57 protein-coding genes (2 of these 57 cut by a window edge) are annotated in these 57,671 nt (G+C 31.9%); 34 read left to right on the forward strand and 23 right to left on the reverse strand.

Translation table 11 applies throughout. The annotated features are described in order from the left end of the window. A protein-coding gene (locus tag ACFWU4_RS08750) for a tetratricopeptide repeat protein (RefSeq protein WP_411126880.1) crosses the window boundary here: on the reverse strand, positions 1-1,851 show its 5' portion. The gene continues 351 nt to the left of window position 1, outside the view; 1,851 of the gene's 2,202 nt are visible here — the first part of the coding sequence; the start codon lies at positions 1,849-1,851; the stop codon falls past the left edge of the window. Between the two features lie 125 nt (positions 1,852-1,976). Between ACFWU4_RS08750 and ACFWU4_RS08755 the strand changes: the two genes are divergently transcribed. From ACFWU4_RS08755 to ACFWU4_RS08790, 8 genes are all read left to right on the forward strand, one after another. Then, positions 1,977-3,080: a DUF2891 domain-containing protein gene (locus ACFWU4_RS08755; RefSeq protein ID WP_411126882.1), complete on the forward strand. Its 1,104-nt coding sequence runs from the start codon at positions 1,977-1,979 to the stop codon at positions 3,078-3,080. A gap of 2 nt (positions 3,081-3,082) precedes the next feature. Further along, positions 3,083-4,306: an Nramp family divalent metal transporter gene (locus ACFWU4_RS08760; RefSeq protein ID WP_411126884.1), complete on the forward strand. Its 1,224-nt coding sequence runs from the start codon at positions 3,083-3,085 to the stop codon at positions 4,304-4,306. Next, positions 4,307-5,047, forward strand: a complete 741-nt coding sequence (gene pxpA / locus ACFWU4_RS08765) for a 5-oxoprolinase subunit PxpA (protein WP_411126886.1) — start codon at positions 4,307-4,309, stop codon at positions 5,045-5,047. Between the two features lie 6 nt (positions 5,048-5,053). After that, positions 5,054-5,785: a 5-oxoprolinase subunit PxpB gene (pxpB, locus tag ACFWU4_RS08770; protein ID WP_411126888.1), complete on the forward strand. Its 732-nt coding sequence runs from the start codon at positions 5,054-5,056 to the stop codon at positions 5,783-5,785. After that, on the forward strand, positions 5,778-6,626 hold the full coding sequence (locus ACFWU4_RS08775) for a biotin-dependent carboxyltransferase family protein (RefSeq protein WP_411126890.1): 849 nt from the start codon (positions 5,778-5,780) through the stop codon (positions 6,624-6,626). The genes pxpB and ACFWU4_RS08775 overlap by 8 nt, the downstream gene beginning before the upstream one ends. A 130-nt stretch (positions 6,627-6,756) precedes the next feature. Next, on the forward strand, positions 6,757-7,152 hold the full coding sequence (locus ACFWU4_RS08780; protein WP_411126892.1) for a hypothetical protein: 396 nt from the start codon (positions 6,757-6,759) through the stop codon (positions 7,150-7,152). A 76-nt stretch (positions 7,153-7,228) separates the two neighbouring features. Continuing rightward, the gene (locus ACFWU4_RS08785) at positions 7,229-7,744 is read left to right on the forward strand and encodes a hypothetical protein (protein ID WP_411126894.1); all 516 of its coding nucleotides are present in this window, start codon (positions 7,229-7,231) and stop codon (positions 7,742-7,744) included. A gap of 653 nt (positions 7,745-8,397) precedes the next feature. Continuing rightward, positions 8,398-9,222 carry a sensor histidine kinase gene (locus tag ACFWU4_RS08790; RefSeq protein ID WP_411126896.1) on the forward strand — a complete coding sequence of 275 codons (825 nt, stop codon included), beginning with the start codon at positions 8,398-8,400 and terminating at the stop codon, positions 9,220-9,222. Here ACFWU4_RS08790 and ACFWU4_RS08795 read toward each other — a convergent pair. From ACFWU4_RS08795 to panB, 3 genes are read right to left on the reverse strand one after another with little or no spacing between them, the layout of a single operon-like run. Further along, the gene (locus ACFWU4_RS08795) at positions 9,219-9,917 is read right to left on the reverse strand and encodes an RluA family pseudouridine synthase (RefSeq protein WP_411126898.1); all 699 of its coding nucleotides are present in this window, start codon (positions 9,915-9,917) and stop codon (positions 9,219-9,221) included. The genes ACFWU4_RS08790 and ACFWU4_RS08795 overlap by 4 nt on opposite strands. Then, the gene (locus tag ACFWU4_RS08800; protein ID WP_411126900.1) at positions 9,917-10,189 is read right to left on the reverse strand and encodes a hypothetical protein; all 273 of its coding nucleotides are present in this window, start codon (positions 10,187-10,189) and stop codon (positions 9,917-9,919) included. The genes ACFWU4_RS08795 and ACFWU4_RS08800 overlap by 1 nt, the downstream gene beginning before the upstream one ends. A gap of 9 nt (positions 10,190-10,198) precedes the next feature. Further along, a complete protein-coding gene (panB, locus tag ACFWU4_RS08805) occupies positions 10,199-11,017 on the reverse strand; it encodes a 3-methyl-2-oxobutanoate hydroxymethyltransferase (protein ID WP_411126901.1) in 819 nt (272 codons plus the stop codon). A gap of 106 nt (positions 11,018-11,123) precedes the next feature. Between panB and ACFWU4_RS08810 the strand changes: the two genes are divergently transcribed. Next, positions 11,124-11,582, forward strand: a complete 459-nt coding sequence (locus ACFWU4_RS08810; RefSeq protein ID WP_411126903.1) for a nuclear transport factor 2 family protein — start codon at positions 11,124-11,126, stop codon at positions 11,580-11,582. Here ACFWU4_RS08810 and ACFWU4_RS08815 read toward each other — a convergent pair. Together ACFWU4_RS08815 and ACFWU4_RS08820 are read right to left on the reverse strand one after the other, a co-directional pair. Further along, positions 11,579-13,003: an L-serine ammonia-lyase gene (locus tag ACFWU4_RS08815; RefSeq protein WP_411126905.1), complete on the reverse strand. Its 1,425-nt coding sequence runs from the start codon at positions 13,001-13,003 to the stop codon at positions 11,579-11,581. The genes ACFWU4_RS08810 and ACFWU4_RS08815 overlap by 4 nt on opposite strands. Before the next feature lie 112 nt (positions 13,004-13,115). After that, positions 13,116-13,619 (reverse strand): hypothetical protein, encoded by a 504-nt coding sequence (locus ACFWU4_RS08820; protein WP_411126907.1) that lies wholly within the window; start codon positions 13,617-13,619, stop codon positions 13,116-13,118. Between the two features lie 210 nt (positions 13,620-13,829). On the opposite strand from ACFWU4_RS08820, the gene dnaK reads away from it, so the two are divergent. Continuing rightward, complete coding sequence (gene dnaK, locus ACFWU4_RS08825) at positions 13,830-15,731, forward strand: molecular chaperone DnaK (RefSeq protein ID WP_411126909.1); 1,902 nt, start codon at positions 13,830-13,832, stop codon at positions 15,729-15,731. Between the two features lie 45 nt (positions 15,732-15,776). Here the strand turns inward: dnaK and ACFWU4_RS08830 are convergent, their stop codons facing one another. Further along, positions 15,777-16,676, reverse strand: a complete 900-nt coding sequence (locus tag ACFWU4_RS08830) for a Brp/Blh family beta-carotene 15,15'-dioxygenase (RefSeq protein WP_411126910.1) — start codon at positions 16,674-16,676, stop codon at positions 15,777-15,779. Positions 16,677-16,790: 114 nt separating this feature from the next. Here ACFWU4_RS08830 and ACFWU4_RS08835 point away from each other — a divergent pair, with 114 nt between their 5' ends. The 5 genes from ACFWU4_RS08835 (at position 16,791) to ACFWU4_RS08855 (ending at position 21,955) form a co-directional block, all read left to right on the forward strand. Further along, complete coding sequence (locus ACFWU4_RS08835; protein ID WP_411126912.1) at positions 16,791-17,522, forward strand: bacteriorhodopsin-like; 732 nt, start codon at positions 16,791-16,793, stop codon at positions 17,520-17,522. A 262-nt stretch (positions 17,523-17,784) separates the two neighbouring features. Then, on the forward strand, positions 17,785-19,161 hold the full coding sequence (locus ACFWU4_RS08840) for a hypothetical protein (protein ID WP_411126914.1): 1,377 nt from the start codon (positions 17,785-17,787) through the stop codon (positions 19,159-19,161). Between the two features lie 176 nt (positions 19,162-19,337). Continuing rightward, on the forward strand, positions 19,338-20,204 hold the full coding sequence (locus ACFWU4_RS08845) for a 3-keto-5-aminohexanoate cleavage protein (RefSeq protein WP_411126916.1): 867 nt from the start codon (positions 19,338-19,340) through the stop codon (positions 20,202-20,204). Between the two features lie 12 nt (positions 20,205-20,216). After that, positions 20,217-20,858 (forward strand): GNAT family N-acetyltransferase, encoded by a 642-nt coding sequence (locus tag ACFWU4_RS08850; protein WP_411126917.1) that lies wholly within the window; start codon positions 20,217-20,219, stop codon positions 20,856-20,858. Continuing rightward, complete coding sequence (locus tag ACFWU4_RS08855; RefSeq protein ID WP_411126919.1) at positions 20,858-21,955, forward strand: sugar-transfer associated ATP-grasp domain-containing protein; 1,098 nt, start codon at positions 20,858-20,860, stop codon at positions 21,953-21,955. The genes ACFWU4_RS08850 and ACFWU4_RS08855 overlap by 1 nt, the downstream gene beginning before the upstream one ends. Before the next feature lie 116 nt (positions 21,956-22,071). Here the strand turns inward: ACFWU4_RS08855 and ACFWU4_RS08860 are convergent, their stop codons facing one another. Together ACFWU4_RS08860 and ACFWU4_RS08865 are read right to left on the reverse strand one after the other, a co-directional pair. Next, positions 22,072-23,385, reverse strand: coding sequence for a CoF synthetase (locus ACFWU4_RS08860; RefSeq protein ID WP_411126921.1), 1,314 nt, complete (start codon positions 23,383-23,385; stop codon positions 22,072-22,074). 10 nt (positions 23,386-23,395) lie between these two features. Beyond that, the gene (locus ACFWU4_RS08865; protein ID WP_411126923.1) at positions 23,396-24,061 is read right to left on the reverse strand and encodes an acetyltransferase; all 666 of its coding nucleotides are present in this window, start codon (positions 24,059-24,061) and stop codon (positions 23,396-23,398) included. Positions 24,062-24,278: 217 nt separating this feature from the next. On the opposite strand from ACFWU4_RS08865, the gene ACFWU4_RS08870 reads away from it, so the two are divergent. After that, entirely contained in the window at positions 24,279-25,505 is a 1,227-nt protein-coding gene (locus ACFWU4_RS08870) for a class I SAM-dependent rRNA methyltransferase (RefSeq protein WP_411126925.1), read from the forward strand. Positions 25,506-25,559: 54 nt separating this feature from the next. Further along, entirely contained in the window at positions 25,560-26,507 is a 948-nt protein-coding gene (locus ACFWU4_RS08875; protein ID WP_411126927.1) for an NAD(P)H-dependent flavin oxidoreductase, read from the forward strand. On the opposite strand, the gene ACFWU4_RS08880 is transcribed toward ACFWU4_RS08875, so the two are convergent. Then, positions 26,497-26,916, reverse strand: a complete 420-nt coding sequence (locus tag ACFWU4_RS08880) for a hypothetical protein (protein ID WP_411126929.1) — start codon at positions 26,914-26,916, stop codon at positions 26,497-26,499. The genes ACFWU4_RS08875 and ACFWU4_RS08880 overlap by 11 nt on opposite strands. Before the next feature lie 291 nt (positions 26,917-27,207). Here ACFWU4_RS08880 and ACFWU4_RS08885 point away from each other — a divergent pair, with 291 nt between their 5' ends. Continuing rightward, positions 27,208-27,531: a YtxH domain-containing protein gene (locus ACFWU4_RS08885; RefSeq protein WP_411126931.1), complete on the forward strand. Its 324-nt coding sequence runs from the start codon at positions 27,208-27,210 to the stop codon at positions 27,529-27,531. Here the strand turns inward: ACFWU4_RS08885 and ACFWU4_RS08890 are convergent. Both ACFWU4_RS08890 and ACFWU4_RS08895 read right to left on the reverse strand, forming a co-directional pair. Beyond that, positions 27,528-28,100: a GNAT family N-acetyltransferase gene (locus ACFWU4_RS08890; RefSeq protein ID WP_411126933.1), complete on the reverse strand. Its 573-nt coding sequence runs from the start codon at positions 28,098-28,100 to the stop codon at positions 27,528-27,530. The two genes, ACFWU4_RS08885 and ACFWU4_RS08890, sit on opposite strands and share 4 nt — an antisense overlap. Then, positions 28,097-28,735: an alpha/beta hydrolase gene (locus tag ACFWU4_RS08895; RefSeq protein WP_411126935.1), complete on the reverse strand. Its 639-nt coding sequence runs from the start codon at positions 28,733-28,735 to the stop codon at positions 28,097-28,099. The genes ACFWU4_RS08890 and ACFWU4_RS08895 overlap by 4 nt, the downstream gene beginning before the upstream one ends. A 45-nt stretch (positions 28,736-28,780) precedes the next feature. On the opposite strand from ACFWU4_RS08895, the gene ACFWU4_RS08900 reads away from it, so the two are divergent. The 5 genes from ACFWU4_RS08900 to ACFWU4_RS08920 all read left to right on the forward strand — a co-directional run bounded on the left by ACFWU4_RS08900 (position 28,781) and on the right by ACFWU4_RS08920 (position 33,506). Beyond that, on the forward strand, positions 28,781-29,206 hold the full coding sequence (locus tag ACFWU4_RS08900) for a PaaI family thioesterase (protein ID WP_411126937.1): 426 nt from the start codon (positions 28,781-28,783) through the stop codon (positions 29,204-29,206). Between the two features lie 2 nt (positions 29,207-29,208). Beyond that, positions 29,209-30,324 carry a chorismate-binding protein gene (locus ACFWU4_RS08905; RefSeq protein ID WP_411126939.1) on the forward strand — a complete coding sequence of 372 codons (1,116 nt, stop codon included), beginning with the start codon at positions 29,209-29,211 and terminating at the stop codon, positions 30,322-30,324. Positions 30,325-30,355: 31 nt separating this feature from the next. Then, positions 30,356-32,116, forward strand: a complete 1,761-nt coding sequence (gene menD, locus ACFWU4_RS08910) for a 2-succinyl-5-enolpyruvyl-6-hydroxy-3-cyclohexene-1-carboxylic-acid synthase (protein ID WP_411126941.1) — start codon at positions 30,356-30,358, stop codon at positions 32,114-32,116. Positions 32,117-32,209: 93 nt separating this feature from the next. Continuing rightward, positions 32,210-32,548, forward strand: a complete 339-nt coding sequence (locus ACFWU4_RS08915) for a DUF2853 family protein (protein ID WP_411126943.1) — start codon at positions 32,210-32,212, stop codon at positions 32,546-32,548. A 127-nt stretch (positions 32,549-32,675) separates the two neighbouring features. Next, positions 32,676-33,506: a S1 RNA-binding domain-containing protein gene (locus tag ACFWU4_RS08920; protein ID WP_411126945.1), complete on the forward strand. Its 831-nt coding sequence runs from the start codon at positions 32,676-32,678 to the stop codon at positions 33,504-33,506. Here the strand turns inward: ACFWU4_RS08920 and ACFWU4_RS08925 are convergent. Beyond that, on the reverse strand, positions 33,498-33,926 hold the full coding sequence (locus ACFWU4_RS08925) for a hypothetical protein (protein ID WP_411126947.1): 429 nt from the start codon (positions 33,924-33,926) through the stop codon (positions 33,498-33,500). The two genes, ACFWU4_RS08920 and ACFWU4_RS08925, sit on opposite strands and share 9 nt — an antisense overlap. Positions 33,927-34,141: 215 nt before the next feature. Here ACFWU4_RS08925 and ACFWU4_RS08930 point away from each other — a divergent pair, with 215 nt between their 5' ends. From ACFWU4_RS08930 to ACFWU4_RS08940, 3 genes are read left to right on the forward strand one after another with little or no spacing between them, the layout of a single operon-like run. Beyond that, the gene (locus ACFWU4_RS08930) at positions 34,142-34,981 is read left to right on the forward strand and encodes a 1,4-dihydroxy-2-naphthoyl-CoA synthase (protein ID WP_411126949.1); all 840 of its coding nucleotides are present in this window, start codon (positions 34,142-34,144) and stop codon (positions 34,979-34,981) included. 15 nt (positions 34,982-34,996) lie between these two features. Continuing rightward, entirely contained in the window at positions 34,997-35,902 is a 906-nt protein-coding gene (gene menA / locus ACFWU4_RS08935) for a 1,4-dihydroxy-2-naphthoate octaprenyltransferase (RefSeq protein WP_411126951.1), read from the forward strand. Positions 35,903-35,947: 45 nt separating this feature from the next. Next, complete coding sequence (locus ACFWU4_RS08940) at positions 35,948-37,432, forward strand: hypothetical protein (protein ID WP_411126953.1); 1,485 nt, start codon at positions 35,948-35,950, stop codon at positions 37,430-37,432. A gap of 106 nt (positions 37,433-37,538) precedes the next feature. On the opposite strand, the gene ACFWU4_RS08945 is transcribed toward ACFWU4_RS08940, so the two are convergent. Beyond that, positions 37,539-38,327: an SDR family oxidoreductase gene (locus ACFWU4_RS08945; RefSeq protein WP_411126955.1), complete on the reverse strand. Its 789-nt coding sequence runs from the start codon at positions 38,325-38,327 to the stop codon at positions 37,539-37,541. A 6-nt stretch (positions 38,328-38,333) separates the two neighbouring features. After that, a complete protein-coding gene (locus tag ACFWU4_RS08950) occupies positions 38,334-39,224 on the reverse strand; it encodes a sterol desaturase family protein (protein ID WP_411126957.1) in 891 nt (296 codons plus the stop codon). Positions 39,225-39,319: 95 nt separating this feature from the next. Between ACFWU4_RS08950 and ACFWU4_RS08955 the strand changes: the two genes are divergently transcribed. From ACFWU4_RS08955 to ACFWU4_RS08980, 6 genes are all read left to right on the forward strand, one after another. After that, on the forward strand, positions 39,320-40,009 hold the full coding sequence (locus ACFWU4_RS08955; protein WP_411126959.1) for a DUF2490 domain-containing protein: 690 nt from the start codon (positions 39,320-39,322) through the stop codon (positions 40,007-40,009). Between the two features lie 4 nt (positions 40,010-40,013). Continuing rightward, positions 40,014-41,048: an o-succinylbenzoate synthase gene (locus ACFWU4_RS08960; protein WP_411127247.1), complete on the forward strand. Its 1,035-nt coding sequence runs from the start codon at positions 40,014-40,016 to the stop codon at positions 41,046-41,048. A gap of 2 nt (positions 41,049-41,050) precedes the next feature. Next, positions 41,051-42,013 carry a CPBP family intramembrane glutamic endopeptidase gene (locus ACFWU4_RS08965; protein WP_411126961.1) on the forward strand — a complete coding sequence of 321 codons (963 nt, stop codon included), beginning with the start codon at positions 41,051-41,053 and terminating at the stop codon, positions 42,011-42,013. Next, a complete protein-coding gene (locus ACFWU4_RS08970; protein WP_411126963.1) occupies positions 42,014-43,096 on the forward strand; it encodes an AMP-binding protein in 1,083 nt (360 codons plus the stop codon). 89 nt (positions 43,097-43,185) lie between these two features. Beyond that, positions 43,186-43,788 carry a hypothetical protein gene (locus tag ACFWU4_RS08975; RefSeq protein ID WP_411126965.1) on the forward strand — a complete coding sequence of 201 codons (603 nt, stop codon included), beginning with the start codon at positions 43,186-43,188 and terminating at the stop codon, positions 43,786-43,788. Positions 43,789-43,809: 21 nt separating this feature from the next. Next, the gene (locus tag ACFWU4_RS08980; protein ID WP_411126967.1) at positions 43,810-47,283 is read left to right on the forward strand and encodes a VIT domain-containing protein; all 3,474 of its coding nucleotides are present in this window, start codon (positions 43,810-43,812) and stop codon (positions 47,281-47,283) included. Positions 47,284-47,340: 57 nt separating this feature from the next. Here ACFWU4_RS08980 and ACFWU4_RS08985 read toward each other — a convergent pair whose 3' ends face one another. From ACFWU4_RS08985 to ACFWU4_RS08995, 3 genes are all read right to left on the reverse strand, one after another. Beyond that, on the reverse strand, positions 47,341-48,195 hold the full coding sequence (locus ACFWU4_RS08985; RefSeq protein WP_411126969.1) for a flagellar motor protein MotB: 855 nt from the start codon (positions 48,193-48,195) through the stop codon (positions 47,341-47,343). Between the two features lie 107 nt (positions 48,196-48,302). Further along, the gene (locus ACFWU4_RS08990) at positions 48,303-49,295 is read right to left on the reverse strand and encodes a glycosyltransferase family 2 protein (protein WP_411126971.1); all 993 of its coding nucleotides are present in this window, start codon (positions 49,293-49,295) and stop codon (positions 48,303-48,305) included. Beyond that, on the reverse strand, positions 49,296-49,745 hold the full coding sequence (locus ACFWU4_RS08995) for a type I restriction enzyme HsdR N-terminal domain-containing protein (protein WP_411126973.1): 450 nt from the start codon (positions 49,743-49,745) through the stop codon (positions 49,296-49,298). 48 nt (positions 49,746-49,793) lie between these two features. Between ACFWU4_RS08995 and holA the strand changes: the two genes are divergently transcribed. Then, complete coding sequence (gene holA, locus ACFWU4_RS09000; RefSeq protein WP_411126975.1) at positions 49,794-50,801, forward strand: DNA polymerase III subunit delta; 1,008 nt, start codon at positions 49,794-49,796, stop codon at positions 50,799-50,801. Positions 50,802-50,803: 2 nt separating this feature from the next. On the opposite strand, the gene ACFWU4_RS09005 is transcribed toward holA, so the two are convergent. The 5 genes from ACFWU4_RS09005 to thrA all read right to left on the reverse strand — a co-directional run bounded on the left by ACFWU4_RS09005 (position 50,804) and on the right by thrA (position 57,134). Then, entirely contained in the window at positions 50,804-51,139 is a 336-nt protein-coding gene (locus tag ACFWU4_RS09005) for a n-acetylglutamate synthase (protein ID WP_411126977.1), read from the reverse strand. A gap of 1 nt (position 51,140) precedes the next feature. Continuing rightward, positions 51,141-52,229, reverse strand: a complete 1,089-nt coding sequence (locus tag ACFWU4_RS09010) for a T9SS type A sorting domain-containing protein (protein ID WP_411126979.1) — start codon at positions 52,227-52,229, stop codon at positions 51,141-51,143. Positions 52,230-52,446: 217 nt separating this feature from the next. After that, positions 52,447-53,736: a threonine synthase gene (gene thrC / locus ACFWU4_RS09015; protein WP_411126981.1), complete on the reverse strand. Its 1,290-nt coding sequence runs from the start codon at positions 53,734-53,736 to the stop codon at positions 52,447-52,449. Continuing rightward, positions 53,736-54,659 (reverse strand): homoserine kinase, encoded by a 924-nt coding sequence (locus tag ACFWU4_RS09020; RefSeq protein WP_411126983.1) that lies wholly within the window; start codon positions 54,657-54,659, stop codon positions 53,736-53,738. Before ACFWU4_RS09020 ends, thrC begins: the two co-directional genes overlap by 1 nt. 3 nt (positions 54,660-54,662) lie before the next feature. After that, complete coding sequence (thrA, locus tag ACFWU4_RS09025; protein WP_411126985.1) at positions 54,663-57,134, reverse strand: bifunctional aspartate kinase/homoserine dehydrogenase I; 2,472 nt, start codon at positions 57,132-57,134, stop codon at positions 54,663-54,665. 388 nt (positions 57,135-57,522) lie between these two features. On the opposite strand from thrA, the gene ACFWU4_RS09030 reads away from it, so the two are divergent. Continuing rightward, positions 57,523-57,671: the start of an NAD(P)H-hydrate dehydratase gene (locus ACFWU4_RS09030; RefSeq protein ID WP_411126987.1), read on the forward strand. 1,411 nt of this gene lie beyond the right edge of the window; only the first 149 of its 1,560 coding nucleotides appear in the window; its start codon is at positions 57,523-57,525; the stop codon falls past the right edge of the window.

A 57,671-nucleotide genomic window follows, 5' to 3' on the forward strand; every position in this document is an offset into this window, starting at 1 on the left:
ATTAGAAAGATAGCTGTGATTTGGATTATTTTTAAACGCAATCTTATACAATGAGTCAGCAACTTTTAGATCCTCTTTTTGATAAGCTTCATCTGCTGCTAATATTGAGGCGTCTAATTTCCAATAAAACCTTACGCCAGTATTGTTCCAGTTAAACTGATGATTTCTAAAGCCAACAGTTTTACCCATTTTGTCTTTTATAAGTTTGTTGTAGAACGTCTGACTTTGAATAAAACCACCACCAATAGCATCTTTACCTGCTGGAAGAAAAGTACGCATACTTTGGTTTTTAACATATTGAATGAGTCTACCATTGTAAATCCACATTTCTAAGGTTTGTTCGTTATTTTCAGAACGATAGAATCCAGAAAATTGTTTTAAATCTTCAGAGTTATAAGGATTACTTTCTAAATGAGAAAATATCGAGTCATAGGGTTTAATACGATTGGTGTTTTTTGTGTTCCCGAGTTTATATTCTTTAAATATAGCTTTGGCTTTATCTATTTCACCTTTAAAAATTAGAGGTTCTAATTTCAAAACTTTTATCTCAGGATTAATAATTTCATAGGCTTTTAGAGCATCAATAATTCTGTCATCATTACCATTGAGCATGGCAGCCTCAGAGAGATTGAGACCATTTTCGCCATTAGGATTTTTGTTAAATAAATCTTCAGCAGCAGTCATGTAACCTTTTGTGTTTTTAGTCTCACCATAAATTGAGAATAAAATCATATTGTAAAACGAGTTTGTAGGATCTACTTCTAATTGTAGTTTTACTTGTTTCTCTGCTTCTTCGTAATTGTCGTAAGCTAAATTTCTCTGTATATAAACTTCGAGTTGTTTTTGCAGAGGAAGATTATTTTTAAGAGCGACAGCCTTATCAATAATATCTTGTGTTTCCAGTTTTCCTCTATTGTATAAGGTATTACGTTTAGCTTCTTGTAAATACGCTAAAGCAAACCCTTTATCTATATCGTAAGCTTTTCTGTAATCCATATTAGCATAAGCTTCTAAAGCTGGTAAAGAATTGCTTATAAATTCATTTATGGGTAAATCTAAATAGGTTAGGGAGTTGCCTTCTACAAAGCCCGAGTTTGAAGTGATAAACACACTAATATCGTCTAATAACGTCAGAATATTTGAACCAGTTAGTGTTTGTTCTTTTAAGATTTTACCATTAGAAGCTTTTCTGATGTATGTGGTAATCGTATATTCTGATCCTACTTTATCATAAGTGCCATCTACGTAAAAGGTGTTAAATAGAGAGGCCTCTCTGATTTTTGTCGTTGTATTAGTTAAAAAGTCGAAGTTTGGAGTAATATTTTTATTCTGAAGTAAATCTTCTTCCAAGAGTCTACCAATTCCATAGCGCAACCAAGAGGTTGTACTATCTTCTTTTACCTGCTTAAAGCCATAAATAGGAACGCCAACCCTGAACTCTTCTTTTGTAATGGTTTTGGTTTCTAATTGACCTTGTTCATTTTCGAAAGCAATATTTTTTGTTGTAGCTCCAAGATCGCTATTTCCAAAACCAAAATAAAGTGCAATAAATAGAATTATAACATTTAATGGAATAAAAATTTTCTCACGGAGCTTCACAATTCGTTTGCTTAAACGCTCTTGATTATAAATAAATATGATTAAAGATGGGCTTATACCAATAAAAAACCAAAGTAAAATATCTACCCAATGCGGTGAAATATTATAGCGATTTAAAACCCAATCAACAAATTGCAAAAAAGTCCATGCAGCTACAAGATAGGCTGCAAAAAACTTTAAAGTATTAATCCACTTTTTCTTTCGATTTTTTTGTTCCTCCATGTGCACAATAGTGATAGATTGATGAGTCATCTTAACTTAAGATTTGTAAGATAAATAATATTGGTGAAACTCAATAGCTTCGAATTTGAATTTTTTAATTCAAATATCTCAATTGTAAATATTGTATTTTTGAGAAGCATGAAAACATTCACCTAATGAAAAACTATTGCCTATTATTTTTTGGTCTTTTAATTTTGAGTTGTAATGAGTTAAAAGACAAATCAGACGCGCTAAATCCACAAGTTGAAACTGTTGAGATTCCTGTGTTAAATTTATTACAAGCAAATAGACTAGCGCAATTGCCTTTAAGTTGCATGAATACAGAGTATCCTAATAAGTTGAATCAAACGATTGGTGGTGCTGAAGATTTAAAATCACCAAAAGAATTACATCCTGCATTTTATGGTTGTTTTGATTGGCATTCTGCGGTTCATGGGCATTGGAGTTTGGTGAGTTTATTAAAGAATTTTCCAGATTTAGATAACAGGGCTGAGATTGAAAAAAAATTACTTCAAAATATATCAAAAGAAAATATAGAGAAAGAACTCTTGTATTTTGAAGGCAAGCATAACAAGTCTTTTGAAAGAACCTATGGTTGGGCTTGGTTACTAAAGCTAGCAGAAGAATTGCATACTTGGGAAAGTGAAACTGCGAGAACTTTAGAAACAAATCTGCAACCCATGACGAATTTGATAATTGATAAATACTTAGAGTTTTTACCAAAACTCAATTACCCAATCAGAGTAGGAGAACATCCAAACACAGCATTTGGATTAAGTTTTGCTTATGATTATGCTGTTGCTGTGGATCATTTAGAATTAAAAACCTTAATTGAAACTAGAGCAAAAGACTTTTACAGCAATGATAAAGGTTGTCCATTAAATTGGGAGCCAAGCGGTTTCGATTTCTTATCACCATGTTTAGAAGAAGCAGCTTTGATGAAACGTGTGTTGTCAATAGCGGAATTTGGAATTTGGATAAATGATTTTTTGCCTCAACTCAAGAATAAAAATTTTAATATAGAAACAGGAAAAGTTTCTGACAGAACTGATGGTAAATTAGTGCACTTGGATGGTGTTAATTTCTCTAGAGCTTGGAGTTTAAATTATATTGCTAAAGAATTACCTGATTATAAACATCTTCAAAATATTGCGAATCAACACATTAATTACTCATTGCCAAGTATTGTTGGTGACAGTTATGAAGGAGGTCATTGGTTAGGTAGTTTTGCGATCTATGCTTTAAATTCAATAGAGTAAGAATGAAAAAATTCTTAAAAAATATTGGTCCAGGACCTCTTGTAGCAGCTGCATTTATTGGTCCTGGTACGGTAACGGTTTGTACGTTAGCAGGAGTCAACTTCGGTTATACTTTGCTTTGGGCAATGGTTTTATCAGTAGTAGCTACAATTGTTTTGCAAGAAATGACAGCAAGACTGGGAGTTGTGTCCCAAAAAGGCTTGTCTCAAATTATAAGAGAGGAAATAAATAACCCAGTTTTAAAGGGACTTGCTGTTTTTTTAATCATTAGTGCAATTGTAATTGGTAATGCAGCTTATGAGGCTGGCAATATTAGTGGTGGCGCTTTAGGTATGGAGACACTTTTTGGAGTTTCAGTGCTAGAAATAGGTAGTTTAAAGCTCAATATCATGGCTCTCATTATTGGTTTAGTAGCTTTTGTGTTTCTGTATATTGGTAATTACAAAGTGTTAGAACGTTTGTTGGTCTTTCTCGTTATTTTAATGAGTATAGCTTTTTTAATTACTGCGGTAATAACTAAGCCAGACCTATCAGAAATTATTAAAGGTATTTTTGTGCCTAAATTTCCAGATAAAAGTATTTTAACCATTATTGGGCTTATAGGTACTACAGTAGTGCCATATAACCTCTTTTTGCATGCCTCTTTAGCTAAAACAAAATGGAAGAATAAAGACGATTTAAGTTTTGCAAGAAAAGATACGATCATTGCTGTAATCTTAGGAGGTATTGTATCCATGTGTATTATTATTTCGGCATCAGCTATTCCGGCTCAAAACATTTCTAACGTTTCTGATTTAGCAAAAGGTCTAGAGCCTTTATTTGGTGTTTATGCCAAATATTTTTTAGCAATTGGTCTATTTTCTGCAGGTATTACTAGCGCAATTACAGCACCTTTAGCAGCAGCTTTCGTGACGAGTGGATGCCTCGGATGGGATTCTAATCTAAAGTCTAAAAAGTTCAGAGCCGTTTGGATATGTATTCTTGGATTGGGAGTGGTTTTCTCAACAATAGGCTTTAAGTCAATTGAAATTATAAAATTCGCCCAAGTTGCCAATGGTTTGTTATTACCAATTATAGCTTGCTTTTTACTTTGGGTAATGAATAAGTCATCAGTTTTAGGGAAATATATAAATTCAAAAGCTCAAAATATTTTAGGTGTCATTATTGTTTTAATTGCCATATTTCTAGGTTTTAAAGGAATTCTAAGTGTTTTTAACTTCATATAAATGAGTAATTATCTCATAGATATTAATGCCGATGTTGGTGAAGGTTTAAATAACGAATCTGAGCTAGTGCCGTATATTTCATCATGTAATATTGCCTGTGGTGGACATGCAGGTGATATGGACACTATGAAAAGTGTTGCTAGATTGGCTAAAAAACACCAAGTGAAGATTGGAGCGCATCCTTCTTTTCCTGATAAGAATAACTTCGGAAGGCTTAACATGAAAATTTCTGATGTAGATTTATGCGAAAGTTTAAAACAGCAAATAGAGACTTTACAAGATGTGTTATACTCAGAAGGCCTAAAACTTCATCATATAAAACCTCATGGTGCATTATACAATTTAGCAGCAAAAAACGAAAATACAGCTGAAGTTATTATTAAAGTCATAAAGCGTTTGGAGATGCCATTAAAATTATATGCACCTCATAATTCGGTAATTGAAAGATTAGCAAAAAAAGAAAATATTAAAGTTGTTTTTGAAGCTTTTGCAGACAGAAACTATAATGAAGATTTATCACTTGTTTCGAGGCAAAATAATAATGCAATTTTGAATAATAAAGTGATAATTTTAAATCATGTTTTGAAGATGATTCATGAACAAAAAATTAAAACTATTAATGGGGTAGAGGTGCCTATGTTAGCATCTACTTTTTGTGTTCACGGAGATACCGAAAATGCAATAGAAATTTTAAAATTTTTAACTTCCGAATTGCCAAAAAAAGGAATCATTATAAAGTAGGAAATTATGAGTTACGAGCTTCGATATTCTCAGTATAATGAATATTCTATTTTAATAGAATGGCCACCTATTATAGATGAATTGATACTTAAAAGTATATTGAATTTTAAAAATTCAATTCAAAAAAAATATATTAAACAAAATATTGAGGTAATTAATACATATAATTCATTATTAGTTATTTACGATTTAACTATAGGGAATATCAATGATGAAATTATAGTTTTAAAATCACTTTTTATCGAAGGGTATATCTTACCTCAGAGAAAATTTACTGTTTGGGAAATCCCTGTTTGTTATGATGAAGTATTTGGAGTAGATATGGAAGACTTTTCCAAAGAGAAAGGACTAAATAAATCAAAGATTATTGAGCTTCATTCTACGCCAATTTACACAGTTTATTTTATAGGATTTTTACCTGGTTTTTTATATTTAGGCGGACTAAATTCTAAGTTGTTTTTAGATAGAAAAAGTACACCTAGTCTTAACGTAAAAAAGGGAGCTGTGGCCATAGGCGGTGAGCAAACAGGAGTCTATCCACAGGACAGTCCTGGTGGTTGGCATATTATTGGAAATTCGCCAATAGATTTATTTGATCCTAATCAAATACTACCATGTAAAATTGAGACTGGTGATATGATTAAATTTGTAGCAATTAGTAAGCAAGAGCATTCCCATATTTGTTGTTTAAAGGAAAACTCGTTATTTGAATTAAAATCAAAAACTCTACATGCTTAAGGTTATCGATTCTGGATTTTATTCAACATTGCAAGATGCTGGTCGTACTGGCTTTAGAGATCACGGAGTTCCTATTTCTGGCGCTATGGACATGTACTCATGTCAATTTGCAAATACATTATTGAGTAATAGTATTGACGCAGCTGTTATTGAAATGACAATGGTTGGTGGAATTTTTCAGTTTACGAAACCAACTTATATCGCTATTTCTGGTGCAGCAATGCCATTGAAAATTAATGATATATCTGTAAAATTAAATGTAGTAATTACAGTTAACCAAGGAGATATTATAACCTTTGGAAGAGCGGCAGAAGGGTTTAGGACTTATCTTGCTGTAAAAGGTGGTTTTGAGACGTCAGTTATTTTAGGGAGTCGAAGCCAATATAGTTCTGTAACACCAGCTAATTCATTGAAAAATGGAGATAGTCTTAGGTATAACCCATACACAAAGACATTATTAAAGCAAAATTCTATAGTTAAGTATAGATCTTCAATACTCACAAGTACAATATTAGAAACCTATAAAGGGCCAGAATTTGATTTATTAACTGAAACTCAAAAAGTACTATTATTAAATACTGAGTTTTCAGTCTCCAAAAATAATAATAGAATGGCTTATCAATTGCAACCATTTTTAAAGAATGAATTACAATCAATTCTTACTTCGCCTGTTTTACCTGGTACAATACAATTAGCACCATCTGGTCAGTTAATTGTGCTAATGAGGGACTGTCAAACTACAGGAGGATATCCTAGAATACTTCAACTCAAAGAAAATGCCGTAAATATCTTAAGCCAAAAAACAACAGGTAACTTGCTTAAAATCAGTATAGAGCACTGATTACCTGAGAAAATTAATTTTAAACTTCTCGGAATTATTTAAAAATAGTTAATTTTATTATATCCCTTAATTCCTAAATACCCTTAATTAATAACTTTCAATAAATTATTAATCTTAAAATTAGCTAAAAATGAGTAAACCAAAAGGTTTAATTTCGGCGGCCGAAGCCAAAACACTAAACGATGCGTACACAAAACGTTGTACACTAATTAGTAATAACATTACCAAAAGACCAGACAATAGGTCTTCATGGTATTCTTTAGAGGATATCAAAAGCTTTATACAGCATGCCGAGAAACAAGCGAAGGAATTGAAGTATGACTTAAATGGTTTTAGAGTATATTGTGGTGCTTATCCAGATAAAGAAGGTGTAGAAGGTTATTCCACATCATTTATAGTACCAACAACGAGTGGTAAAACGGGAGAAGCGGCAGATGGAAATGGTGATGGCCATGACCTACCTGGTGCAGATGGATTAAATAAAGGTCATAGTGGTGTACCACCAAATGCCAACTATCCACAATAATTTAAAATTATTTCTAAATTAGGCTACAATGCCTAATAACATTGTGGCCTTTTTATACTAACTAATAAAATTAATTATGAAAAATTTTGTTTCTCTAATCATAGGTATTGCAATAGGTGCAATAGCTATGTATTTATATTGTACTGATGATGCTGAAGCTGCAAATGCCTTAGGATTTACTGCACCAAATGGTATTATTAAAGCAAAAGGGGCTAGAACCTTAGATAAGGCTTATAATTTGAAACATAGTATCATTAATGATTCTTTATTCAAAAAATCGACGAATGGTGGAGATAATAGATCGTCTTGGTGGTCTGTAAAAGATATACAGAATTATATAAATTATGCAGAAAACCAAGCAGGTGAACTCGGTTATACTATGGACGGTCTTAGAGTTTATTTAGGATCTTATCCAGATACTAAAGGTCAAACAGGATTAACAACTATGTTTTTTATACCTACTGGTAATAAAATTACTTCAGAAGGAAGCATATTGCCTACCTTTCAAGGAGGCGGAACAGATATTCCTGGAGCTGATGGTCTAAATAGGGGTGGTCATGGCCAACCACCTGGAGCTAATTATCCACAATAACAATCCATCATGTCATTTGAAATTTCCATAATTCATGTTTTTGAATTACTAGCCGCATTAGCTGGTTCATATTTTTGGTTAAAAACTAAAAACCAAGACATAAAACCTTTTATATGGTACCTATGGTTTGTGGTTGTGATAGAAACGATTGGGATGTATCCTCATTTATACGGAAAGGTTGATAATGTCTTAATAAATTGGTTAGAGCATTCCTTCATGAGACGCAACTCTTGGTTGTATAATATTTACGAAGTTGTAACACTATTACTTTTTTGGAAGTTTATAAAAGGTCAGTTGAAATTTGTTTTTTCTCACAAGGTAATTAACCTAGTTGTGTTTTCATGCATTGGTTTTATAGTTGCTTATTTAGCAATAAGTGGTACCTTTTTTAAAACAACTATTGATTATGCTTTTGCTATATCCACATTTGCCATTTTTACAATGGTAATAATGTATTTGTGGGAATTAATTAGAAGTGATCAAATCTTAAATTTTTATAAAAACCATATTTTTTATATATGTATATCCATAATGCTTTTTTATATATGTTTAACCCCATTGTTTCTTTTTAACGAGTATTATAATTCAATAAATAAAAATTTTATACAATTTAGAAATACTGTTTTGACAGTTTCAAATATAATTTTATATTCATGTTACGTATTTGCATTCTTTTACTCGCTACATCACAGGAAGAAATTAGACCTGAAGAAATCGCTTTAATTACTTATGTAATTTTCTTCACCCTTGTGCTTTTAGTAACCTTTGTGATCTTTTTTACGGTTTTTCAAAAACGTAAAAATGAAATGCTTATTCACCAGTTCAAACAAAAACAACAGTTTGAAGAAGAACTTGTTAAGACCCAACAAGAAATACAAGAAGAGACTTTAAAACATGTAGGGAGAGAATTACATGATAATGTTGGTCAATTATTGGCGTTTTCAACAATGCAAATGAATGCTGCCGCAAAAGTTGCAGGAGAAGAAGCTAAGTTTAAAATTGGCAATGCCTCAGAAGCTTTAAAAGAGTCTCTAGCGGAAGTTAGATCACTGTCTAAATCACTAAATAGTGATGTTATTTTTAATTTAGGCTTTGATAATAGTGTTAAAAATGAAATAGAGCGTCTTAACAAATCTGGTTTGTTAGAAGCAAGTTTGGAGATAAAGGGAACTCTATTTAATTTTGAGAATAATAAAGACGAAATTATTTTATTTAGAATTCTTCAAGAATTTTTTTCAAACACACTTAAATACGCTGAAGCTGAAAGCTTAAATGTATCCTTGGATTATAAAGAAGATGTTTTAGAAATTAATGTTGAGGACGACGGTATAGGTTTTGACGTTATTGGTGCTAGTAAAGGATCTGGTTTAATAAATATGGAGAAGCGATCAGAACTTATAGACGCTAGCATTAAATTGAATTCTGTTATTAAAAAAGGAACAACTCTTAGTTTAAAATATCCTTATAGAACAAGTTAGCTTTCGCAAGCTTGCCAGAGTGGATCTTTAGGTAAGGGTGCAGTAACGAAAATAGTTTCCTTATTTACAGGATGTATAAAATTTAATGTCCTGGCATGTAAGCTAATACTCGCGTCTTTATTACTCCTGTCAAAGCCGTATTTTAAATCACCTTTTATTGGGCAGCCTATTTTACACAATTGAGATCGAATTTGGTGATGACGTCCAGTTTCTAAATCAACTTCTAAAAGATAGAAATTATCTAGTTTCTTTATTGTAGTATAGTGTAAAATGGCCTTTTTACTTCCATCCACTTCTTTAGAATAAGCAGTTGATTTGTTGTTTCTTGGGTTCTTTTTCAACCAATTTATAAGTGTGTCTTTTGGTTTTGGTGGTTGATTTTTTACTAAGGCCCAATACGTCTTTTTTGCAGATTTTTCGGCAAACAATTTATTTAATCTTGGCAGTGCTTTACTCGTTTTAGCGAAAAGAACTACACCTGTAGTAGGCCGATCGAGACGATGTACCACACCAAGATATACATTCCCTTCTTTGTTGTATTTGTCTTTGAGATACGATTTTACAATCTCACTTAGAGGTTTGTCTCCAGTTTTATCGCCTTGTACAATATCTCCGGCACGTTTATTTACGATAATTATATGGTTATCTTCATGCAGCACTAGAAGATTGTTTTTATGAGATAAAGTTTTAGACATTATATTAGATTAGCAATTATGGATGAAATTAAAAGAATTCCATTTCCCATTAAACCTATGTATTTTTTGTAATCATTTTTTTCTTTTTTAATAAAAGAAAGAACTCCTAAAATCGTACCTACAGTAGCAAAGAAATAAGACTTTAGTCCAAAAACAAAGATGTGATGATCATAACCAATATAGTTGGTTGTTTTGATTGCGAAATACGCTACTAATAAATTAAGGATAACAGCAGTGGCAAAAAAGACAAAAGACCAATGCTTGTATACCATATAAATTGATTAGTACTGTTCTTTATCATTTGGAAAATCGCCGCTTTTGACATCTTTTCCGTATTGGGAAAAAGCATTAGTCATTTCTTCATACAAATTCATATAACGTCTTAAAAAACGAGGGTTAAATTCATGAGTCATACCAACCATGTCATGTGTTACCAAAACTTGTCCATCAACACCATTACCTGCCCCTATACCAATAACTGGTATGTTAACGCTCTTAGCAACTTCTTTTGCCAATTTTGCAGGTATTTTTTCTAACACTAAAGCAAAACAGCCAGCTTTTTCTAGCATTAAAGCATCTTCTTTTAGTTGCTTTGCTTCTTGCTCTTCTTTTGCTCTTACAGTGTAGGTGCCAAATTTATATATAGATTGTGGAGTTAGACCTAAATGTCCCATAACAGGTATACCTGCGTTTAATATGCGTTTAATAGATTCTTTTATTTCTTTTCCACCTTCCATTTTTACCGCATGTCCGCCAGACTCTTTCATTATTCTAATAGCAGAACGCAATGCTTCCTTAGGGTCACTTTGATATGTTCCAAATGGTAAATCCACCACTACTAACGCTCGGTCTATTGCTCTAACCACAGAAGATGCATGATAAATCATATGGTCTAATGTAATTGGCAAAGTAGTTTCATGTCCTGCCATAACGTTACTAGCTGAATCGCCTACCAAGATGACATCGATACCAGCGCCATCAACAATTTTTGCCATGGTGTAGTCATAGGCTGTAAGCATAGAAATCTTTTCACCTCTAGATTTCATATCAACCAATGATTTTACGGTAATTCTTTTATATTCTTTCTTCGCTACTGACATTATGCTTATTTTAGTATTCGTAAAAATAAAGAGTTTTATTAAACTATTGTTTAATATAAATAATAAATACACTCAAATATTTATTCTAAATTTAATTTTATTTGCAATGAAACAACTACTTCTCATTTTAGCTATCTTCTTTGGATTAACATTAACCGCACAAGAATCTGAAAAAGAAAATGTAAAAAATACGATTACTACATTTTTTAATGCATTTCATAAGCAAGATACGTCCGCATTAAAATCTATGGTTAGTTATAAAATAGTATTACAATCTGTCTCAATTAATAAAGAAGGTAAGACAGTTTTAAGACAGGATGATTTTAATAAGTTTATAACATCAATAGCTAGTATTCCTAAAGCTAAAAAATTTGAAGAAAAACTAACAAGCTTCTCTATTCAGGTAGATGGTCCTATGGCAAATGCATGGGTAGGATATGAATTTTGGTTCGATGGTAATTTTAGCCATTGTGGAGTCAATTCTTTTCAACTTATTAAAGAGAACAAGGCATGGAAAATTATTTATTTAGTTGATACTAGAAGAAAAGAGGATTGCGAAAATTAACAATCTGACATATTAACACCAATAGCTAAGCCACCTTCGGAAGTCTCTTTATATTTTGTATTCATATCTTTAGCTGTTTCCCACATGGTATTAACAACTTTGTCTAAAGGTACTTTGACATTCTTAGGATCAGTATCTAATGCCAGTTCAGCCGCATTTATAGCTTTTATAGCTCCCATAGAATTACGTTCTATACAAGGAATTTGTACTAATCCGCCAATTGGGTCACAAGTTAATCCTAAATGATGTTCCATAGCAATTTCTGCAGCAACTAAGACTTGTTCAGGTGTGCCACCCAATAACTCTGTAAGGGCACCAGCAGCCATAGCAGAAGAAACACCAATTTCTGCCTGACAACCTCCCATAGCTGCGCTAATAGTTGCTCCCTTTTTAAATATACTACCAATCTCACCAGCAACTAATAAGAATTTTTTAATATGCTCAAAATTGGCGTTATGATTTTCTATAACCATGTAATACATTAAAACCGCAGGAATTACACCTGCACTTCCATTTGTAGGCGCCGTAACTACCCGACCTAACGATGCATTGACTTCGTTGACTGAAAGTGCAAAACAGCTTACCCATTTAAGAATTTGTCTAAACTTTACTTCTGTTTTTCTAATTGATTTTAGCCATTCTTGTGGGTCGCTATATTTATTATTTCCAATTAAATTTTTATGCATGTCAAAAGCACGTCGCCTCACATTTAACCCACCAGGTAAATTGCCTTCTGTATGACAACCAGTATACATGCACTCTAACATCGTAGCCCAAATACGTTTTAGTTCAAAATCAATAGATTCTATAGGTCTTATCGATTTTTCATTTTCTAAAACAACACCAGAAATGGGTAGCTTTAAATCTGTACAATATTTTAGTAGGTCCAAACCTGTTTCAGTCGGATAAGGAAAAGTACAATAGAAAATAATTTTATTGGCCTTTGAGATTTTTCTTTCTTCTTGCACTACAAAGCCACCACCAATAGAATAGTAAGTAGATTTATAGTTACGCCCATTAATAAGAGCGCTAAACCGCATTCCGTTAGAATGAAAAGCCAAGAATTTTCGATTAAAAACGATATCTGAGTTAATGTTGAAAGCAACTAATTTTTCATTATTTAAAAGAAGAATTTTGTTGCTTTTTATATCTGCAATGGTTTGCTCAATACTATCAATAGGAATATATTCTGGATCTGCACCACTTAGACCTAATAAAACCGCATAGTCAGTGGCATGTCCTTTCCCTGTTAATGCCAATGAACCATAAAAGTCAACTGTAATTTTTTCAACTTTATCAAAGCGCTTTTTATCTTTTAATTCTTGTATCCAACGTTCTGCTGCTCTCCATGGTCCCAGTGTATGGGAACTTGATGGGCCAACACCAATTTTTAACATATCGAAAACAGAAATGCACTCCATTTATAACTAGGTTTAGGTATAACAAATATACATTTTGTTTAACGCTATAAAATAAAAAAGCAGTTTTGATTTTTTGTGTCAAAACTGCCTGGTCTATCTAAAATAATAGGTGTTAACGTTTTTCGAATTCAGTAATACCATAAAGTTCCATAACATTTTCTAAACTAGAAAAATCTACACGACCAACGTTATTTGATGGAATGATGACAACTCTATAAGTTTGATTTTGAGTCCAGATAGGATCAAGGTTATCTAAATCAGAGCCTTCCAAGAAAAAATCCACATAAGTTTGTGTGAAGTCAAAATTATAAACCAAATCGTTTCCATCATTAAAAATTACGGTTTGAGGAACTTGTCGCCATATTTCAGTTCCGTTATCTAATGTTTCCCACAGAATATAAACTAAAGTTACATCCGTTGGTAACACTTCAAACCCATAAAATTCTCTTACGCGATAGTCGTTATCAAAGTTAGCACTTGGATTAAAGCTTACGTTTTCAATTTCAAAAGCTGGAGCTTCAAAAAGAAAATTGCTTTCTCGGACTTCAACAATCTCTTCAGTTGTACAGCTATTAAAAATAGACATGGCGAAAATAAATATAAGAATACGTTTCATAATAAATAGTTTTATGCAATGATATCAAATCATGTACCAAAGTAATCAAAAATAAAGTTTATTTTTTGAGTCTTTTGGTTTTATAAACTAAGAGTATGACAACGTGTCACATTTTTTGTCATGGCATAATCATTGACTATTAGTTATTGAGTTTAAAAATTAAAACACTGAAATTTCCGTGGAAACGGAAAACTAATATCAAAATAAATTATGAGTAAGATTATTGGAATTGATTTAGGTACAACAAACTCTTGTGTTTCTGTAATGGAAGGTAATGAGCCAGTTGTAATCCCAAACGCTGAAGGTAAGAGAACAACACCTTCGGTTATCGCTTTTGTAGAAGGTGGTGAAATTAAAGTTGGAGATCCGGCAAAAAGACAAGCAGTAACAAACCCAACAAAAACAGTTTATTCTATTAAACGTTTTATGGGTAATAAATATTCTGAATCTAAGAAAGAAGCAGAACGTGTACCATATAAAGTGGTAAAAGGCGACAACGATACACCAAGAGTAGATATCGATGGTCGTTTATATACACCACAAGAATTATCAGCTATGATTCTTCAAAAAATGAAGAAAACTGCTGAGGATTATTTAGGACAAGATGTGTCTGAAGCTGTAATTACAGTACCAGCCTATTTTAATGATGCACAACGTCAGGCTACTAAAGAAGCTGGTGAGATTGCAGGACTTAAAGTTCGCAGAATTATTAACGAACCTACTGCAGCAGCATTAGCTTATGGAATGGATAAAAAAGGTGTAGACCAAAAAATCGTAGTATTTGATTTTGGTGGTGGAACGCACGATGTATCTATTCTAGAGTTAGGTGACGGAGTATTCGAAGTATTATCTACAGATGGTGATACGCACTTAGGTGGTGATGATGTTGATCAACGTATAATCGACTGGTTAGCTGAAGAGTTTATAGCAGATGAAGATATGGATCTACGCAAAGACCCAATGGCTTTACAACGTCTAAAAGAAGCTGCAGAGAAAGCGAAAATAGAATTATCATCTTCAGCGCAAACAGAAATAAATTTACCTTATGTAACGGCTACTGCTAGTGGACCAAAGCACTTGGTACGCACATTAACACGTTCTAAGTTTGAGCAGTTAATCGATGATTTAATTAAAAGAACTATTGAGCCATGTGCTTCTGCATTAAAGGCTGCAGGTTTATCTAAGTCTGATATTGATGAAGTTATTTTAGTTGGTGGTTCTACACGTATACCAGCAGTACAAGAAGCTGTAGAGAAATTCTTCGGAAAAGCACCAAGTAAAGGTGTAAATCCTGATGAAGTTGTTTCTTTAGGAGCTGGTATCCAAGGTGGTGTACTAACAGGTGATGTAAAAGACGTTCTTTTATTAGACGTAACACCATTGTCTCTTGGTATTGAAACTATGGGTAACGTAATGACGAAGTTGATTGAAGCTAATACTACGATTCCGACAAAGAAATCTCAAGTATTCTCAACAGCAGCAGATAATCAGCCATCAGTAGAGATTCACGTATTACAAGGTGAGCGTCCTATGGCAGCAGATAACAAAACAATTGGTCGTTTCCACTTAGATGGGATTCCACCAGCAAGACGAGGAACACCTCAGATTGAAGTAACGTTTGATATTGATGCCAATGGTATCATTAAAGTGTCTGCTACAGATAAAGCAACAAACAAAACACAAGATATTCGTATTGAAGCATCATCTGGATTAACAGAAGAGGAAATCCAAAAGATGAAAGCTGAAGCTGAAGCAAATGCAGAATCTGATGCAAAAGCAAAAGAAACAGCTGATAAGTTGAATGCTGCTGATGCTATGATTTTTCAAACTGAGAGTCAATTAAAGGAATTTGGTGATAAATTATCTGATGATAAAAAAGCACCAATTGAATCAGCACTTGAAGAATTGAAGAAAGCTTACGAAACTAAGGATATCGCAATTATAGATCCTGCTTTAGAGAAAATCAACGAAGCATGGAAAGTAGCTAGCGAAGAAATGTACAAAGCACAAGCAGAAGCTCAAGGCGGTGCTGCTGGTCCTGAAGCAGGAGCAGAGCAACCAGCAGATGAAAACTCTGATGTTGAAGATGTAGATTTCGAGGAAGTGAAATAATATATTTCTGCGAAGGCGAAACTTAATATTTAAAAGCGCAACTATTTATTTAGTAGCGCTTTTTTTATGCTTAAACATTTTATTAATTACAATTGAATGCGGAAATGTAACAGCGGCTATAAATGAAAAGAAAACAGCATAAAAAATATTTTCATCTTTAAAAATAAAATATACTAATGCTATACCAATTATTGATATTGCCCAATACGGAAGTGCATTTTTACAATAACGTAGTATATTTTTTTTATTACTCTCACCATATACATAAGATATTTGATCGTATAATGACGGTAAACTGTGCCAAAAAACAAAGTAGATTGTAAATCCCCATATTAAGGTAGAGACTTTAAAGATCACACTAAAAATAAGCAAGTACAATAACTCAATAGCAATTAATTTTTTAAATGCTTTTGAGTTTAGAATTAAAATTAATAACAATAACCCAAATACTATTGAAGAATAAATAAAACACTGAGTAATAGTATTTTCATTTAAGTGATAATTAGTTATAGAATAAATAACATCTATAACGTCTTTTTTATTAAACTGAAAAAGTAAGAGTAAAATAAATTGCCCATAAACAAAATAGAAGGCCGACCTTAAGTACTTGCTAATTCCTGAAATTTTTTCTTCCCAATGCTGTTCCCCAAAATGGAATGCACTAAAAACTATAAATAATACTAAGGCCAGTATTGGTAAATAATAGAATATAGCAACGGCGATTAGCACCATAAATAAGTATCCCGTAAGAATTTTAGGAAATGTATTTTTCGAAATTTGATTTTCAAATGAAGTTATTAATAACACGTCGTTAGAACCATGTAGTATTCCAAAAGTAAATATGAAAAAAAAGCCCACTATTATTTCGTATTGACCTGCCAACAAGGATGATAACCATAAACCAACAAAACTTAAAACAATTGAGATATTAGTAATATTCTTCATAATATATTAGTGATACAACAAATATATTGTATAAATTTTGTTAAAATAGCATTTATTTTGTTTAACATTTTATATTTTTGTTTAAACAAAATTAAATAACTAACAAAAAGTATTATGAAAACACTTGTATTATTATCAGACATTACGTCTAAAATGGATCCAACGGATTATATTGGGTTCACGTTTTTTGTAGGTTGTATGGCTATGATGGCCGCATCAGCTTTTTTCTTTTTATCATTAAATCAGTTTGATAAAAAATGGAGAACTTCAGTTTTAGTTTCAGGACTAATTACCTTTATTGCAGCAGTTCATTATTTTTACATGAGAGATTACTGGGCTGTGAATATGGAATCACCTACATTTTTTAGATATGTAGATTGGATTTTAACTGTTCCGTTAATGTGTGTTGAGTTCTATTTAATTCTTAAAGTTGCAGGAGCCAAGCCTTCTTTAATGTGGAAACTTATTGGACTATCTGTTGTAATGTTGGTAACAGGTTATTTTGGTGAAGCTGTTTATCCAGGTCAGGCCGCACTTTGGGGTGGTATTTCTGGACTTGCATATTTCGTAATTGTATATGAAATATGGTTAGGTAGTGCTAAAAAATTAGCAGTTGCTGCTGGTGGCGATATTTTGAAAGCGCACAAAATTCTGTGTTGGTTTGTGCTTGTTGGTTGGGCTATCTACCCATTAGGTTACATGCTGGGAACAGAAGGTTGGTACACGAGTATACTTGGTACAGGCAGTGTAGATGTAGCTTATAACATTGCAGATGCTATAAATAAAATTGGTTTTGGTTTAGTTATTTATGCATTAGCAGTAAAAAAACAAGATGCATTAGCTTAATTTAATTAAAACTTCGCTTATAAAATACGCAATCATTAATTTGGTTGCGTTTTTTATTCCGTTTAACCAAGAATGATATTAACGATTAATCTTTTTATTATAATTGTGATGGAATCCTCTAAAATTAGTTTATTACCTTAAATTTTGTATAGTTTTTTTTAGACTAAAATAAGTGAAGATTTATAGTAATATCGTGTAAGTCTGTCTTATAAAAAGTTACAAAGACTCTTAGACAGTAATTAGATTTAAATAATTAGTATAAATGGACAATAGGTTAGTTTATGTCTTTTTAGGTTTACTTGCATTTTTCGTAAGATTATTTTTTGAATTTCAAAGTTCAATTATAACAGGTATTAATGGCGGTTACATACCTATTCAAGTCATGAAAATTTATGAGCATGGACATTTAGCAATAAGCGATATGCCTATGGTTTTTTACTTAAATGCCGTAATTGTTAAATTCATCGCGTACCTGTTTCCTCAATATTCTGTTGAGATCATCGTTTTATATGTCATTAAAATTACAGGCTCTTTAAGCCTTCCCTTAATACTGGTTCCACTTTATAAAATAAATCATAAGTTTATTAAAGTAAAGCTTCCTAAGGCCTATGAGTATTCTGTCTTGGTGTTCTGCCTATTTTCATTTTCTTCACTTTATTTAGGTGCAGAAATGATGAAAAATACTTTTGGCTTGGTTGGTTTCGTCTTTTTGATTTACTTTATTTTTCAATTTATTTATCAGAAATCTTTAAGGTATGCCTTATTGATGGGGATATTTTTAGTTTTTATAGGACTTACTCATTTTGGAGTGTTTTCAATTTCTATAATTCTTATAATTATTTCATTGTTTTGTATTTATAAAAAACGAGCAATAATCCCGACGTTATCTATCATGATTATGGGTTTCTTTATAGTGTGGATGATAGATTCTTCAAGAGCATTCAATGCAATTAATATTTTTGAAAAATGGTTTGGTTTGCCTTGGCGAATAGCCTATTATTTTCCAGGTATAGTTCATTGTCTTCTGAATTTATGTATTGTAATCCTTTTAATTTTCCTTTTAAAGACTAAAGTAACCGAGAAAGGTCATCGTCAGATTCTTACAATATTATTGTTATTTATGGTGTTATTAGCATTACCAATTTTAAGATTTGAGTTATGGAGACGATTTAGTTTTATGTTGTTTTTAGCACAAGCAATTGCTTTAATAGTAGCATATCCTTATCTACAAAGTTATATTAAGAAAAAAGTACCCATTGCTCTCATTTTAGTGTGTGCTATTTCATTAATCTATAATATTGTACTGCCTAAAAAAGCTGTAATTAGTGAAGCTGCTTATAAAGACTTAGCTAATATTTCGAGAATAATAGAGAATCCTAATAACACCTTAATTTTTGCTAAACATGGACTAGATTGGTGGATGATATGGCAGTTAGATGTAAAAATGGCTCAGTCTCATTTAGAAATTGACGAAGCCACTATAGATAAATATGATGAAATTTTAATTTTACATCAAAAAAAAGGACGAAACAGGTTATATCCTGGTCCTTATAGCCCATTTGTAAAACCTTCTGTACCAATTGATAGCAACCAAGTCTATTCATCTGAGTATTTTGAAGTTTTTAAATTTTCAAATTAATTTTATCTACAAATTAACAAGAGTTCAGACTTAAAAAAGTCTATGAATTATATGGTCATTTATCAGTGAAAATTGAATAAAGAATAATTTTACACGATTAGTAACTCATTTCATCGAAATATTTGTGTTTTTACTATGAATTAGCCTAAGTTTCGCCCAATAAATACCCAAATCTTATGAATAAGTTAATCATTAACTTTACTCCAACAGGCATGATACCTACAAAAGAGATGACTCCTCATGTACCTGTAACTATAAATGAAATTGTTGAAGATGTTCATCGTGCCTATGAATTAGGTATTACTATGACTCATATCCATGCTAGAGACGAAAAAACTGGTGTGCCTACTTATAAAAAGGAGGTCTACGCAGAAATGATTTCTGGAATACGAAAGTATGCACCAGATTTAGTGATCTGCACATCTTTAAGTGGACGTAATTTTAATACCTTAGATAAAAGAGCAGATGTTCTTTCATTAGAAGGAGATCTTAAACCAGACATGGGAAGTTTAACTTTAAGTTCATTAAACTTTAATCAAGTAGCGAGTATGAATGCTCCTAGTATGATTGAGGATTTGGCAAAAACAATGAAAACTAAAGGTATAGTACCAGAATTAGAGGTGTTTGATGTCGGTATGATAAATTTTGGTAAGTATCTTGTAAAGAAAGATTACATCACACCTCCTTTATACTACAATCTTCTATTTGGTAATATTGCATGTGCGCAAACCAATTTATTGCATACAGGTGTAATGCTTAACGATATTCCGAATGATGCTTTAGTGAGTATTGCTGGTATTGGTAACGGACAATTAATGATGAATTCTTTAGCTATAGCTATTGGTAAAGGTGTGCGTGTCGGATTAGAAGATAATATTTGGTACGATGCCGAAAGAACACGTTTGGCTACAAATGCATCTTTAATAGAGAGGGTTCATACTATTGCGAAAGCTAACAATAGAGAAATTATGTCTCCATCAGAATTTAGGGAACAGATGCAAATGGAACCTGGGAACGGACGTTACGGAAGAGTTTATAACTAAGACCAAATCATTATGGAAGGAGATAAAGGTGGATTTTCTTATCGAATTAAATGGATTTCTAATATTATAAAACATGGTTTGTTTTGGCACGGTGTTAGAAATAATTTAGCAAAGATAGGTTTAGATTTTATGCCTTATTATTGGGTTAAAGAAGCGACTAGCCCTATTAGCCCTCCTCAAATTAGAGGGAAGGATAAAAACTTTAAAATTTCAACTTTTGGAGAGTCAGAAATTAATCATATTAAGAGTTCAATAATTGGTATAGAGCAAAAAGATTTGTTAGCTGACTTAAAAAATGGTGAGATCTGTATTGGTCTAAAAAATAATGATAAGATTGCAGCTTACATGTTTATTAAGTGTAAACCTTTTACATTTAGAAAACGTTTTTTTGACCTAAAATCTAATCAAAGCTATCTGCATAGTATGTACACTTTTGAAGCTTACAGGGGAAAAAATTTAGCGCCTTATTTGCGATACCATAGTTATAAAGTCTTAAAGGAACGGGGAGTTACTGAGTATTTAAGTGTTAGTGAGTATTTTAATAAATCTACAATTAAGTTTAAAAAGAAACTTAATTCTAAACCATATAGACTATACCTAAGCCTAGTCCTTTTTAAAAGGTGGACAATGAATTTTACTTTAAGAAAATACTAATGGCTTTATATCATTCACTCAAAAAGTTACTGACAAGGAAAGTCTTAGGTATACAAAAACAGCTAGTGGTCTTTAATGCAACTATGAATGCACGTAAGATGATTAAAGAAGTGTTGCGTAATGGTAATATTCCCAAATTAGAACCACACGAGATTTTAGAAGCTAAATCCTTTTACAAATCAAAAGGCTATAAACTAAAGAATGCAGACTGGCATAGATTTTATAAATATGCTAGTGGCGAATTTCATAAAGACTATCTTCCTTTAGATATTTTTAGGCCGATTATGGAGCCAAATTTAAATAGAAAATTATACTGGCCAGCTTTAGTTGATAAGAACTTAACATCTAGATTATTCGAAGGGTTTAATCAACCAGAAACAGTAGTTAGTAATTTAAACGGATTTTACTACGTCGACGACATTGTTGTAAGTAAAGACTTAGCTGCAGCTGCTTGTGCTAAAGTAAAAACTCAAATGATAATTAAACCAACAGTTGATTCTGGTCAAGGTAAAATGGTAAAGAAATTTACCATGAGTAATAATAAAATCAATGAATTATTTAAATCGTATAAGAAGGATTTTATAATTCAGAAAGTTGTTGAACAAAGTACAAAACTGAGTAAGTTAAACTCCACGACACTAAATACGCTTAGAGTTGTATCTTATTTAGATAAAAAAGGTGGTGTAAATATTCTGACCTCTTACCTTAGAATTGGCAAACCAGGAAGTGATACCGATAATATTTCTATTGGCGGAATGGCTTGTGCAATTAATGATGATGGAACATTACATAAAAGAGGCTTTATACATAGAAATGAAGGAGGAAAGTCTGATTTAAGTAAAACACCATCAGGTATTTTATTAGATGGCTATAAAGTCCCAAATTACGAAGGAGTAAAAGAAATGGTTAAAGAAATGCACCCAAGAGTTCCTATGTTTAAGATTATATCATGGGATATAGGAGTTGATAAAAATGACAGACCTATATTAATTGAGTATAACACATTTTATCAAAATATTGATATGCAGATGTTTACAGGTCCTTTTTTCGGGGAATTTACTGACGAAATTTTCGCTTTAGGTTTAAAGGGGAAATAAGCTTTATTATAAATCTAATAGGTATAAATTAAAGAGTACATATACATAGTTAAGGTGTTGATTTGCTGGTAACTAATGAACCGCAATTAGGTTAATATGCAGAAGAAATTTTAGCCTTAGCTTTTCTTGAAATTGTTTATCACTTTTCTGCGTTTACCCGAAGACAATGGTGGAATTTCATCAACATAAGAAATAATGACTTTTGCATCTTCTCCAAAATCTGATTTTATAGAAGCTACTAGTTCATTTTCAAACTCAAAATGATCTGCTTGAAGATTTAGTTTTACTTCATATTCTTTTTCACCTTGTTGAATAAATTGATATTGCTTTAGTAAAGTGTAGTATTTATAGAATTTAGTATAAATAACAAATGAAGAAATAAGTTGCCCTTGAGAGTCATAAATAACATCCATTTTGCGTCCTTCTATTTGTTCTAATTCTATGGTACCATTCTTATTCAAACCTAACTTTGCAATATCTCCAGTATCATATCTAATTATTGGCATTGCATAATTAAACAAATCTGTTACGACGATTCTTCCAAATTCTCCTGGTTTTACAGGTATATCGTTATCTAGATTTAATATTTCTACATTATAACTTGCATGGTTAATGACAAAACTATTTGGGGATTTTAAAGTCTGTTGCGCAATGATACCAATTTCTTCACTTGAGTATCTAGAAAGTACTGTTGTATCTAAATGCTTTGCTAATGTGTTCTTGGTGTAAGGGTTAAGATATTCAGAATTAGCAATGGCAGAATTTATATTTAAACCTTTAAGTTTACTTTGGCTTTTCTCTAAGTACTGCGCAATCATTTCGTAAGATGAAGCAAAGCCTAGTATGATTTTGTCTTTTTGTTTATCCGATTTTAATAGATCTAAAAAGGTTTCAATTCTATCATCAGTTAAACGCGAAATATCAAATTGATAAGCATTTTGTAATAAGGATTTAAATTTACTCTTTTGATTGTGACCTCTCCAAACTTCGAGCTCGTAGAGCTTATTACCTACTTTATAGCCAGAGTTTTTGAAAAAATAAAGATTGTCTGCGCTATTTCTTATACGTTTGCCTTTATCTTGAAATAGAAAAAATGGCACACCTGTAGATCCACTAGTTGATACCTTAAAATTATCTTTATCTCTAAATTTAGTCGACTGAAATTGAGAAAAATCATTCTGAATCGTCGTTTTTCTAATTACCGGAAAATCTAAAATTGTATTAAAAGTTTTAAGAGAACTATAATATGGTGTTGTTGTAATAGCATGATTCAATAGATTATCTAAAGATTTAGTTTTTGTTTGTTTTGCGTTATTAGAGTTAGGACACTGTATACCTAATGTAACTTCTTTGAGTTGATTTTTTATATGGCTTCCTTTAAAACTATCTATTAGCCAAAAGAAATTATTTCTTACTCTGTTTAAAATCATCACGTAATTTTTAGCCTAAGTATTTAGAATTAGCCTCTCTATCTTTAATAGTGTTAATAGGTAATCCAAAGGCTTGTTTATAATCTCCTATAGATTTTAGAACTAAAGATCCTGCACCTATTATGGTATGATTACCTATAACAATGTTTTGTATTATTGATGCACTAAGGCAGATAGCAGAACAAGTACCAATTTTAACATTACCACTAATAATTGCTCCCGATGCCAAACTAGAAAAGTTAGACATAACAGAATCATGACCTAAGGATGATTTTGTATTTAAAAGTGTAAATTCTCCAATTTTTGCATTAGCATTTATAACAACATTAGGCATAATTACTACACCTTGCGGTATCTTAACGTCATTTGCTAAAATAGCACTAGGATGTATAGCAGATATAAATTCTATCGAAGGGGAAATTTCGGCAATTTTATGATAAACATTCCGTCGTGTATAGTTATCACCTATACCTATGATAGCACCATAGATATCTTGCTCTTCAATCAGTTGATGCAACATATCTAAGTTGCCAATAACCTTAAAGCCATATATATTATCATTAATTGGTCTGTAAGAATCAATGAAGCCTATGATATTGTACTCATTATTCTTAAGAATAATATCAGCAATCATTTTACCATGGCCAGAAGCACCATAAATAACAATATTCTTCATTGTTGTAAGAATCGTTTATAACGAGCGTTTGTTTTTATCACAGACAATCGTTTTATAGATAGATTTGGTTCTACATGGCGAATATATTAACATTTTCATAGATTTATAAACATGGTGGTTAAACGGTTAAGTTTTGCCCATAACATGACTAATTATTGAGCTTTTTACGGTTAATTTGCATCATAGCTACTAAAATTATTTTTCACATATCTTATTTATGGCATTCAATATTTCATTTTTTAAGTATGACATTAAAAATCTAGCCGTTAAGCTTAATGCTAAAGGTGAACAATTTGTTGTAAAAGGACATCCATGGGTGTTTTCTAACAGTATCGTAAAAATAAATGAAGGTGCTAATACTGGTGACTTAGCTATAATATTTAGTAAAAATAAAAATAAAGTTGTAGGCATAGGTCTGTATGATGCCAATTCGCCAATACGAATAAAAATCATTCATAATGCTGAAACTAAAGTCAAGATTAATTCAGTATTTTTTCACGATAAAATAGAGATTGCTTTCAATAAACGGAAGGATTTATTAGAAACCAATACAAATAGCTATCGTTTACTTTTTGGTGAAAATGACGGTTTTCCAGGATTAATTGCAGATGTATATCATAAGGTTTTAGTTGTAAAGGTTTATTCCGAAATTTGGTTACCATATTTAGAATCTATTTTAGAAAGTCTGCAAAAAATTTCTAATGCTGCAACGATTGTAATGCGTTTAAGCAGAAACTTACAAAACAGTGCTCATCACAATCTTAATGATGGTGAAGTTGTATTTGGTAAATTAGACAACAATGAGGTTGCGTTTATAGAACATGGAGTTAAATTTTCCGCAAATGTTATTAAAGGCCATAAAACAGGTTATTTTTTAGATCATAGAGATAATAGAAGACGTGTAGGAGAGCTAAGTGTTGGTAAAACAGTTTTAGACGTGTTTTCTTATGCTGGTGGATTTTCGGTACATGCATTAGCTAAAGGAGCAGATGAGGTAACTAGTTTAGATATTAGTAAACAAGCCCTAGATATGGCAAGAGCCAATGGAAAACTTAATGATTATAAAGGAGTTCATAAGACTATTTCTGGCGATGCTTTTACTGAAATGAAAGGTCTAATTCAAAAAGGCAAAACTTTCGATGTTGTAGTCATAGATCCACCAAGTTTCGCAAAGCAAAAATCAGAAATTGATTTAGCTAAAAAGAAGTATGCGCAATTAGCAGAATTAGGAGAGAAACTTACTGCCAAGTATGGACTCTTAGTTTTAGCCTCATGTTCTTCTAGAGTATTAGCACAAGCTTTTTTTGACCTTAACGTGCAAGCTTTGAATTCACAATCTAGATTATACGATACTATTTTAAAAACACAACACGATAGCGATCATCCTATTAGTTTCGCGGAAGGGGCTTATCTTAAATGTGGTTATTATCGTTTCTTAGAATAGAAGTATTATGCATGCATAATATATTTTAGTATATTTGACCAAATTCAAAAGGCTATGCAAACCAAACTGACTCAACTACTAAATATTAAATATCCAATTATACAAGCACCAATGTTTTTGGTTTCTAATGTTGCTATGGTAACTGAGGCCATGAAAGCCGGTATTGCTGGTTGTATACCTGCATTAAATTATAGAACATTAGATGAGCTAAGAGCCGCGTTAAAAGAATTAAAAGCAAATAAAGTAGAAGGTGGATCTTATGGATTTAATTTAATTGTTAACAAGTCTAATATTAAATATAGAGGTCAGCTAGAGGTTATCTGCGAAGAAGGTTGCGACTTTATTATTACATCCTTAGGTAGTCCAGAAGAAACTATTCGTCAAGCACATGCCGTGGGAATAAAAGTGTTTTGTGATGTTACCGATTTAAAGTTTGCTAAAAAGGTTGAGCAACTAGGAGCAGATGCAGCGATTGCTGTTAATAATGAAGCTGGTGGACATCGAGGAAATTTATCACCAGAAGAGTTAACTAGTTTATTAAATAAAGAATTAGCAATACCTGTAATTTCTGCAGGAGGTGTAGGTTGTAAAGCAGATATTGATAAGATGTTAAGTTATGGAGCTGAAGGTGTTTCCGTTGGTAGCCCATTTATAGCTTCTATAGAAGCTGGTGTTACTGAGGATTATAAGCAAGCTTGTGTAGATTATGGTGCTGAAGACATTATTATGACAGAGCGCATCTCTGGTACACCATGTACAGTGATAAATACACCTTATGTTCAAAAAATAGGAACTAAAGCAACGTGGTTAGAAAATATATTGAATAAAAATAGAAAGCTAAAAAAATGGGTTAAAATGGTACGCTTTTCTATTGGTATGAAAGCTACAGAAAATGCAGCTAAAAAGGCAACTTATAAAACGGTTTGGGTTGCAGGACCAAGTATTGAGCATACAAAAGAAATTCTACCAGTAAAAGCAATAGTTACAAAGCTTACAACTTAAGCAATGCTAGTTCTTGGGCTTTCTTTTTTTTCTTTTTCTTACCGGTAAAAATATTAAATGTGTAACTAGTTGTTATACCTCCAATTGCCGTTGCAAAAAACTCACTATTATCAAATCTACCAGAGATTATATAACCGTCGTAAATTTCTTTGGAAAGACCTGCTAAAGTAGATAAACCCAAACTGTACCAAAATGCTTTTTTCTTATTTTTGGTTGTAGCATAAACTAAGCTATATGTAAGACCAGATATAACTACACCAGCACCAAAGTGCACACCATCGTCACTAGATGTTTTCTGTGAGAAGCCAAAATTAAATATAAAAATTGCGAGAAATGTAATTATAAATTTCATGGTTGGTTGGGTTGGTTGGGTTGGTGGGTAGAAATGTATTGGTTTTAGATAAGACATACACGTTTTTCCGATTGAATCTTAATTTACACGATAAAAGGACTTAAACCTCCTAAGAAGAAGCTAGAATAAGATAAATTCTCATTATGAATATAGATTACTCAATATTTTGCCTCAATTACTTAACTTAACGTAAAGTATTGATATCAAAATATTCAGATAAAGACATAATGTCTTTACACTCAAAGATTACATTACTGTTTGAATTTGTAACAAATCACTACGTTTTGCGACACATAAAATAGATCGTTGTCTTAGAGTAGGTAAACGTTTAATTTAAAAGAAAAATATATGATTCAGGTAAAAGGAGCTCTAGTTCTAGGAGCATTACTAGGTGCGGCAGCTGGTGTTTTGTTAGCGCCAGATAAAGGAAGTACAACAAGAGACCACTTAAAGGAAGAGGGTAAAGACATAAAAAACCAAATAGCGAGTGATTTTACGGAAGTAAAAGAAGATGTGACCAAAGCAGCTAAGTCGGGTAAAGACAAATTGAAAGAAGAAATAAAGGATATAGCTTCTAAAACAAGTCACCAAACAGAAAAGGCTATTACGTTTTTAGAAAAACAATTAGCTATTCTTAAAGAAAAGAATAAAACATTACAGCAAACGAGCTAAAAGGTTTTAAAAATGGTCGCTTTAATAAGCGGCCATTCTGTTTTTAAAATACCATAGCAACACGTACTTCGTCTATAACCATCCTTCATTACAGTGTCTTGTCTTAAGACGCCTTCTAAAGTAGCACCTAACTTCTCAACCGCTCGACGAGATTTCTTATTGCGCTCATCTATACGGAATTCTACTTTTTCAAAATCTAAAGTTTCAAACGCATAGCCTAGCATTAAAAATTTAATGTTAGCATTTAACCCTGTACCCTGAAAATTATGCCCTAACCATGTCCAACCAATATGCAATACCTTATTCTTCTGATTAATTAGACCAAAACGTGTAGAGCCAGCATAAGCCTGTTTATCTTTGTCATATATTATAAACGGAATGGTTGTTTTAAGGTTATAACCATCAACAGCAAGCTTTACATATGCTTTCAGTTTTTCTGGTGCAGAAATATCAGAAGGCGAGAAAAAGATGAGGTCTTTTTCTTGTGCAACATGTTCTAATTGCGTGTAATTACTCTTATCTAATAATGTGAGTTTTACACGATTGTTTTCTAGTGTCAGTGTATTCATACTAAATCATTTATATAATTGACATTAACCACGTGCTTGCCTTCAAAAGGTCTTACCATGACTTTATTGCCAAAAAGTTCAGTAGCTCTTTTAGATTCTAGTTTTAGGCGCTCTTCATCTAAATACTGATCATCAGTTCCATATATTAATGTGACTTTAGTTGAGTTACTTAAATATTCAAAATCTTTAGCTAATAACTCTTTTGGAATACCTCCAGAATGTAACACTAACTGACTACACTGCAATTGCCGTTTCGCTATATAACGCATAGCCACACTAACACCTTGAGAGTACCCAAAAACGATGAGGTTAAGGTTATTTGGAATGTTTTCACTTTCAAAAATGGCATCAAAGTAGTTGAGAATATTTTCCATACCAGCTTCAGTTTCATCCCGTGTTAACCAATTAGCACCAACATGCATTTTTGGCTGAATGTAATATTTGTTCGGAGCTTGTGGCGCAATGATATAATTCTCGTCAGTATTTAAATCCTTAAAATATCTAAGAAAATAGCGACTAAGGTAACCCATCCCATGACAAACAAGCCATACAGTTTTAGTGCGCTCAGTGAGCGTGTTTAAAGTAGAGTAGGAATTACTGGTATTATATGTGATTTCTTTCTCTTGGGTATTCATTATTCTTGGTATCTTTGCTTTAGACTCTAAAACTACTCATTTTCTATGCAACAATCTAAAGAAGAATTCTTAGCTAAAGTTAATGCTGTAAGTAAAGGCACATTGATGGAAACACTAAGTATAGAAATGGTAGATTATGGTGACGACTTTTTAGTAGCACGCATGCCTGTAACATCAAAAGTACATCAGCCAGATGGTGTTTTACATGGCGGCGCAACAGCTGCATTGGCAGAAAGCGTTGGTAGTTTTGCTTCTCACATTTTTATAGATATAGACAATTATTTCGTTAGAGGTTTAGAGATTACTGCTAACCATTTAAAGAGTGTTAAAGATGGTTATGTATATGCAAGAGCAACCTTTTTACACAAAGGGCGTACAACGCAGCTTTTAGATATTAGAATTACAGATGAAAAGGAGAATTTAATTTCAATTTGTAGATTATCTACAATATCACTTCCTAAAAACAAGTAGAAATGAATGTAGATTCATTTTTTAAAATTTTAGATGCGCAGTATGCTAACAAATTACCCTTTGTGGTTTATAGCAGACCAATAAATTCTATCATTAAGTGTTGGCTGCAGAAGGATAACAAATTACATACGACAGCTAATTTTACAGAAAGTGGTTTTGTTTTTTCACCTTTCGATTTAAGTACAGAAAGTATTTTATTACCACAGGAAAATTGTGAGCATCATACCTTAGAAATATCTAATTTAAAATTAGAGACTGAAATAGTAATAACAGAAATTAAAAATAAACAGAAGCTAGATCATATAGATTTAGTTTCTAAGGGTATTGAAACTATTAAAAGTACGAATCTAGATAAGGTAGTCTTATCTAGAGAAGTTGTAAAGACCACAGATTCTAAAAAACCCTTAGAAGTTTTCAAACGTTTATTTAATACCTACAAGAATGCTATGGTATATTGTTGGTATCACCCAAAGGTAGGTTTATGGCTAGGTGCCACACCAGAATTACTTTTTAAGGTAGATGGGAAGCAACTCACTACAATCTCTCTAGCAGGCACACAACCATATAATTCAAATAAACAAGTCTCATGGACTCACAAAGAATATGAGGAGCAACAAATAGTTACAGATTATATTAAAACACAAGTTAGCCCATTGTCTAGTGCAGTAAATATATCTGATGTTGAAACTGTAAAAGCAGGTAATTTACTTCATTTAAAAACTTATATTAGGAGTAGAATAAAGAGTGATGTAGAATTAATATCAGTTATAAAAACCTTACACCCAACACCAGCTGTTTGCGGTTTCCCTAAACAATTAGCAAAAGATTTTATTCTTAAAAATGAAAACTATAAGCGCCAATATTATACAGGTTTCTTAGGTGAGCTTAATTTAAAGCAAACTAAAACAAGAAATACCAATAAACGTAATGTAGAGAATAGCGCTTATGCTTTAGTGAAAGGTTATTCTAATTTTTACGTCAATTTGCGCTGTATGCAATTTAAAGATAACATGGCAATTATTTATGTTGGTGGAGGTATTACTAAAGACTCTATTGCTGAAAAAGAATGGGATGAAACTGTAAACAAAACCAAAACAATAAATAATGTACTAGATTAAAATTAGGGATATTTCTTATCTTTGTCAATAGATGAAGTATTCTAAAATTCCCTTATCACAAACCGTAGTAACATTATGTAAAACCCATAATATTAAGCATATTGTTATATCTCCTGGTAGCAGAAATGCACCACTAACTATTGGTTTTACTCACGATGAGTTTTTTGAGAGTTATAGTATCGTAGATGAGCGTTGTGCTGCTTTTTTTGCATTGGGTATTGCGCAGCAAATACAAGAACCAGTGGCCTTAGTATGCACATCTGGTAGTGCGCTGTTAAATTATTATCCAGCTATTGCAGAAGCGTATTATAGTAACATACCTCTAGTGGTTTTATCCGCAGATCGTCCAAAACATTTAGTAGATATTGGGGATGGCCAAACTATAAAACAAAAAAACGTTTATGGCGATCATGTTTTATATAGTGCTAACTTAAAGTTAGACTTAAAAAATAAAGTGAAGAACGACAAGGAGAAAGAGCTTCCAATTTTTAAAAGTATTGAGAACAAATTAGAGTATTTTCTTGGGCTTCAGAAAGATATTCAGACGTATAATGAATCAGAGATTCATGAAGCCTTGACTATATCTAAACTCAGTTTAGGTCCAGTTCATATTAATATTCCATTTGATGAGCCACTTTATCAGACCGTTGATGCTTTAACAATTAATCCAAAACCGTTTAATTTAAAAAGTCGAACAGAGAAAATAGATGATTTTGAAATTAAAAGCTGTCTCGATATTTGGCATACTGCAAAAAGAAAAATGATTTTAGTAGGTGTACTTCAACCAAATTCTATTGAAGAAGGATTGTTGCAAGAACTAGCAGATGATGATAGTCTTATTGTTTTTACAGAAACGACATCGAATTTACACCATCCAGATTTTTTTCCGGGTATAGATAAAATTATAGCACCTTTAGATGAGGCTAAATTTATTGCACTTCAGCCAGATATATTATTAACTTTTGGTGGATTAGTTGTTTCAAAAAAGATTAAAGTATTTCTTCGAAATTATAAACCAAAGCATCATTGGCATGTAGATTTATTTAGAGCGAACGACACGTTTTTTTGCTTAGAGAAACATATTAAACTATCAATTAATACATTTCTTTCGGAGTTTTTACCACTGGTAACACACCATACTAAAAGCGACTATAAATCAAATTGGTTAGCTGTTAGGCAAAAGCGAAGAAAAGGACATAGTGCTTATTTAGAAACTATACCATATTCAGATTTTACTGTATTTAATGCAGTTATAAAATCAATACCTAAACAAAGTCAATTACAAGTTGGTAATAGTTCGGGAATTAGATACACGCAGTTATTTCAGTTAAGAAAAGATATAAATGTGTTTTGTAATAGAGGAACAAGTGGTATTGATGGAAGTACAAGCACAGCTATAGGAGCTTCAATTATAAATACACAAAGAACCACTTTTATAACAGGAGATTTAAGTTTCTTTTACGACAGTAATGCTTTATGGAATAATTATATACCAGATACTTTTAGAATTATTGTTTTAAATAATGAAGGAGGTGGAATTTTTAGAATTTTACCAGGTCATAAGAACACAGATAATTTTGACACATATTTTGAAACTAAGCATCATTTAACAGCAAAACAACTTTGCAACATGTATGGTTTTGAATATCATGAAGCTAAAGATGAAACTGCCTTAAGCGCTGCCTTAGGCTCTTTTTATTCTAGCGCAAAACGGCCAAAACTTTTAGAGGTTTTTACACCTTCTAGAGAAAATGACGAGATTTTACTAAATTATTTTGAGTTTATAAAGTAGACTTGTCATTAAGATGTGACGGTTTCACTTTTTACGTGTCTAAAAAATACTTACCTTTAGGGAGTAAACAATTTTAATCTAAAAACTAATACAATGAGTAAAAGAGACGACTTAATCGCAAAGTATGCTGCAGACTTAAAAGACAAATGTGGTGTTAACGCAGACATGGATTTATTAACTAAAGTAACTGTTGGTTTAGGTCCTTCAATTTATAATGCAGATTCTTCTACAGTTTCTGGTTCTGATCCAAAAGAATTAGCAACGGTAAAAAACAACTATTTAATCAAAAAATTAGGATTAAAAGATAGTGCTGATTTAGACAAAGCGATAGCATCTGTAATGGATACCTACGGACAGTCTAACAGAAATAAATATAGAGCAGTAGTATACTATTTATTATGTGTTCATTTCAAAAAATCATCTGTTTATTAGTAGATGACTTTTAAAGATAGATAAGCGTTATAATTAATTATTATAGCGCTTTTTCTTTTATGCTAAACGTGTTTTAGTATCTCAATAATTCGTTTCAATATCTCAGTAATATCAATACCTTTGTAGAATGATATATTTAGGAGAATACAACACATTAGAAATATTAAGAGATACAGAACCAGGATTATTTCTTGGTGATGGAGCTGATGGAGAAGTGTTGCTTCCTAATCGTTATGTCCCAAAGGTTTTTGATATTGGTGATAAAATAGAGGTTTTTGTTTATTTAGATAATGAAGAGCGACCAGTTGCAACAACTGACAAACCTTACATTAAAAAAGGTGACTTTGCATTGCTAAGATGCAACCAAGTGACTAATTTTGGTGCGTTTTTAGATTGGGGACTAGTTAAAGAGTTATTCTGCCCTTTTAAAGAACAAGCTTTTAAAATGAAATCTGGTGGTTGGTATTTAGTGCATTGTTATTTAGATGATGAAACGGAGCGTCTTGTTGCATCAAGCAAAACCAATAGTTTTTTAGATAATAAAGAATTGACTGTAGCTCAGTTTGATGAGGTTGATTTAATTGTTTCCCATCCATCAGATATAGGAATGAATGTCATTGTAAATAATATGCATTCTGGATTAATTTTTAATGACGATATTTTTAAGGATATTAGTATTGGTGATCGCTTAAAGGGGATTATTAAGAAAGTTCGTAACGATAATAAACTCGATATTTCGTTAAATCAAATTGGCTATAGAAACATAGAGCCTAACGCTGAGCATGTTTTAAATGAATTACAAGATAATAACGGCTTTATACCACTGCACGATAAATCGGATCCCGAAGCAATTAAGGAGCAAATGCAAATGAGTAAAAAGAGTTATAAAAAGGCTATTGGATCGCTTTATAAAGAACGCTTAATTACCATAGAATCTGATGGTATTAGATTAGTTTAGTGATAGTCCCATTTTATCTTTTACGCGCTGATAAACAGTATCGAGACCTTCGTATAAATCATTAAAACAAATGTCTTTACGTAAGCAGAATGCGCTTTCTATTTGCGCACTCATTCTTCCAGCTTCATTGTAACTTACTATGCCATAAGCAGCTAAATTGGGTAACGCTTGTCTAACATCTTTAATATCTAAGGTAGAAACGGAATAAGAGTTGATTCTGTTTGAAACAACACCAAAGACTTTTGCGTTTCCGAAATATGATATAATATCTGTTAATATTTTTCTACCAGAAATAATGTCAATATGAGAGCCTTCATTAAATTCGACAACAGCGACATGGTTAAAATAATGCACAACACCAACATCAGAGGTGGTTTGCTTTATAATCTGTGGAGCTAGCTCTGTATTTACAATGCTCATTTTCTAAGAATATTTAATTATAGCTAAAATTTTTGCTTTCCCTTAAGCATTTATAAGAAACAATAATTATGGATAGGTCACATAAATATTTAAAGGCTAATGGTTTATACGTTTGCTATCACATTTTAGATCTTTAAATATCACTTAAAGATGTTGAAGTTTACCTTCACCCCATACTTTTAATTCCTTATTTTTGTTTCAAAATTTTTTAAAATATGAGTCTTATAGATTGGAAAGTTGCCAAGTCTTATGAAGATATAACGTATCATAAATGTAATGGTGTTGCTAGGATAGCATTCAACCGACCAGATATAAGAAATGCTTTTAGACCGAAAACAACATCAGAACTATATGATGCATTTTATGATGCCAATGAAGATGTTAATATTGGTGTGGTGCTTTTAAGTGCGGATGGGCCGTCATCTAAGGATGGTATATGGAGCTTTTGTTCTGGTGGAGATCAAAAAGCGAGAGGTCATCAAGGTTATGTTGGTGAAGATGGATACCATCGCTTGAATATTCTAGAGGTGCAACGCCTTATTCGTTTTATGCCTAAGGCAGTAATTGCGGTTGTACCAGGATGGGCTGTTGGTGGAGGTCATAGTTTGCACGTGGTTTGCGATTTAACTTTGGCCAGTAAAGAACATGCTATCTTTAAGCAGACAGACGCTGATGTTACTAGTTTTGATGGAGGATACGGTTCTGCATATTTAGCAAAAATGGTTGGTCAGAAAAAAGCTAGAGAAATCTTTTTTTTAGGAAGAAATTATTCGGCTCAAGAAGCATATGATATGGGAATGGTGAATGCTGTTATTCCGCATGCCGAATTAGAAGCTACTGCCTATGAGTGGGCACAAGAAATATTAGCTAAGTCACCAACTTCAATTAAAATGCTAAAATTTGCTATGAATCTTACCGATGATGGTATGGTTGGACAGCAAGTTTTTGCAGGAGAGGCTACTAGATTGGCTTATATGACAGACGAAGCAAAAGAGGGTAGAGATGCCTTTTTAGAAAAAAGGAAACCTAATTTTCCGAAGAAATGGATACCTTAATCTAATGAGTTTTGCATGAAAAAAATTAAACCATGGCTTTCTGCCATGCGCCTTAGAACATTACCTCTTTCAGTTTCGGGTATCATAATAGGAACTTGTTTTGCTTATTATAATGGTCGTTTCGATCCATGGACTTTTGTATTAGCAATTCTTACAACAATTAGTTTGCAGGTGTTATCTAATCTTGCCAACGATTACGGAGATGGAGTAAAAGGTACAGATAATGAAGATAGAGTTGGTCCAGAACGCGCAATTCAAAGTGGTGAAATTACACCCGAGCGTATGATGGAGGCAATAAAGTTAAATATTGTAATAGTTATTATTTTATCATTAGCCTTAATTTGGGGAGCTTTTGGTTCTACTAATTCTCTCTTTTTATTACTTTTTATTATTCTTGGTGGCTTATCAGTTTATGCAGCTCTTAATTATACAATGGGAGATTCTCCTTATGGCTATAAGGCATTAGGAGATATTTTTGTTTTTGTCTTTTTCGGATTATTAAGCTCAATAGGTAGTTACTTTCTTTATACACTTCGGATAGATCATTTTATTATTTTACCAGCAATTACTTTAGGCTTATTAAGCGTAGGTGTGTTAAACCTAAACAATATGCGCGATCTTGATGCTGATAAAAAGGTTGGTAAAATTACTTTAGCAGTAAAATTAGGTATTGAGCGGGCTAAAGGCTATCATTTCTTTTTAATTATAGGTGGTATGCTATGTGCTATTGTGTTTTCAATACTGTATTATGTTGAGCCTTATAACTTTTTATATCTCATAGCTTTTATTCCTCTTTTAATACATATTCAAAAAATAAGAATTGCAAAACAACCTAACGATTTTGATAGCCAATTAAAAATGCTAGCCTTATCTACCTTTTTATTTTCTCTTCTTTTGGGTGTAGGATATATACTATACTAAGACGTTATTTTTTAATATTTCTATTCATACTTTTAAATCAAACAAATGAAACATCTTATCACGTTTATTTTATTTACAATATTTTCACTTAGTTATAGCCAAACATCTACATTAAGTGTTAAGGAAAGTGCTGAATATAAAGATAAAGAAAAGGCACGTGGTATTATGACAATTCATACTACTCAAAATGGATTAACAGGTATAATTAGAGAAAGTAAACGCGATATTTTATTTGACGTTTTTGATAAAAGTCTTCAAAAAACGCATTCTTCTATTATTGAAAGTAGTAAAAAAGAAACTTATGTTGGTGAAGTCGTTTATGGAAATGAAATAAAAGTATTTACTGTCTTTTCACCCAAGGCTAAGGAGCGTGAAGTTTATTGCCACATTTTTAATATAGAAACAGGTAATCATACTAAAAAGAAGTTATTTGAAGTGACTGTTGCCAAGAAAAGGTATCTGTTTTTTAATCGAAATGATAGACAAACTAGTTTTAGCATCTCGCCAGACGGAACGTACTTAGCAATGGCAACAGACAATATTTATAAAGATGTAAATGATTATGCAATCCGTGTTTTTGATGCCACTACATTAGACTTGTTATACACAAAAAGTTATCAAAAGCATAAAGAAAAATATTTTAAACATAACGATATTTGGGTTAATGAAGCTGCTGAAGTTTTTGTGTTAGGTAAATTGTACAAGGAAGGTAAAAGAGAAAAGAAAAAAGGAGAGGCTAATTATAGTTTTATACTAAATAAAATTTCTAAAGATGACAATAAAGAGATCGAAATTAACTTGGCAGATCAGCATATACAAAATTTAAATATTACAACTACTGGTAATGAGTTGCACCTTATAGGTTTTTATTCAGAAAAGAGAACGGGTAAAATTAAAGGTGGTTGTAATTTTATTATTAACTCAGAAAGTTTTTCAGTTTCTAGCAAAACAAATTATAAATTGCCTTTAGATGTTTACGAGGATTTGTTTGGTCAAAAGAAAGGATCAAAGAAAAAGGGTAAGGAGCTTACTAATTTTTATATAGACTATATATTAGAAGATTCTCAAGGAAATTCTTACTTACTAGCAGAAGAGTTTTACATTACTCAGACATATGTTAATAATGGTATGAATGGTGGGTATTGGCAGACAGTTTATCATTATGATGATATACTGATACTAAAATTTGGTGCGGAAGGTGATTTAGAATGGGGTAGAAGTATTTTTAAAAGAGCTACATCTCCATCTTATAATGCCTTTGTTAAGAATGACGAATTGCATGTTTTATTAAATTCGGGTAAAAATCTTTTAGAAAAGAAAGATGGAAGAACCAAGGTTTCTAAAGGTTGGTTTGAGTCTTCATCACTTTACGATATAGTGTATAACAATTCTGGTGAAGTGGTTTACAGTAAAATTCAAGATAATAAGGGTAAAACATTTTATTTACCTTTCTACGGAACTTATCAAAACGAAACATTTATAATGATGAGTAGCGGTCGGAAGAAGAGACAATTTATGATTTTAGAATAATTCTAAGCTTATTTAGGTTTAAGAGGTTTTAGTTTCTTAACGGGAATTGTACCGTAAACATGAAAGTACAATAATGATGCTTAGTTAAAAGTTTAATATTGCCTAACTATCGGACTTTACTTCGCATAACTAGCTTATGAATTAATCTTGGTGATAAACGTTTTACATACACACCAAATTTTTCAAAATTACCAATATAAGCTTCAAACTTTTCTTTTCGTATGGCTTTAATCATACGTTTTACAAAGATTTTGACATCTAATCCGTTTTCTGTCATTTCATCTTGATAGCCTTGAACGCTACCATCTGCGGTTAAAGCATTTCTAGCTACGTTTGTATTTACAAAACCTGGACAAATAATTGTAACTTTAATGTTATCCTTAGCGTGTTCTAATCGCAATGCATCAAAAAAACCATGTAATGCATGTTTTGCACCACAATAGGCAGATCTTAAAGGAGAACTGAATTTTCCCATGAGACTGGTTACTACGACATATTGACCAGTTTGATTTTGTATAAAATGTGGTAATACAGCTTTAGAAAGTGCTACAGTGCCTAAATAATCTACTTCCATCAGTTTTTTATCAACTTCAATAGACGTTTCAATAATTGGTGAGCGTTGACTTATACCGCCATTATTTATCAAAATATCAATTTTACCAAAACATGATATGGCATTATCTGCAATAACTTTCATTTCTCTGTAGTTTGCTAAATCTAATGGCAGAATAGCAATATTTTTAGGCTCAACACATTGTAATTTCACTTCGTTTAGTACCTCTTCTCTGCGCGACGATAAAATGAGTTTACAATCTTTATTAGATAACTCTAGAGCAAGCGCTTTACCTATACCGCTCGATGCACCAGTTATCCATATCACTTTATTTTTAAACATCTTGTATTAGTTTTTTGAGTTCATCCATTCATTCCGCAAATCTTCAGACACTTTACCAGTGCCATCATGTTTCCAGCCAGGCGATTTAATAAAATATAATAAACGGTTTTTTAAAGACTTGCTTCCTGTTAAGACGTCTTTAAACATTCTAAACCATTCTATAAAGGCAATTTTAATCGGATTGTATGTTTTAATATTTTCTACCAACCCATAAATAACTTTTTCGTGGTCTAATTCTGGCTGAAATGTTCTAAAAAACTTGTCCCATATAATTAAAATCCCAGCGTGATTCCTATCTAAATAAATGGGGTTACTACCATGATGCACACGATGATGTGATGGTGTATTAAAAACGGCTTCAAACCATTTTGGCATTTTATTTATAGCTTCCGTATGTATCCAAAATTGATATAATAGACTAATAGACATTTGTAATAAAATCATTGCAGGATGAAAACCAAGGAGTGGCAACCATAACCAAAAGATGAACGTGTAAAAACCACCAGACCAAGTTTGTCTTAGTGCTGTACTTAAATTGTAATGTTCAGATGAATGATGAACCACATGAGATGCCCAAAATAATCTACATTGGTGAGAGATTCTATGAAACCAATAGTAAGCAAAATCATCTAAAAAGAATAATAATAGAAATGACCACCAAGCTACAGGTAGCGTAAATACTCTAAACCTATCATAAACCCAAAAGAAGACCAATAGAACTAATGCTTTACTTACAAAACCTAAAACTACATTTCCCAATCCCATAGCAATTGAAGAAAAAGCATCTTTGCTTTCATAAGTATTTACGCCTTGTTTAAATGTAACATATAATTCTAATAACATCGCTATTATAAAAAGCGGAATAGCATAAAGGATAATATTAGGAAAGTCTGGCATTAGTTTTTCTTTAAAAATAGGATTTTTTAAGAGAATTACTCGTCTAAAAAATGGTAGTTACGTATTTTTATATTTTAATTTTGAAATCGATAATTATGAAGCTCAAACTTTTCGTCCTAATACTATGTTTTACTGTTAGTAATGCTTTTTCGCAGGTTGACGAATCCCAAACTGGAGCTTGGTATATGTATTTTTTTAGTCACCAATTTAAAGATAGTCAATGGGGATTTCAAGGAGATTTTCAGTATAGAGATTGGCAAGGGTTAGGTGATATGGAACAGCTTTTATTGCGTTCTGGTATTACATATTCTCCAAAAAATGCACCTGTAAAGTTTACTTTGGGTTATGGAAATATTACAACAGGACAATTTGGAGAAAGTGATGATACTTCTAGTGAAAGTCGTATTTATCAAGAAGCTTTAATTCCACAGAAATTAGGAAGTCGATTTTATTTAACTCATCGATTTAGATACGAACAACGTTTTGTCGAAAATCAGGATTTTAGAACACGTTACCGTTACAATCTATTTTTAAATATTCCACTAAACAGCAAAGAACTCAGCCCGAAGGCAATTTATATTGCTCTTTATAACGAGCTTTTTATTAATGGAGGAACTGATATTGGTGAAGGAAGGACGGTACAGATTTTTGATAGAAATCGTACTTATTTAGGAATGGGTTATGTATTAAATTCTAATATCCGATTTCAATTAGGATGGATGAATCAAAAGACTGTAACTTGGGGTAAAGGTCAGCTTCAGTTTAGCATGCATCACAAAATTTAATATGATAAAAGCTAGCTACCGAAAGTATCTACTAAACTTTAAAAGACCTAGTGGCACTTCTAGAGGTATTATGACCACTAAAGAAACATGGTTTATAATCATTAAAAATGATGATAAATTTGGTGTTGGCGAATGTGGAATTCTTAGAGGTTTATCTATTGATGATAGACCAGATTATGAACACAAACTTAAATGGGTATGCGAGCATATAGAATTAGGTTTAGAAACCTTAATAAATGCACTTAAGGAGTTTCCTAGTATTCAATTCGGATTAGAAACTGCTTTTAAGTCTTTAGAAAGCGAAAATAAGTTTGAATTATTTCCATCTCATTTTACAGAAGGTGCAGATAACATTCCAATCAATGGTTTAGTATGGATGGGAAATGCGGAATTTATGCAAAAGCAAATCAAAGAAAAGATTAATGCTGGTTTTGATTGTATAAAACTAAAAATTGGAGCTATAGATTTTAAAACAGAATTAGATATTTTAAAGTCTATTAGAACAGAGTTTTCTGTTTCAGATATTGAATTACGTGTCGATGCCAATGGTGCATTTTCAAAAGAAGATGCCTTAGAGAAATTGAAACGTCTTTCGGAGTACCAATTACATTCTATTGAACAGCCTCTAAAACCAAAGCAATTTAATGAAATGGCTAAGTTATGCGAAGTAACACCTTTACCAATTGCCTTAGATGAAGAGTTAATTGGAGTTTTCGAAAACGATGATAAACAGAAACTACTCCAAGTTATTAAACCACAATATATTATTTTAAAACCTAGTTTGGTTGGTGGTTTTAGAGGAAGTCAACAGTGGATAGATTTAGCAGAACAACAAAACATAAAATGGTGGATTACCAGCGCCTTAGAAAGTAACATAGGATTAAATGCTATTGCACAATGGACATACATACTAAAAAATGCGTTACCACAAGGATTAGGTACTGGTGGCTTATACACTAATAATTTTGATTCGCCTTTAATTGTAAAAAATGGTACTTTGCAATACGATATAAAACAACATTGGAATTTTAATTTATAATTATGAATTATATACAACAAACCTATAATGTGTTACATGATGGTTGGAGATATTTAGTAGGTACCATAATAATCTTTAGTTTTTGGCAAATTATTGGTGCAATTCCTTTGATGATTGCCCTTGGTATTAAGATGGCGAACGGCACAAGTCTTGCTGATGCAACAGACATTACTCAAATGTCTTCATTATTAGGAAAGAATCTATTTCTGTTTTTAATGCTAATTACGTTTGTATCTGGACTGCTTGGAGTCATTCTTTCATCGAAAGTTTTACATAAACAATCATTTTTGCATTTAACAACGGCAAGAAAAAAAATCGATTGGAATAGGTTTTGGTTCATATTTATCATTTGGGGAATTTTTTCGGTAGGCACAACTTTCCTTTCCTTTTATTTAGCACCAGAAGACTACGTTTATAACCTAAACGTACAGCCATTTATTATTTTATGTATAATAGTTATACTTTTTATTCCATTACAAACGAGTTTTGAGGAATATCTCTTTAGAGGATATCTAATGCAAGGTATAGGTGTTTTAGTTAAAAATAGATGGGTGCCATTATTAATCACTTCAATTGGTTTCGGTTTATTACATGGGTTTAATCCAGAAGTTGATAAATTAGGACCTATAATGATGGTATTTTATATAGGAACAGGATTGGTACTTGGTATAATGACATTAATGGATGATGGCCTAGAATTAGCTTTAGGTTTCCACGCTGCAAATAACATGTTTACCGCTTTATTGGTTACATCTGATTGGTCAGCATTGCAGACAGATGCTTTATTAACTTACACAGCAGATCCTGAGAAAATGGCAGTATCAGAAATAGTGTTACCTGTACTAATCGTTTATCCTTTGTTATTATTGTTACTGTCAAAGAAATATGGTTGGACCAACTGGAAAGATAAGCTGTTTGGAAAAGTAACACCTCCTCCAAAAGAAGATTATAAAATAATTGAATAAATGACTCCTAAGTACTATAAAGTACATAATAGATTTAAGCTAAATGGAAATCATTATAATTCTGAAGAGCTAAATGAAGTTGCCTATAGTTTTATAAAAGAAGGAGAAGCCTACGAAAAAGTTACTGGTAATTTTTTATTAGATTGGTTTAATGAAAAAGAGTACATAGAAGTTAATACTTCTGGATCTACAGGAAAACCTAAATCTATAAAATTAAGAAAACAAGCTATGGTTAATTCTGCCATAGCAACAGGTAATTTTTTTGGTTTAAAACCTGGTTATACAGCCTTACATTGTTTGCCAAATCATTACATAGCAGGTAAAATGATGTTAGTACGTGCTTTAGTTCTTGGACTAGCCATTGATTTAGTACAACCAAGTGCACATCCTTTATTTGATTGTAATAAGCACTATGATTTTTCGGCAATGGTACCGCTTCAATTAGAACATACGATTAATCAGATAAGCAATATACAAACTATAATTGTTGGTGGCTCTAAATTAAATCAACCCTTACTAGATAAAATTAGTTCTAAAACTTCTAGTTTTTTCGCAACATATGGTATGACAGAAACCGCCACGCATGTCGCTATTAAACAACTAAGTTCAAAAGGGAATAAAGCTGATCAAGAATATAGAGCACTTGGTAATATTTCGTTTCAAACTGATGCGAGACAATGCCTAGTTATAGATGCACCCAATTTATTGAGTAAAAAAATAATTACTAATGACGTAGTAGATTTAAAATCTAATATTAGTTTTAATCTACTTGGACGCTATGACAACGTTATTAATTCTGGAGGTGTAAAGTTATTTCCAGAGCAAATAGAAGAGAAGTTGTTACAATTAATTAATGAACGTTTTATAATTGCAAGTGAGAAAGATGTCGTACTTGGCGAAAAACTCATTATTATCATTGAGAATCCTAAAGCGTCGGTAGACCAAATTTTGCTTACTATAAAAGAGCTTCACACTTTAGATAAGTTTGAAATACCTAAGAAAATCTACACGCTACAGAATTTCTTCGAAACCACTTCCGGTAAAATTCAGCGCAATAAAATCATAAAAGCGGTTCTTGAGTAGTTAACTCATTGAAACACTTCGTTTACTCATTACCAGTTTCATTTCTTCGGTATTGGATATAGTTTTATATCAACTATAAAGCCAATATTATGAAAACAGTAACCACAATTTTATTTACATTGATGCTATCAATGTTATGCCAATCACAAGAAAAGAACATTGAAACAGAGTCAGTAACCCTCGACAATCTTATAACGTTCATTGTAGAACATTATAGTACCCAATCAGATTCTACTGAAACAAAAAATATTGTATTTCTTATTGAAACCTATAGTGATAAATTTAATATAGAAGATAGCGTTATTTTAAAACAAGCTTTTAAGTTATTATCTAAACGTGTTACGGAAGAGGACTTAATAAGTATTGTAGCATATTCTAATTTTAACGGTGTTGCACTTTCTCAGGTAGAAGCAACAAATATTAAAAAACTTCTTTATGCTATTGAGCATCCTAAGTCTAGTGTCAAATCTTTTGAAGAGGATGGTATAGAACTCGCCTATGAATTTGCAAAGGAGAATTTTGTTGAAGACGCTGATAACTCAGTTGTAATGATAAGAATTCCTAACCGCACATCTACTATTACAGCAACAGAAGTAACAGCATCTAAAGTAGAACCCAAAGCAAAAAGTAACGCTGTGGTATTAACGGCTATTGCCTTACTGCCTGAAATCATTGCAGTAATTAAAAACTAATAATCATTAAACTTATATATTATGAAACATATAATACACATTTTACTCATTGCAATATCATTTCAATCTTTTGCTCAAAATTTCCCATCTGTTACCGTAAAAGATAATTCGAAATTAAGTTTATACGAACTAAAAGTTAATGCAGAAATTTCTGGAAGTTATGCAACGGTAACATACGATATGACATTTTATAATGGGTTAAATAGAATTTTAGAAGGCGAATTGGCATTTCCTTTAGCAGAAGGACAAAGTGTTTCTCATTTTGCTATGGATTTAAATGGGAAATTAAGATCTGCAGTAGTAGTAGAGAAAGAATTAGCTAGAGTCGCCTACGAAAATACGATTAAACAACGTATTGACCCTGCACTTCTAGAACAAACGCAAGGTAATAATTATAAAGCTCGAGTATATCCAATACCGGCTAAAGGCTATAAAAGAATAGTTGTTACGTATGAGCAGAACCTATTAGTAAGTGATGGTAAATATCAATTTCATATTCCTTTTGGTTTAAATAAATTACTTAATCATTTTGAGATTGACGTAAAAAGTAATGACCCAAGTATATTACCCATAATAACTGAAAGCTTTAGTGATGATTTTAAATTTATAAAAAGAGGTCAGATATTTGCGGCACATTATGAAACTGAATCGGTAAGCTTAAATAGAGACTTAAAAATAATTGTTCCGGTAAAAGATGTATTCTCCTTGCAGACATATAAAGAGTTCTTTCATATAAATAAAACTTTTGTTCCTAAATCTCGAATAAAAGAAAAACCTAATTCTATTACAATTTTGTGGGACGCTTCTTATTCAATGCAATTCAAAATGTTAGAAGAGGAGTTAAAATTAGTTGCTAAGTATTTAAAATATCTAGGTAATGTAAAATTAGATTTAATTGTTTTTAGTAATACGATAATAGACAAAAAGAGTTTTATAATAAAAAATGGTAATTCAACTGAATTAGTGAATAGTCTAAGAGCTATTAGATACGATGGAGGTACATCTTTTAATGAATTAAGTCCTAAAACAGATGAAGTAATTTTGTTTTCTGATGGCCTGCACAATTTAGGTGATTTAAACCTAAAAAGAAAGACGAATCTATATTGTGTAAATTCAATGAGTTCTTCAAATCATCAGTTGCTAGAAACCCTTTCGACTAATAATAATGGGAATTATATAAACTTAAAAAGCCTAAATAGTAAATCTGCCTTGAGTATATTGAAGCATGAAACTTTTCGCTTTTTGGGTATAGAAGATCAAAATAGTGTTTTTGAAGTATATCCAAAACCAAAAACACCAATTAATGAAGATTTTAATATTAGTGGAAAATATGTTGATGAAAGTCCAATAGAATTATTATTTGGGTATAATAATGAGATTACTGAGCGTATAAAAGTTGATATGTCTTCATCTTCAAATTCAGAGACTACGCGAAGATTATGGGCAAAGAATAAATTAAAGTATTTAATAAAAGATAAACAGACGAACAAAGCTAAAATTATTGAGTTAGCTGTAAGGCATCATTTAATTTCACCTTACACTTCTATGATTGTTTTAGATAGAATAGAAGATTATGTGCGTTATAAAATCGAGCCACCATCAGAATTGTTGGATGATTATAATCGAAGATTATCACAATCTAAAATTAGACAACAACGAATTTTAGATGATTTAGCTTCTAGAAAAGAAGATCTTCAGTTTGACTATGATGCTTTAAGAGAATGGTATAATAAAGATTTTAGTTTAGAAAAAGTCAAAGAAAAAAGATCTAAACAAATTGTTAGAACTAATAGCATTGCAAACACACAACAAGAAACTCGTAATACACAAACAGCAGTAAATAATAATAATCAAAACAACGCTGAACCTACGCGAACTATTGCAACAATATTTATAGATACAACAAAAAGAATCGTTAATGGAACCATTGTAGCATCTACTGATGGTTTACCACTACCTGGCGCATCCGTAGTTGTGAAAGGAACCAATAGAGGTGCTCAAACAGACTTCGATGGTAATTTTACTATAAATGCACAACCAAACGAAACCTTAGTATTCTCATATATTGGATATATAAATAGAGAGTTTACTCTAAACTCCAATCGCAATTTAGATATAGTATTAAGTGAAGATGCTTCAACTTTAGACGAGGTTGTTGTAGTAGGATATCAAACTTTACGCAAAGCGACAACGCGCGTAGCCTCTGTAAGTGTAACTGCCGAAACTATAGAAAATAGACCCAATGCAAGCTTTGTACAAACCTTAAGTGGCCAAGTTGCAGGATTAAATATTACCTCAAATTCTGGACAACCAGGTGGTAATTCTATTGTTAGGTTACGTGGTGTCGCATCAATTAACAGTAATTCTGAACCATTATTTATTGTGGATGGGGCTCTTGTTAATGAAGTTAGTTTTAAATCAATAAACCCAAATGATATAAACTCTATAAATGTTATAAAGGACAATACTGCTGTAGCAATTTATGGTAATAGAGGAGCAAATGGAGTAGTAGTAATCACTACCAAAAAAGGCTTAGAAGAAAAAAGTGAGGCAATAAATCTTTTAAATGAAAAAATTTTAGACAAAACAACACTGAAGCCATGGAACGGAAGTTCAACTTATTTAGAGTATTTAAATGAACAAGACAATGATGCGGAAGCTTATAGTGCCTATTTAAAAATTAGAAAAAATTATAGAAATACACCGTCTTTCTTTTTGGATGTTGCTGAATTTTTTGAAGCAAAAAATAATATCAAATTAGCTCTAAGAGTCGCTACAAACCTCATAGAGATTGACTTAGATAATCACGAACTAATTAGAGCATTAGGTTATAAACTTGAACAGTATAAAAAATATGATTTAGCAGCATATGTTTTTAAAGCTGTATTAGAATTAAGACCAGAGCACCCTCAGTCTTACAGGGATTTGGCTTTAGCATATGAGGCTAATGGACAATACAATCGCGCTCTCGAATTATTTTTGAAAATTATAGATGGCGAGGTACTAGAAAAAGACACCAATGAAAACTTCTATGGCATTGAACAAATTGCTTATGTAGAGTTATGTCATTTAGTAAATTCTAAAAAAGTAAAAGGACTTAAAGGTTTAAGAAATAAGTTTAAACCAATAGAAACAGATATTAGAGTGGTAATGGATTGGAATCATGGAGAAACAGATATAGATTTGTATATTAAGAATCCAGCTTCAGAGATTATTTATTATGGAAAAGAAACCTCTAAATATGGAGGGAGGCTATCAGAGGATATGACAGAAGGTTATGGTCCAGAAAGCTTTTTGATTAGAAAAGCACAAAAAGGTAGTTATGAAATTTCTGTAGACTATTATTCTGACAGAGTTCAAAAAATCACAGGACCTACGAGTTTAAAAGTCACGATCTATAGAAACTATGGAAAATCAAATGAGGAAAAAGAAATTAAAGTGTTAAGGCTTAATGATAACGACTCAAAATTAAAGGTAAAAACAATAATAATTTAGAATGTAAAAAGCCCAATGCGTCGCATTGGGCTTTCCTATATTAAATTCTGCTCAACATTAATTTCCAGCAGAAAGGTTTTTCATTTCTTCTTCAACCATTTCGTAGAACTGATCTATTTTTGGTAATACAACAATACGAGTACGTCTATTTTTAGCTCTATTTTCTGCTGTGTCATTTTCTACTAAAGGCACGTAAGAACTGCGACCAGCGGCAATTAACTGTTGAGAATTGACTCCTAATTTTTCTAAAACTCTAACTACAGAAGTTGCACGTTTTACACTTAAATCCCAGTTGTCTATTAATGGTGGCTTACTGTAAGATACATTATCAGTATGAGACTCAACCATAGCTTCAAAATTTGGCTTACTATTAATTACTTTTGCAACCTTACCTAAAATTTCATTAGCTCTTTCCGTTACGTTATAACTACCACTCTGAAATAATAATTTATCTGCAATAGAAATAAACACTACTCCTTTTTCTACATTAATTTCTATATCAGAATCGTTGATGCCAACTTCTTTTTTAAGACTAGTTACAATGGCTAAAGTCACACTATCTTTGCGTGTTAAAGCATCTTGTAAACGCGTGATTTTTAAATTACTCTCTCTTAGACTTTCTAAAGATTTTTCTAAGTTTGTTGCACCTTTGCTCGTCAATTCTGTTAAATCTTGTGAGTTTTTAATTAACGCATCATTACTTTTACGCATATCAGCTAATTGTTCTTTCATAGCTTCAACTCTGGCATTTGCTGCAGATGCATCAGAAAGACATTTGTTTAACTTTATAGTAGCACTATTTAATAAATCTTGTGTTTCTTTTTGCTCAGCTTCAAGTGCAAGATAATCTTTCTTCGATACGCAAGACGCTAACAACATTGAACAAACACCTAATAACATTAATTTTTTCATAATCTGAATTCTAGTTTTTATTTAATAACTAATAACATACCAAAATTATATAAAAGAAAAGCTTGTAGAACATGGATTAACAAAAATTTTAACAGTTTTATAAACAATTAAAATTTTGTTCTCTTCTTAATAAAATAAGACCAAACGATAGAATCAGTTTCAGCATAATTTCCTCGTTTAGGAAACTCTTTGCGAGCACTAATAATAGTAGCTAAGTTTTTATAAAAAGAAGCATGAGCTTTTAAAATGGCTAAGAAATATTTAGGTTTTAATTGTATTAAAAATCTTAAGGCTGCGATTCCGTCGAGTATCATTCTAAAAACAGTTCTTATAAACACTTTAGAGTCTGTGTTTTTTACTAAAGTGAATAAACTGTTTCTAAAGTTAAGATAGGTTTTTTTTGCACTTGTATTACTAAGGGTAGCACCACCAACATGATACACTGTTGAAAATCCGACATATTTTGTTTTATAATTTGCGTTAAATGCCCTCCAGCACAAATCAATTTCTTCCATATGAGCAAAGTAAGACGCATCAAATCCTTTTAATTGATTAAAAACATTATTTTTTATAAAAAAACAGGCACCTGAAGCCCAAAAAATATCTATTATATCATTGTACTGCCCTTTGTCTTCCTCTATAGTATCAAAAATTCGCCCTCTACAATACGGGTAGCCATACTTATCTATAAAACCACCTGCAGCACCAGCATATTCAAATGTTGTCTTATTTTTAAAATCTAATATCTTTGGTTGAATGATAGCTGTATTTTCTTCAGAATTAAAGGCCTCTATTATAGCAAACAGCCAATTTTCAGTTACTTCAATATCACTATTTAGTAAGCAAAGTAAAGGTTCGTCAACTACTTGTAGCGCATCATTATAACCTTCAGCATAGCCACCATTTTGAGAATTCTGAATTATTTTTACGGTTGAAAAATTTTTAGAGACAAAATTAACAGAGTCATCTGTTGAGGCATTATCAGCAACATATATGTGTGCATCACCAGAATGCTCCAAAACTTTTGGTAAAAATTGTTTTAGTAATTCAATACCATTCCAATTTAAAATAACAACTGCGATGTCTTGTGTCTTATACATTTATTTTAAACTATAATTTGGTATATCTTCTAAGAAAGAATACTCTTCTTTTACTGTATCCATTTGGCAATAATAATGATTTAAACCATTAGTAACCATTAATAAATTTGCGTTTAATACTAAATTGTAACGTGCAATTTGGTCAAAAGTATCTTGATTTATTCGTATTGAGTGCGATTTACATTCAACAATTAAATAAATAGATCCATCAGAGTTAAAAATAACGATATCATAACGTTTCTTTAAACCATTTATAGTTAATTCTTTTTCTACATTTATTAACGATTTCGGATATTTCTTTTGATTTATGAGATAATGAATACAGTGCTGTCTTACCCATTCTTCTGGCTGAAGAATGATGAATTTTTTCCGAATCACATCAAATATAGAAACTTTATTTTCTGTACTTTTGAAACGGTATTCAAACTTTGGAAAGTTGAGTTCTTGCACTACACAAAATTAAAATTATAATATCACTCAGGCAAACAATTTAATAGATTGGACGACGTAAAACAATTAGTTGCAGCAATAAAACAAGGAGATCTAAAGCCTATTTACTTTTTAATGGGTGAGGAAGGGTATTATATTGATAAGATTTCTGATTACATTGAAAATAATATTTTAGATGACGCCGAAAAGGGTTTTAATCAAATGGTACTTTACGGTCGCGATGTCAGTATTGATGATATTGTGAGTAACTCTAAACGTTATCCTATGATGGCAGAACGGCAAGTTGTTATCGTTAAAGAAGCACAAGATCTGAGCAGATCCATTGAGAAACTTGCTAAATATGCCGAGAATCCACAACCTACTACGGTCTTAGTGATAAATTATAAATATAAAAAACTAGACAAACGTAAGGCACTATATAAAGCGATAAATAAAAATGGCGGGCTTGTTTTTGAAAGCAAAAAACTTTATGAAAATCAGGTGCCAGATTGGATAAGAAGAGTTTTAAAAGGACAAGGTTATGATATTTCTCCTAAAGCATCACAGATGCTTGTAGAGTTTTTAGGAACAGATTTAAGTAAAGTTAACAACGAACTAAATAAACTGAAAATTGTATTACCAAAAGGTACACAAATTACGCCTGAACATATTGAAGAAAATATAGGAATAAGCAAAGACTTTAATAATTTTGAATTGCGAAAAGCTTTAGGTGAGCGGAATGTGGTAAAGGTGCATCAAATTGCAAAGTATTTTGCAGATAACCCAAAGGATAATCCTATGGTGGTTACTGTAGCGTTACTTTTTAATTTCTTTTCTCAGTTATTACACCTACATGGAATGTCTGATAAGAATCCGAGAAGTGTCGCTTCTGCACTAAGAGTTAACCCATATTTTGTAAATGAGTATTTGACAGCTGCTCGTAATTATCCAATGCGTAAAGTAAGTGCTGTTATAGGATTACTTAGAGAGTTTGATGTAAAAAGTAAGGGTGTTGGTTCTAATGCTGTACCTCAAGGAGATTTACTTAAGGAGTTGTTAGTTAGAATATTGGGGTAAATTTATTGCTCTTCTAGTAAAGATTCACCTTCGGAGTGATCTCCTGAAGTCCATTTCCATTTTTCGTGAAGTCTAATTTTTCCGTTTGGTAAAAATTCGGGTTTAGAAATACAGACTCCTGTCATTAATTCATTATTAAAATTCACCTGCTGATAGCGTATTTCTATGGTTCCGTCTTCAGAAACAATGCCAATGAGTTGCCCTTTTTTAATTGAACCACCAAAATACTCTGAGGTTAAAATATTGCCTCCTTGTTTATATCTAAAAACTGTGTCATTAGTAGTTTCACTATTTTTAGTTGTCTGTATGGGTTTAAATATTTTTCCGTCGTAGTTCACTTTAATCTATAATTAAACGTTTAATAAATTTCTTTTTGTTTAAGTTGTCTTCAACTTGTATAAGATATATTCCTTTTACTAAATCAGAAATAATTATTTGCTTTTTAGTAGAACTTTTAACTAATTGGCCTAAGGTTGTATAAATTTTTGTGACCGTATTGTCCTTATTAATGGTAATATTATTTTGAGCAGGATTTGGATAGAAATATAATGACGAAGAGCTAATGATTTGGGAGCTCAGCGTAGATAAATTTATACTATACAAACCCGAGGCATCAGGTGTATTTTCTTCTGCGGATACGTAATATTCATTTGTGTTTATTGCAATTATTCCTTCGATTTGGGCTGAATAATTTGAGGGGACACTAATGGCTGTTTTAGTTACTGTGCCATTAGAAAAAATACCCGAATTAAATCCACTTAATTCAATTAAAAATGAACCATTTAAATCGTAGCCAGTGAGCACTATATTGGTATTACTAGTATTAGTTGTAGCGCCAGAAATTAAGCCTTGTACATTTATTGTATCTATTGAATTAGCGCTATAAGTTCCTGGTGTCTTTGGTAATTGGTAAATATTAGTATCACCGTCTATCCAATTTTTTGAAAAGATATAGAGCGCATCATTATAATGGATAATACCTTCAGCATCAAAGTTTGTTGCAAATGGACTAGATGTAAAATCGGTTTGATTACTATATGAGAAATTAATGACATCAGCTGTAACTGAGGTATTTGCAAAATAGTCTGCAATTGTAATACGGTAAATTTTTAAGTCCAATCGATCTCCTTGATTATTTCCAAAATCTCCAATGTATATATATGTATCATCATGAGTGAGATCTTCCCAATCAATATTTGTAGCGTTAGTTAAAGTAACAGTCCTAGTTATATTACCTGTTGTTGTGTCAATTTCAAATAGTTGATTTGTGTTTGCAGAATCGTTATGTGTTATTAATGTGTTATTAAGATAGAGTAGACCTGAGGTCTCATTAATTGCAGCATCTAGGGGTGTTTCTAGGGTGAATTGTTGGGCATTAACTAAAATGACTGAGCATAGAACATTAAAAATAAAGTAGAGAGATTTCATTGCAATAAAACTTACAGTTGGGCCTAAAAGTAGTTATTATTTTATATTAAAAAATAAAAACTATTAATACAACCTTATTTAAGATGGAGCGATCTTAAGCAGTAAGATATAATAATTTATTGCAAAATTGTAATTGGTAAAAACAGTCAAATTAATAGCTTATCTATCGCAAGCACTCGCTTATTTGTGTTTTTAAAGAGATATTACTGAGGGTATTTTATTGTAATAAAAACCTCTTTAATTCCTCATAGGATTCTATAGCAATAGCTAATTTTTCTTTATCCATTACCGCTTCAATTTGGGGAGGAAGCGCAACAGTTGTTTCTATTACGTCTTCAACAACATCTAAAAATTTAGTTGGGTGAGCAGTTTCCACAAATACAACATGTGCATCATTATTTTGTAAGTAGGCTTTTGCACCTAAATAACCAACTGCTCCGTGAGGGTCTGCAATATAATTATGAACTTTGTATAATTCTAAAAGTGCAGCTTTTGTTTCGTCATCAGAATAGCTAAAAGATGATAGATTGGCTTTTAGTGTTTTAAAATTATTATCATGTAATTCTTGTATACGAATAAAGTTACTAGGATTACCAACATCCATCGCATTACTTATTGTTTGTACCGACCGCTTAGGCTCATAGCATTCCGTATTCATATAACTGACAACAGTATCGTTGGCATTATTAGCTGCGATAAATTGTTGTACTGGTAAACCTAATTTTTGTGCAACCATACCAGCACAGATATTCCCAAAATTTCCACTAGGAATGGAGAAAGCTATGTCTTTGTGTTTAGATTTTAATTGTTTGTATGCAAACAAGTAATAGAAGAGTTGTGGTAACCAACGTGCAATATTTATAGAATTTGCAGAAGTTAGTTGCATTTTGCTTGTCAGTTCTTTGTCCATAAAGGCACTTTTTACCATGTCTTGGCAATCGTCAAATACTCCATCAACTTCTAAAGCGGTGATATTTTGCCCTAAAGTTGTGAGTTGCTTTTCCTGGATGTCGCTAACTTTTCCACTAGGATAAAGGATAACCACATTCACACCTTTTACACCTAGGAATCCATTGGCAACGGCACCACCAGTGTCTCCAGAAGTAGCAACTAAAACTGTAACTTCATTAGTGTTATCTGTATTGAAATAACCTAAACACCTTGCCATAAAACGAGCTCCAACATCTTTAAATGCCATAGTCGGTCCATGAAATAACTCTAGTGTTGAAATATTTTTATTAATATTTACAACAGGAAAATCGAAGTTTAAAGTTTCTTCAACAATGGTTCTTAAAACAACTTCAGGAATTTCAGGAACTATGAATTGTTTAATCGCTTCAAAGGCAATTTCAGCATTAGATTTGTCTTCTATAGTTTCGAAAAAAGACGTATCTAAAGGGGTAATCGATTCTGGAAAATATAAGCCTTTATCTGGAGCAAGCCCACGGACAACAGCGTCAGCGAAACTTGTATTTGGTGCTTTTCTATTGAGGGAGTAATATTTCATTATAGTATTTTTATACCTTGAGTATTAATGTTAGAAACGTAAGTTTCGAATTCTATATCTGTTTTTGAGTAAATGTCTCCCATAGTTGATTGAACAGCCTTTGCAGTGACTTCACTTTTACTCAGTGCAAAAATTGATGGTCCAGAACCCGAAATAGCACAACCCAAAGCTCCAGTTTCCATTACAGCTGACTTAACAGCATCAAAATGTGGGATGAGTTGTTTTCTATACGGTTCTATAACTATGTCTATTAATGCTTCTTTAATTAGATTATAGTCTGATGTATGTAATGCATGTACCAAACTACCAACATTTGCCCATTGTGTAATGGCATTGTTTAATGGAATTTCTTTTGGTAAAAGAGCTCTAGACTCAGCGGTCTTAATTTCGATTTGTGGATGAATTAAAGTCGCATATAAATCAGATGGAGTAGGAAGCTCCAAAATCTGCAAAGGGCATGCACTTTTTACTAATGTAAAACCACCAAATATAGCTGGTGCCAAATTATCTGCATGTTCGCATTGACTTGCTAAAGCTTCACCTTTCATTGCATAATAGGTAAGCTTGGTTTTATCTAATGGTCTTCCTAGTAATTCGTTCATTCCATAAACACTTCCTGCTGCACTTGCAGAACTGCTTCCTATGCCGCTCCCAGGTTTTATGTTTTTGTAAATTTTAATCTCAAACCCGCAGTCTGGCTTTAAGTCATTATACATTGCTAAGGCCGATACTCCAGCTACATTTTTTTCGACTTCATATGGTAAGTCATAGCCTTCAATCTTCGTAATTTTGATGCCTTTTTCTTTTGTTTGTTTAATAACCATTTCATCTCCAATCGTATCTAAACAAAATCCAAGTACATCGAAACCGCAGGCCACATTCGCTACCGTTGCAGGTGAAAATATTCTAATTTCTTTCCCCATAATTTAGTTATTAGCGATTCTTATAATATCAGCAAATAAACCCGATGCTGTAACATCAGCTCCAGCTCCAGCACCTTTTATTATCATCGGTTGTTCAGGGTAACGTCGCGTATAAAACATTACAATATTATCTTTCCCTTTTAGGTTGTAAAATGGGTGACCTTCAGGTATTTCTTGTAATCCAACTTTTGCTTTCCCATTATTAAATTCAGCCACAAACTTTAATTGACAATTCTTTTCTTTTGCTGATTTATATAAGCCTTGATAATAAGCTTCATCTTCGGAAAGTGTCTTGTAAAAATCATCAACCGTGTCAGCTTTCATTGCATTTTCAGTTAAGAAATTATCGGTTTCTAAATCTGCTAATTCAATCTGGTGTCCACTTTCTCGTGCAAGTATTAAAACTTTGCGTGCTACATCGATTCCGCTTAAATCTATTCTAGGATCTGGTTCTGTATATCCTTCATCTTGAGCTTGTTTAACGACATCATAAAATGTGGTATCACTGTTAAAATTATTGAATATAAAATTAAGGCTTCCAGAGAGCACTGCTTGTATGGTATTTATTTTATCGCCAGAAGTGATTAAATGACTTAAAGTATCAATGACTGGCAAGCCAGCACCGACATTTGTTTCAAATAAGAATGAAGCATTATATTTTCTGGATAATGATTTTAGTTGGTTGTAATATTCAATATTACCAGAACACGCTATCTTATTACAAGCAACAACAGATATACTTTGCTTAAGATAGTCACCATATATATTTGAGACTGCTTCATTAGCTGTAATATCTACAAATACCGAATTTCTAAGATTTAGATTAGTCGCATGGTTTAAGAAACCACTTAAACTAGCTTTTTCTCCAGCATGTAATTGCTCTTTCCAGTTTTTTAGGTTAATACCATCATCATTTACCACCATAGTTCTAGAGTTAGACAAGCCTGCTACTCTTAAGCTAATTTTAAAGTGTTCTTTAACGTAAGCTTTCTGTTGTTTTATTTGTTCTAGAAGTCGCTCTCCAACATTACCAACTCCGGTAATAAATAAGTTAATTTGTTTAGTTTTTATTTCAAAGAATTGTTCATGTAAACTATTCAATGCTTTTTTAACATCATTTTTGTGGATAACTGCAGAGATATTGCGTTCAGATGCACCTTGCGCAATAGCTCTAATGTTAACGTTGTTTTTGCCAAGTGTACTAAACATTTTACCACTTATACCTTGATGACTTTTCATTTTATCGCCAACAACAGCTATTATTGATAAGTCATTTTCTATGACTATGGGATCAATTTTTTGAAGCGTAATTTCATATTCAAACACTGAGTCAATAGCTTCCTTGGCACGCTCTGCATCACTAGCAGAAATTCCGAAACAAATAGAGTGTTCTGAAGATGATTGTGTAATTAAAATAATGTTGATTTTCTCATGTGCTAGCGTTTCAAACAAACGTTTACTAAAGCCAGGCACACCAACCATACCATTACCTTGTAAGGTTAATAATGCAATATTATCTATATTACTGAGACCTTTAACTGGTGATCCATTAGCCGCAACTTCATGGGTTATAGTTGTACCAATTGCATCTGGATTCATTGTATTTTTTATTACAATTGGAATATGCTTTTTAAGTACAGGCATTACGGTAGGCGGATATAATACCTTTGCACCAAAATGAGATAATTCTACTGCTTCTTGGTAGGATAACTCCACAATTGGTTCTGCTTGTTTCACTAATTTTGGGTTAGTAGTAAACATACCACTAACATCTGTCCATATTTGTAATTCATTTGCATCTAAAGCAGCAGCAATAATTGCAGCTGTATAATCTGAGCCTCCACGACCTAAAGTCGTGATTTCTCCACTTACAGATTTTGAAACAAAACCTGGTAACAAGACTATAGATTTAGAATTTGATTTAAAAAATGACCGAATATTGTCATTTGTAACTTCAAAATTCACAATGGCATTATTAAAGTTAGAATTTGTAACAATAAGCTCTTGAGAATTTTTTAAAATCGCATCTAGTTGTCTCGACTTAAGCGTATGATATATAATAGTTGATGACAAAGCTTCACCAAAACTTAATAGTTTATCTTTAGTTTTAGGGGATAACTCATTTATTAAATAAATACCATCTAAAAGACTTCGAAGCTCATTCAGTTTTTCAGATATTAGATCATGTAACTCTTCATGATTTTTTTGAAGACTTTTATCATTCTGTGAATTTTCGAATAGTCCTTCAATCACTGTATTATGTCTGGACCAAATTTTATTATAAACCTGTTTATACTTTAGGTCTTTATTACAGGCTAAATGTGCTGCTTCTAATAATTTATCTGTTACACCACCAACTGCAGATACCACAACAGCTATATTATTCTGTTTAGATTGTTTTTCTAAAATAGAAATAACTTCATTTATATTTTCGGCTGAACCTACTGATGTTCCACCAAACTTAAGGATTTTCATGCTTTTAAAATTTAAGAGAAATAAAATGTCTGTATAGACAAAAAGGGACGGAGAGCATATTATAAATTACCCCAAAGGGTAATACGTGTTGAAATGATAAACATAGAAATAAACATACAAATTGTATGTGATATTGTATTAATTGTTATGTTCGATTTTTTATTCATTCCTCGTCAAATGTATTATTTTTACAACAATAAAAAAACTAATTTCTTAGTTTTAGGGAATTGGTAATAAAGGGCAAGTCTTTATATTAAAAATGAAATAAAACCACCTATTAATCTCTGGTTTTTAATTATTCACTAGACTTGAGTCAACTAAAATATATTATTTGTGTTATTGATTCGTAGTTAATTTAATAATACTTGTAAAAAACAAATATCAACACATGAAATTATTTTCGAAAGCACAAATTTACGAAGGGGATAAATTAACAACAGAACGTCAAAAGATTTCATCTACAGAACTAATGGAGCGTGCAGGAACTCAAATTTTTAATTGGATACATCAGCGCATGCAAGGAGCACAAGTGCCAAT

Origin of the sequence: Winogradskyella sp. PE311 (genome assembly GCF_046545555.1) — a bacterium.
Classification (GTDB): Bacteria; Bacteroidota; Bacteroidia; order Flavobacteriales; family Flavobacteriaceae; genus Winogradskyella.

Excerpts from the sequence above, each read along its gene's own strand:
- ACFWU4_RS08850 (WP_411126917.1), top strand. The coding sequence starts at position 20,217 with ATGGAAGGAGATAAAGGTGGATTTTCTTATCGAATTAAATGGATTTCT.
- panB (WP_411126901.1), bottom strand. The coding sequence starts at position 11,017 with ATGTCAGTAGCGAAGAAAGAATATAAAAGAATTACCGTAAAATCATTG.
- ACFWU4_RS08930 (WP_411126949.1), top strand. The coding sequence starts at position 34,142 with ATGAGTCTTATAGATTGGAAAGTTGCCAAGTCTTATGAAGATATAACG.
- ACFWU4_RS08810 (WP_411126903.1), top strand. The coding sequence starts at position 11,124 with ATGAAACAACTACTTCTCATTTTAGCTATCTTCTTTGGATTAACATTA.
- ACFWU4_RS08865 (WP_411126923.1), bottom strand. The coding sequence starts at position 24,061 with ATGAAGAATATTGTTATTTATGGTGCTTCTGGCCATGGTAAAATGATT.
- ACFWU4_RS08815 (WP_411126905.1), bottom strand. The coding sequence starts at position 13,003 with ATGGAGTGCATTTCTGTTTTCGATATGTTAAAAATTGGTGTTGGCCCA.
- ACFWU4_RS08965 (WP_411126961.1), top strand. The coding sequence starts at position 41,051 with ATGAATTATATACAACAAACCTATAATGTGTTACATGATGGTTGGAGA.
- ACFWU4_RS08945 (WP_411126955.1), bottom strand. The coding sequence starts at position 38,327 with ATGTTTAAAAATAAAGTGATATGGATAACTGGTGCATCGAGCGGTATA.
- thrA (WP_411126985.1), bottom strand. The coding sequence starts at position 57,134 with ATGAAAATCCTTAAGTTTGGTGGAACATCAGTAGGTTCAGCCGAAAAT.
- ACFWU4_RS08845 (WP_411126916.1), top strand. The coding sequence starts at position 19,338 with ATGAATAAGTTAATCATTAACTTTACTCCAACAGGCATGATACCTACA.
- ACFWU4_RS08980 (WP_411126967.1), top strand. The coding sequence starts at position 43,810 with ATGAAACATATAATACACATTTTACTCATTGCAATATCATTTCAATCT.
- ACFWU4_RS08880 (WP_411126929.1), bottom strand. The coding sequence starts at position 26,916 with ATGTCTTATCTAAAACCAATACATTTCTACCCACCAACCCAACCAACC.
- ACFWU4_RS08890 (WP_411126933.1), bottom strand. The coding sequence starts at position 28,100 with ATGAATACACTGACACTAGAAAACAATCGTGTAAAACTCACATTATTA.
- ACFWU4_RS08840 (WP_411126914.1), top strand. The coding sequence starts at position 17,785 with ATGGACAATAGGTTAGTTTATGTCTTTTTAGGTTTACTTGCATTTTTC.
- ACFWU4_RS08950 (WP_411126957.1), bottom strand. The coding sequence starts at position 39,224 with ATGCCAGACTTTCCTAATATTATCCTTTATGCTATTCCGCTTTTTATA.
- pxpA (WP_411126886.1), top strand. The coding sequence starts at position 4,307 with ATGAGTAATTATCTCATAGATATTAATGCCGATGTTGGTGAAGGTTTA.
- ACFWU4_RS08820 (WP_411126907.1), bottom strand. The coding sequence starts at position 13,619 with ATGAAACGTATTCTTATATTTATTTTCGCCATGTCTATTTTTAATAGC.
- ACFWU4_RS08915 (WP_411126943.1), top strand. The coding sequence starts at position 32,210 with ATGAGTAAAAGAGACGACTTAATCGCAAAGTATGCTGCAGACTTAAAA.
- dnaK (WP_411126909.1), top strand. The coding sequence starts at position 13,830 with ATGAGTAAGATTATTGGAATTGATTTAGGTACAACAAACTCTTGTGTT.
- ACFWU4_RS08775 (WP_411126890.1), top strand. The coding sequence starts at position 5,778 with ATGCTTAAGGTTATCGATTCTGGATTTTATTCAACATTGCAAGATGCT.
- ACFWU4_RS08760 (WP_411126884.1), top strand. The coding sequence starts at position 3,083 with ATGAAAAAATTCTTAAAAAATATTGGTCCAGGACCTCTTGTAGCAGCT.
- ACFWU4_RS08875 (WP_411126927.1), top strand. The coding sequence starts at position 25,560 with ATGCAAACCAAACTGACTCAACTACTAAATATTAAATATCCAATTATA.
- ACFWU4_RS08860 (WP_411126921.1), bottom strand. The coding sequence starts at position 23,385 with ATGATTTTAAACAGAGTAAGAAATAATTTCTTTTGGCTAATAGATAGT.
- ACFWU4_RS08795 (WP_411126898.1), bottom strand. The coding sequence starts at position 9,917 with ATGTCTAAAACTTTATCTCATAAAAACAATCTTCTAGTGCTGCATGAA.
- pxpB (WP_411126888.1), top strand. The coding sequence starts at position 5,054 with ATGAGTTACGAGCTTCGATATTCTCAGTATAATGAATATTCTATTTTA.
- ACFWU4_RS08920 (WP_411126945.1), top strand. The coding sequence starts at position 32,676 with ATGATATATTTAGGAGAATACAACACATTAGAAATATTAAGAGATACA.
- ACFWU4_RS08925 (WP_411126947.1), bottom strand. The coding sequence starts at position 33,926 with ATGAGCATTGTAAATACAGAGCTAGCTCCACAGATTATAAAGCAAACC.
- ACFWU4_RS08975 (WP_411126965.1), top strand. The coding sequence starts at position 43,186 with ATGAAAACAGTAACCACAATTTTATTTACATTGATGCTATCAATGTTA.
- ACFWU4_RS08900 (WP_411126937.1), top strand. The coding sequence starts at position 28,781 with ATGCAACAATCTAAAGAAGAATTCTTAGCTAAAGTTAATGCTGTAAGT.
- thrC (WP_411126981.1), bottom strand. The coding sequence starts at position 53,736 with ATGAAATATTACTCCCTCAATAGAAAAGCACCAAATACAAGTTTCGCT.
- ACFWU4_RS08970 (WP_411126963.1), top strand. The coding sequence starts at position 42,014 with ATGACTCCTAAGTACTATAAAGTACATAATAGATTTAAGCTAAATGGA.
- ACFWU4_RS08780 (WP_411126892.1), top strand. The coding sequence starts at position 6,757 with ATGAGTAAACCAAAAGGTTTAATTTCGGCGGCCGAAGCCAAAACACTA.
- ACFWU4_RS08895 (WP_411126935.1), bottom strand. The coding sequence starts at position 28,735 with ATGAATACCCAAGAGAAAGAAATCACATATAATACCAGTAATTCCTAC.
- ACFWU4_RS09010 (WP_411126979.1), bottom strand. The coding sequence starts at position 52,229 with ATGAAATCTCTCTACTTTATTTTTAATGTTCTATGCTCAGTCATTTTA.
- ACFWU4_RS08870 (WP_411126925.1), top strand. The coding sequence starts at position 24,279 with ATGGCATTCAATATTTCATTTTTTAAGTATGACATTAAAAATCTAGCC.
- ACFWU4_RS08785 (WP_411126894.1), top strand. The coding sequence starts at position 7,229 with ATGAAAAATTTTGTTTCTCTAATCATAGGTATTGCAATAGGTGCAATA.
- ACFWU4_RS08855 (WP_411126919.1), top strand. The coding sequence starts at position 20,858 with ATGGCTTTATATCATTCACTCAAAAAGTTACTGACAAGGAAAGTCTTA.
- ACFWU4_RS08985 (WP_411126969.1), bottom strand. The coding sequence starts at position 48,195 with ATGAAAAAATTAATGTTATTAGGTGTTTGTTCAATGTTGTTAGCGTCT.
- ACFWU4_RS08830 (WP_411126910.1), bottom strand. The coding sequence starts at position 16,676 with ATGAAGAATATTACTAATATCTCAATTGTTTTAAGTTTTGTTGGTTTA.
- menD (WP_411126941.1), top strand. The coding sequence starts at position 30,356 with ATGAAGTATTCTAAAATTCCCTTATCACAAACCGTAGTAACATTATGT.
- ACFWU4_RS08940 (WP_411126953.1), top strand. The coding sequence starts at position 35,948 with ATGAAACATCTTATCACGTTTATTTTATTTACAATATTTTCACTTAGT.
- ACFWU4_RS08800 (WP_411126900.1), bottom strand. The coding sequence starts at position 10,189 with ATGGTATACAAGCATTGGTCTTTTGTCTTTTTTGCCACTGCTGTTATC.
- ACFWU4_RS08755 (WP_411126882.1), top strand. The coding sequence starts at position 1,977 with ATGAAAAACTATTGCCTATTATTTTTTGGTCTTTTAATTTTGAGTTGT.
- menA (WP_411126951.1), top strand. The coding sequence starts at position 34,997 with ATGAAAAAAATTAAACCATGGCTTTCTGCCATGCGCCTTAGAACATTA.
- ACFWU4_RS08790 (WP_411126896.1), top strand. The coding sequence starts at position 8,398 with ATGTTACGTATTTGCATTCTTTTACTCGCTACATCACAGGAAGAAATT.
- ACFWU4_RS08885 (WP_411126931.1), top strand. The coding sequence starts at position 27,208 with ATGATTCAGGTAAAAGGAGCTCTAGTTCTAGGAGCATTACTAGGTGCG.
- ACFWU4_RS08990 (WP_411126971.1), bottom strand. The coding sequence starts at position 49,295 with ATGTATAAGACACAAGACATCGCAGTTGTTATTTTAAATTGGAATGGT.
- ACFWU4_RS08955 (WP_411126959.1), top strand. The coding sequence starts at position 39,320 with ATGAAGCTCAAACTTTTCGTCCTAATACTATGTTTTACTGTTAGTAAT.
- ACFWU4_RS09020 (WP_411126983.1), bottom strand. The coding sequence starts at position 54,659 with ATGGGGAAAGAAATTAGAATATTTTCACCTGCAACGGTAGCGAATGTG.
- ACFWU4_RS08835 (WP_411126912.1), top strand. The coding sequence starts at position 16,791 with ATGAAAACACTTGTATTATTATCAGACATTACGTCTAAAATGGATCCA.
- ACFWU4_RS08905 (WP_411126939.1), top strand. The coding sequence starts at position 29,209 with ATGAATGTAGATTCATTTTTTAAAATTTTAGATGCGCAGTATGCTAAC.